We start from the raw sequence: 56,777 nt of genomic DNA, 5'->3' as shown, positions 1-56,777 counted from the left end.
CGCAAAAGTCCAATTGAGCTTTTTATAAAGGCTTAGAAATATCTTTTTAGGAGTAATATTCTATTTCTCGCCATTATCAAATAGTTCGTGCAGTTTTTGTTGTAATAGCTTTTTGTCAGGTAATTGTGTTTTATACTCTGAAACCATTGTTGGAGAGAGGCTTCTGCTTAGTGCATATTCGACGACCTCACTGTCTTTGTCCTTACACAACAAAACGCCGATACTCGGATTTTCATTCGGTTTCTTTACATCGCGGTCTAACGCTTCTAAATAAAAGTTCAGTTGTCCCAAATGGTCGGGTTTGAATTTGTCGGTTTTGAGTTCAAAAGCAACCAAACATTGCAGTCCACGATGATAGAAAAGCAAGTCAATGTAAAAATCGCTGTTTCCAACTTGTAATTTGTATTCTTCGCCTATAAACAAGAAGTCTTTGCCAAGTTCAAGTATGAAGTTCTTCATTTGTCTTACCAGTCCACTTTGCAAATCATTTTCGCTATGTGGCTCAGGTAAGTTTAAAAACTCAAATACGTAGCTGTCTTTGAAAGTATTTGAGAAGGAGGGTTTATTTTCTCTCAGCACTGCTGAGAGTTTTGAGTTTCCAATCATTGTACGCTCGAAAAGGCTGGCGGAAATTTGTCGGTCGAGTTCTCGAAAGCTAAAATTTTCTTGTTTAGCTAGTTTTAAATAAAATTCTCGCTCTTCAACCGTGTTGCATCTAGAGAAGATAGCCAAATTGTGTGACCAACTTATTTCTCTCAACAGTGTTGAGAGTTTTGGAAAGTCTCTGTACGTTTCGAAAAACTGCTTCATTCTCCAAATATTTTTATCGGAGAAACCTTTTATTTCGGGTTCATTTTGTTGAATATGTTTTGCTAATTCGGTTACCACCGAATCGCCCCATTCAGCCTGTTCAATCTTTTTACTTATATATTCACCAATATTCCAATAAAGGTTAATCATTTCAGCATTTACGGCTCTAATTGCATTCGTCCGGGAATGTTTAATGAGTTGAATAATGTCCGTAAATCGATTGTCCATGTATATGTTCGTATGTTACGAATTTATATTCTTTAGTCTTTTGGAAATGTTTTTCTGCGATTACAGCAAATGAACATTTATTGCAGAAGGTTTAGTATTAGTTTTCTGTTTTCCGGTACAGAAGTTAAATATCATCATCTTCTTTTCGATAGCCTTCGTAATAATACGATTGTTCTATGCCTTTAAAAATAATTTCCCGGTTATCAATTTAGTCGGTCAGATTAGCCAAAAGCAAAGTTCTTAATTCCAGATCGTTAATTGGACTGCGTTCCAGGGCTTGCAGGTAAAGTGTTTTATCCACAAATTGCCAGTTCACTACTTTTTTCAAATTGTTTTTTATTATCAAATCCAGCCAAGCATCGTCCTGCCATTTCCTTCCATAAAAGGGTGAGCGATATTCATTTCCACATATTTAGAAATAATTTCTTCAAATGTGTTTTCAGGCATTGATTCAATTTTTACCAAAATTTCATTCAAATACAAAGCTGACACAAATCTGAATCCGCCTTTTGAGGTATTTTGAGTGCGTATTTTCCCGGCAAAGTCATAAAGTCCTTGGAACAGATATTGGTGTATCTGCTGTAAGCCTTTTATTGTTCCGGTTTTTATTTTTTTGATATCACCGGATTCAAATAAATTGAAGGCATTTTCGAGGCTTTTTTTGTCGATGTTTTTCAAGTTTAGATTGTAATCGTGCTTGATTTTGTTTCAGTATTAAGTCACTTGCAAATCTTCAATGCTTATTCGCAATTTGTGTGTCTTTATTTAATGCTAAAATAAGTTGTGTCAGATTTTAGAAGTTTTTGTGAAAAATCAACATTTGAATCTAATCCATTAATTTTTGAAGCTTGTTTTTCTATTTTTTCTTTGTCGAAATTTTCATCAAATAATAATTCATAATTTAACTTGAAAAGTTGTGAAGTTTTTTTTGTCTTGTACATACCCAAATATGAAGTTTTACCTCCTTCAACTTTAATTTGATTAAACGTTGAATTATCATAATAACCAATTTTTCCAGAGCCTGTTTTTATTACTAGTTCGATAACTTTGTAATTTCCAGTGGGTAAATTTTTAATGGTTATTAGTGAATTAAATGAAGTGGGAGATTTTCCGGTAAACTCTACTCCTGTATTAGTATTAATAATTTTCATTTTCCCTCCAAACCCAGATTCATTAAATGATGAAAATTTTAGATTAAATATTAGTGCTCCAGAATCAACATTGTTTGTCTGAGAAAAAGCCAGCACACTTTGAAGTATAAGTATAGCAAGTATTACTATCGATTTTATTTTCATATTTAAAAATCCAAATTTTATTTCAGGATTTCACTTAGTTCTCTCACCACTGGTGAGAGTTTTGGAAAGTCTCTGTATGTTTCAAAAAACCGCTTCATTCTCCAAATATTTTTATCGGAGAAACCTTTTATTTCGGATTCATTTTGTTGAATATGTTTTGCTAGTTCGGTTACCACCGAATCACCTCATTCAGCTTGGTCAATCTTTTTACTTATATATTCACCAATATTCCAATAAAGGTTATTCATTTCAGCATTTACGGCTCTAATTGCATTCGTCCGGGAATGTTTAATGAGTTGAATAATGTCCGTAAATCGATTGTCCATGTATATGTTTGTATGCTAGGAATTGATGTTATTAGTCTTATTTGTTTGTGGGAGCCATTTCTCTGCGATTACTGCTAACGTTTGTGTTTCTGCAGTGGTGCCTTTTCGAAGCCGCGTCCTGTCCCACGAAACTAAACGTTGAACGAAGTTAAAACGTTAAATTAACCCCTCACGGCACTATTGCAGAAACATGCTGTTGGCAGCTGGCGCGTCACTCGTGTTAGTTCAACAAGTCCTTTACTTTAATCAATTTTTGTCCAACACCTTCATATAGGTCAAGGTCACCGGGGTCGTCAAACCAATGAATAAAGACGTCAACAACCATTTTTTTTATTTCTTCTTCAGTGTCGTACTTTTTAATTTTTGCTAATATGTCCATCACCTCCATATCATATTCCTCAGGTCCACACCAGTCAACAAGTCCCTTTGGGTCTATGTCGTTTATTATCTGTCGCGTAGCCTGAAATGCATCTTTATATTTTTCTTTAAGATGTTTCCTTTCTTCTCTGTCCATCGGTCATTTTTGTCGTTAGCGCTTGCTGCCAACGGACAGGGCTTTGCGCAGGTGTGGTATTAGAATTCCGTCCGCCCGGGCCGCTGCTGATTGAAAATATTTTGATGAAGTCTAGAACAAAAGTTCAGCGATGTTTGTCAAGCCCGAACCATTGCCTGGCTTTGCAATTAGTTGAAGTTTGTTTGTCAAGCCACACTTGAGCAAAACCTCATGTTAGCGGTAGTTACGTTCCTAGAAAGCCATTAACTCTTCCTTCAAGTAACAAGAAAATGAAGCGACCCAAGAGACTTGTTAAGATTCCGTATAATAAAACCCTTTGAAACCTTCTGTTACGATTTTCACTTACAAAGTAAACGTAAGGAAAGAGCCAACGTAAGTATGTTTTTAATGGGAAGCTTAGAATTATAAAGACAACCCCTAGATAAGTTTGGGAGATTTTAAACTCAGTTAGTTTATTCTTTAAAAGGTCAAGTGATACAAAATATAAAATGCAACATATTGCTATAGAAATATGGATTCCATACTTATGCGCTATTTCATGATAATTTCTTCTTTTTTTGAAGAATGAGTTTACTTCCTCAGTTAAGCCATTAGTTATTATTCGGTCATTTGTTTCTATAATAATTTTCGAAAAAGTTGTTCCTATTGGATTAATTTCTTTTGAACTTAATGATATCGTAATATCAATTTCATTCGCTTGAATATTTATGTCGATAAGTTGCAACCCTTCCTTGAAATTCAAAAATTCAGGAAAATCGTCATGCTTAAATGTTTCACTGTAATTATTACCATAAAAAGAGACTTTGGGGTCAATATTCTTAAACTTTTTTTCAGTTAAATATTCTACAAGCCTTTTAACTAAATGTCTTAAGTCATTATATGCAATGGTAACTGCAGGAATGTTTGTCGTCGTTGTTGCTTTCATTTTATTTAGCTCTGGGAAGTTGAAGAGTAATTACCGCTAACGTTTCGGGGCTTTGCGATGGTGGGGCAATAGAAGCACAAATCTTTAATTTTGCACAAAAGCTCAATCGAAGAAATACTGTTGAACTTTGCAGTTTCGCCCCACTATTGCAAAACCCTTGTTACAGGCAGTTTTTTATCATTTCAATTTCGGTAATCTTTATCACTTTTGTGTTAATTTTTAGTTTGTCATACGTTTTTTCTGCTTTGTACTTGCATCTATCATCGTTGGTAATAAAGTAGTCAAAATGAGAAGCATAAAAAGTATGTAAAGCGTCATCAAACATATTGTTATAGTGTCCATCACTTTTATAACCAGCAAGGTCATACTTAGAAAAAACTTCTATAACCTTTGAATACATAGTGTTATCACTTGTGTTATTGTTTGGTGTATAAGCGTCAAAAATATCCGTCAATTCGAGATGTTTTGGTATGTCCTTAAAGTTTGCGTTTACAGACTTTATTAATTCTTTGTTGTTTTTGATTTTATTTAATCCAGTCAGTAAATAAGTTCTGAATGATTTATAAAGCCCATAGTCTGATTTCAATCGAGATTGGAAATTGTAAATATCTGATTGTAATGCGTATTGATTGTTATGAACTTTTGAAAGTGGAAACATTATTCCAAACATTGGTTCAACATATCCTTTCTTGAATTCTGGTGGCAATGGAATAAGCTTGTATAAATCTAATGCTTTTTGCATAAAAGGTTCGTCATCAAATAGATTGTCATATGAGTCGGGTTCAAATTCCCATTCTTTAACTTTCTCATTAAAAAAGTCGAATATATTTCTATAATGCCATTGTGCTTCTTTTCCTCCCCAATATTGGCAAATACAAAGATTATCTGTAAATGATTGAATGCTTTTTAAATGTCCATATATGTAACTTGGATTTTTTTGATATCCTCGAAATAAGTCGTTAAGATGTGCATTAGAATATGCTGTCAAAATATGTTTGTCTCTAAGCAACGAAAAAAGCGTCTGATAAAATGATTTTTCAGGCTCATCTAACTTGTCAATTTTTTCAAGTCTGTCAAAAATATTTAGGTCTATATACGCTTTCATTTAAAATTGGCTGTAACTCCTTAATATGCGAAAGTTTTGTCGTACTTTTTGTATTTAATTAAATAATTACAAGATTTTACAGGATTAATATGGTTTTAATGGTAGATAATGAACCGCCTCACCCCTTCGACAACTCCTCCGACCTCTTCTCCGCAGCCAAAATCCCCCCAATCAAAGCCCCATCCAAATTCCCCGCTTCAAATTGTTTCAAAGCAGCTTCCGTAGTTCCGCCTTTTGAAGCAACCGCTTTGATCAGTTCGTCCAGCGATTTGTCGGCTGTGTTAATTAAATGGAAAGAACCTAGCATGGTTTGTTTAACCAAAAGCGCGGCTACGGATTCTTCGAAGCCCATTTTCTTTCCTGCTTCGATCATCGCTTTTACTACGTAGAAAAAATACGCTGGTCCGCTGCCGCTTAATGCGGTTACGGCGTTTAATTGTTCTTCTTCTTCCAAAAACACAGAACGGCCCGTTGCGTTGATCAGGTTTTCGACTTTACGAAGTTGGGTCATATCAACTTCCGGTGAAGCGGTATACGCAGTAATACCCATTCCAAGCATGGCTGGTGTATTTGGCATGGCGCGGATCACGGCTTTATGATCCAGTACAGTTTGAATATTGGCAATGGTGACACCGGCCATAATGGATAATACGACCTGTTTTGGCGTGATCACTGCGCGTAAAGATTCCTGAACCGAAGCGAAATCCTGTGGTTTTACGGATAAAATGATCAGATCATACGTTCCGATTTGCGGTCCTATCGAACCGGTGATTACGCCGGGCTGAAAGCTGCTAAGCTTTTCCATGCGGTCGTCACTTTTTTCAACCAGTAAAAAATCTTCTTTTTTGACAAGATCAAATTTCAGGAATGCGCGGGCGAAGGCAAGTCCCATGTTTCCGCAGCCAATGATTGCAATTTTCATTTTTATAAAAGTATTTGGTATTAAATTCAGGGTACAAAGAAAATTTGGGAAAACATATACCGGAGAATAATCCCCGGATGATGCATTAGCCACGACGAATTACGCAACTTTTGGTTGAATATCATAGGGCTTTCGGCAGTCAGCTTTCGGCCGTCAAACAATGAAAGAGCGACTTTTTGGCCGACAGCCGATAGCCGACCGTCGATTTCGTAGTTTATCTTCTTACCTTCGGGTTCAAATTCGAAAAAATTGTATTTAATAAAATAGAATCACAGGAAATTCTGCAAAAATAAATTCTTGTGGAGATATATTTTGAAAAATACGTATTATACATTTTTTTAGAGCTAGCAAGATTCATTGCTGCCAAATTATCATAGATTATTGTAATTCTCCAACTATGGCTATAAAAGTTGCTATTTCACACAAGACCAAGTACAAGTTTGATAGGAGTGTTGCATTGTCACCGCATGTTTTCAGATTACGTCCTGCGCCGCATTCGCGTACGGCCATAGAAGGATATTCGTTTAAGATCACGCCCGAAAACCATTTTATAAACTGGCAGCAGGATCCTTTTGGTAATTATCAGGCAAGGGTGGTTTTTCCTGAAAAGGCAACAGAGCTGAGTATTGAGGTTGAAGTAATTGCGAAATTACAGGTGATTAACCCTTTTGATTTCTTTGTTGAGGAGTATGCCGAGAATTTCCCGTTTGCTTATGAAGAAGGTTTAAGGAAAGAACTTGGTCCTTACCTCGAACCAAGGGAATCCGGCCCGAAGCTGATGGAGTGGATTGAAGAAAATAAACCTGCAAATGGCACCAAGATCGTTGACTTTCTTGTCCATGTAAACCAACGCGTTTTTAATTCCATTGGCTATAATATCCGTATGGAAGTGGGTGTGCAGACTTGCGAAGATACACTGACGACCCGGAGTGGCTCATGCCGGGATTCGGCATGGATGCTTGTTCAGTTTTTAAGACATTTAGGCATTGCCGCAAGATTTGTTTCCGGTTACCTTGTTCAGCTTGCTTCTGATATTAAATCATTGGATGGCCCGTCTGGTCCGGAAGAAGATTTTACAGATTTGCATGCATGGGCTGAGGCTTATGTTCCCGGTGCGGGCTGGATCGGACTGGATGCTACATCCGGACTTTTAGCCGGTGAGGGTCATATTCCACTTTGCTGTACGCCTGATTATGCCAGTGCCGCGCCGGTTTCCGGAGCGACGGACAGGTGCGAGGTAGCTTTCGAATTTGATAACAGCGTTTTCCGTATCCACGAGGATCCGCGGGTAACGAAGCCATATACCGAAGAGCAATGGAATAAAATCATGCAGGTTGGCCACGATGTGGAAAAAGATTTGCAGGAAGGTGATGTGCGGATGACCATGGGTGGAGAACCAACTTTCATTTCCATCGACGATTTTGAAGGTGCTGAATGGAACACCGCTGCGGATGGTCCGTTAAAAAGACAACTTGCTTATGATCTTGCATTACGATTGAAAAACCGTTTTGCACATGGTGGTTTGCTTCACTTCGGACAAGGAAAATGGTATCCGGGCGAATTATTTCCGCGATGGCAATATGCGCTTTATTGGAGAAATGATGGTTTGCCGATGTGGAAAAACGATGCGCTGGTCGCGAAAGAAGGTGAGACAAAATACACTTTCCGTGACGCTGAAATTTTCATAACCGAGCTTACAAAATATTTAGGCATCGATACCAATAATATCACGCCGGCTTATGAAGATCCGGTTTATTGGGCGATGGAAGAAGGGAAATTACCTGTCAATATTGATCCGTTACAGGTTAATCTCAAAGATTCCATTGAAAGAAGAACACTAGCCCAGTTACTGCAAAAAGGCCTGAACAATCCAACCGGGTATGTTTTGCCTTTGAAATATAACGTAAAAGACGAAAACTGGTCGAGCTGTGCCTGGGAATTCCGTCGTAAAAACTGTTTCCTGATTCCGGGAAATTCAGCGATCGGTTTCAGACTGCCGCTTGATTCCTTGCCGGAAGTTGCAAAAGATAAAAGAGATCAGCCGATTGAACGCAGTCCGTTTGAGGATCTGCCACCGTTGGGAGAATATAAATCAGTTGTAGAGGCAAGATATGGAACGGTTTCACCGGCTTATGTTGCGCCGGACAATAAGATAATTGAAGATGAGGAAGATGATAAAAAAGTAAAGAGAGAAAAAGCGGCAGAACAAGCCTTGCTTTTTGAAGTTCCGATCATCAAAACGGCGCTTTGCGTAGAAGAACGTGATGGAATTATTTACGTTTATCTGCCTCCAACGGATTATCTGGAACATTATCTGGATCTGATGGCATCCATCGAGGCGACTGCTGAAAAACTGCAAATGCCGATCCGGATTGAAGGATATCCTTCGCCTTCTGATCATCGCGTACAAAAATTAATCGTTACACCAGATCCAGGTGTCATAGAAGTCAATATCCATCCGGCAAAAAACTGGACGGAACTGGTGGATAATATCAGTGCATTGTACGAGGAAGCGTTCTTCTCTCGTTTGGGTACTGACAAATTCATGGTGGATGGCCGCCATACCGGAACGGGTGGAGGGAATCACGTGACAATTGGTGGAGCAAAACCTGCTGATAGTCCGATCCTGCGACGGCCCGATTTGCTGAGAAGTTTGATAACGTATTGGCAGCATCATCCGGCACTGAGTTATTTGTTTGCCGGTCCGTTTATTGGCCCGACAAGTCAGGCGCCGCGTATTGATGAAGGTCGGGATGAAAAATTATATGAGGTTGAAATAGCATTTGAACAAATTCCGGATGGTGAAGAAATTCCGTTCTGGATGGTCGACCGGATTTTCAGGAATTTATTGGTAGATATTACCGGTAATACCCACCGCTCGGAATTCTGTATGGATAAATTGTATTCTCCGGATTCTTCAACGGGTCGACTGGGTATTCTTGAATTCCGTGCCTTTGATATGCCGCCGCACAAACACATGAATTTAGTGCAAACGCTGCTGGTTCGTGCGCTGATCGCTAAATTCTGGAAACAACCTTACAAACATAAATTAATCCGTTGGGGTACCGAATTACACGACCGTTTCCTGTTACCACATTTTGCTTACATGGATATGGTTGATGTGGTGAACGATCTGAAAGACGCCGGTTATAACTTTGACATTTCCTGGTTTGATCCATTCTTTGAGTTCCGTTTTCCGTTTTATGGTGGCATTACGGTTGATAATATACAGCTTGAAATCCGCCTGGGAATTGAACCCTGGCATGTTTTGGGAGAAGAATTAACCAACTCGGGAACTTCCCGTTTTGTGGATTCATCTCTGGAACGGGTTCAGGTGAAAGTGAGCGGATTTATAGAAGGCCGCCATATTCTGGTTTGTAACAGCTGTCGTGTACCGCTGAGAAGTTCCGGGATTAAGGGAGAATTTGTGGCTGGTATACGTTACAAGGCATGGAATCCGCCGTCCGCATTACATCCAACCATCGGAGCGGATGCGCCACTAGTTTTTGATATTGTGGATACCTGGAATAACCGTATTTTGGGTGGTTGTACTTATTTTGTTGCGCATCCGGGCGGTCGCAGTTTTGATACGCATCCTGTAAATAGTTTCGAAGCCGAATCAAGAAAGATCAGTTTGTTCCAGGGTTTTGGTCATACGCCTTCTTTTGGTCAGGAAGTTCCTATTATGGACAAGTCATCACCAGCCGTTTCCCGTTTTGTTGCTGAAACGAAAAAAGACCTCAGAAGTGATACGCCGGTTGAATTAATTGATCCGGAATATCCGAACACACTCGATTTGAGAAAATACTGGAAAGCGAAATAATTCGCGCCCTGTGATAAATTATTTAGTTGAATTATTATGCTTACTGAAGCTTCCGTGAATCTTTTACAATCGTATCGCAGCGGGTTAAACTCGTATGATGAAATTCTGGATGTAAAAGGTCGTGTGAAACCACACTGGCAGGCCCTTTTTGCCACGCTGGAAAAGCTTGGCATTGATGAATTAAAAACGAGGAATCAGGAAATTATTGATAAACTACGTGAAAACGGGGTTACCTATAATGTTTACGATGGCGTCGACGGACTAAACCGTCCATGGCAACTGGATCCGATTCCTTTTTTGATTGAACAAAAAGAGTGGAATACCATAGCAAAAGGCTTGCAGCAAAGAGCCCTTTTGCTTGATTTGATACTTCGGGATATTTATGGGCCAAGAAATCTGGTCAGGGACGCGATCATTCCGGCAGAACTTGTTTTTGATAATGTAGGATTTTCCCGTCCCTGTGCCGATTTGATACTTCCGGCTCCAAACCAATTGGTGCTTTACGCCGCTGATATGGCGCGCGGCCCGGACGGACAAATGTGGATTGTGGATAACCGCACCCAGGCTCCTTCCGGCTCCGGTTATACGCTGGAAAACCGTGTGGTGATGAGTAAGCTGCTTCCCGAGCTTGCCGATGGCATGTACGTGAGCAAATTATCGCCGTTTTTTAACAGTATTCAAAGTACCGTTTCGCAATTATCCGGCAAAACAAAAGAAGCACCGAACATTGTCTATTTGACTCCCGGACCCAATAATGAATCCTATTTTGAGCACGCTTATCTGGCGTCCTATCTGGGATACACTTTGGCGCAGGGAGACGATTTGCTCGTTCGCGATGGGTATGTCTGGCTCAAATCCATTGAAGGTTTGCAGCGTGTTGATGTCATTATCCGCCGTATCGATGACGACTGGTGTGATCCGCTTGAACTTCGTGAAGATTCTCGTCTCGGAGTTCCGGGCTTGCTTCATGCGATACGTAAAGGAAATGTAAAAGTGCTGAATCCGCCGGGGACAAGCGTTTTAGAAAACCATGCGTTTCTGGCTTTCATGCATAACATTTGCCGATACTTTTTGGGGGAAGATCTGATTATGCCGTCAGTTGCAACCTGGTGGTGCGGGCAGCCGAAAGAGCTGAATTTTGTTTTAAACAATATTGACAAACTGATCATTAAAAAAGCAAACCGGAAATCGAAATTCCGGTCGGTTTATGGTCGTCTGCTTACACCGAAAGATAAAGAAGATCTGAAAAAGGCGCTTATCCAGCGTCCTCATGAATATATTGCACAGGAAGAAGTTAGTCTGAGTACTACGCCTTCGCTTGTTAATGGTTTGATCGAACCACGTTATGCAGCCATTCGTGCATTTCTGGTTTCTGATGAAAAAGGATACCATGTGATGCAGGGCGGTCTTACGCGCAGTTCGCCTGTAAAAGATCGTTTTGTTATTTCTAATCAGTATGGCGGATTATCAAAGGATACCTGGATTGTTTCTGATAAAACAGATCAGACTCAGGAAAAAATAATTCTTCCGGTCACACCATCTTATAAAAAACAGGTTTCCGTACCAAGCCGGAGTGCAGAGAATCTTTTCTGGGTGGGGCGTTATTGTGAGCGGACGATGGCCGTTACCAAGTTTATGAATATCGTGATCAATGTGCTCAATATTGACCGGAATTTTGGCGGATCTTCCAAGCAGGAGCATATCAAAATATTGCTTCAGTCACTCACGCATTTATCGTCAACTTATCCAGGATTTTTGGGAGAAGAGAATCAGGAATTGTTGCAAAAACCTTATGTCGAAATTATTAAACTGGCTTCTGATGTTTACCGGCCAGGTACCATTGCTTCCAATGTTTCGTCATTTTTGCACGCCGTTGGCGCAGTCAGAAATCAGTGGGATATTGAAATCTGGCGGATTGTTGATCTGATTGAAAACAGTTTTCATGAGATAAAAAACGCGTCAGCAATGAACAGCAGCAATGTTCAGAAAACCCTGGATAAACTCTATAACAGCATGCTGACTTTTCTGGGTGTTATGTCTGAAACGATGCCGCGGGATAATAGTTATCTGCTGCTCGATACCGGAAAAATTATTGAACGTATACTTTCCAAACTGAGTATTATCCAGTCTAATTTTGGCGTAAAAAATGAAGCAAATGTTGAAAATGAATTGATAGAAGCGACGTTGCTTAATCATCATTTACTGGTCAATTACCGCCAGATCTATAAATCACAGTTAAGTGTGGAAGCGATGCTCGATATGGTTTTGCTGGAAAAGACTTTGCCTTATTCGATTGTTTATTTGCTTGATTCACTTAAAGCAAATCTGGGGTCCTTGCCAGGAACGTCGGGGGAAAGAATGAACGAGGCGCAAAAATCCGTTTTGAAAGCATCAACCCTAATAAAACTGGCGAGTGTTCAGGAATTGAGTCAATTTGATCCGGTGACGCTGGAAAGGGAAGAATTATTTAAACTGATGTCAGAAGTTTCCGGATTAATTTCGTCGGTATCCATGGCGCTGACGAATATGTATTTCAGCCATACAATCATGCAACATTCGTTTTTTAAACCGATAGAGAACGATGAAATATAAGCTGACCCATTTAACGGAATACCGCTACGTTGAGCCTGTGAGTACTTATCACAGTCTTGTATGCCTTACGCCAAGGACTTTGCCTAAACAGCTTTGTCAGGATTTTACAATGGAAGTCACCCCAACACCGGCTGAAATTGAGGAGCGGGTGGATTATTATGGAAACACGACGCACTACTTTTCGCTGCATTCACCACATAAAAAACTGACGGTTAAAACGACCAGTATCGTTGAATGCCTGACAGAAACAACAGGTGCGCCGATCCGCTCTGATGTTACCTGCGCAGAAGCCCGGTCGCGTTTTATGAACGATCGTTCATTGAAAGTTTCCTTATTGGAGTATTTGCTGCCGAGCCCATTAATTAAATGGGATCCGGCGATCATTCATTTTGCAGAAGATTGTTTTCAGGATGATCGTCCGCTCTACGAATGTGTTCATGCACTGAGCCGGAAAATATTTACTGAATTTGATTTCGTTCCTGATTTTACCACGATCCATACACCGATCAGAGAAGTGCTGGCGGCGAAAAAAGGAGTTTGTCAGGATTTCTCACATCTGGCCATTGCCTGTATCCGCAGTTTTGGTTTCGCAGCGCGTTATGTAAGCGGATATCTGGAAACACTTCCGCCTCCGGGCAAGCAAAAATTGCAAGGGTCAGATGCTTCGCATGCCTGGATCTCGGTTTTTATTCCGGATTATGGCTGGTGCGATTTTGACCCGACAAATAATGTCGTTCCCGGTGAGCGTCACATTATTACAGCCTGGGGAAGAGATTACAGCGACGTGCCTCCGTTGAAGGGAATTATTTTCAGTTCAGGTAAACATACATTTTCTGTTGAGGTGGATGTAATTCCAATGGATTGAGACTTAAAATTGTAATATATCTTTACTTTTCTGATAATGGTTGTTTAAACAATTTGAGAATTGACCTTGTTTCTCTAATTTTACCACATCATTTTCGAAACCAGTATTGATAACCTTATTTTGATGAAAGCAGGCGTTATAAAATTTTACCCTCTTTGGACAAATTTGCCTGGTAACATCCCGGTGGGGAACCACGGAACATTAAATAATCATAAAATTACGGATGAAAGAAATAGCATTTAGAGATGCCATTCGCGACGCCATGTCGGAAGAGATGCGCCGGGATCAAAGTGTATTCCTGATGGGCGAGGAAGTTGCAGAATATAATGGCGCCTATAAAGCCAGTCAGGGAATGCTTGATGAATTTGGACCGGAACGTGTGATTGATACACCGATCGCCGAATTGGGTTTTGCAGGAATTGGGGTTGGAGCTGCCGGGAACGGTCTTCGTCCGATCATTGAATTTATGACATTCAACTTTTCGTTGGTTGCGATCGATCAGATCATCAACAGCGCAGCGAAAATTCTTTCTATGTCTGGAGGACAGTATGGTGCTCCTATCGTGTTCCGCGGACCAACTGGAAATGCAGGCCAATTGGGTGCTCAGCACTCTCAGAACTTTGAAAACTGGTTCGCTAACACCCCCGGATTGAAAGTGGTTGTGCCTTCAAATCCATACGATGCCAAAGGACTTTTGAAATCTGCCATTCGTGATAACAACCCGGTGATCTTTATGGAATCGGAAGTTATGTACGGCGACAAAATGATGGTTCCTGAGGAAGAATACCTTATTCCGATTGGAAAAGCAGATGTGAAACGGCAGGGAAAAGATGTTACCATAGTTTCCTTTGGTAAAATGATCCCGCGCGTGGTGATGCCGGCGATCTTGCAATTGGAAAAAGAAGGAATTGATGTTGAATTGATCGATTTGAGAACTGTTAAACCGATCGATTACGCTACGGTTATTGAATCTGTGAAGAAAACAAACCGTTGTGTTGTAGTTGAAGAGGCCTGGCCGCTGGCATCTATCTCGACTGAGATTGCATACCATATCCAGCGTCATGCATTTGATTATATGGACGCTCCGGTGATCCGCGTTACCAACCGCGATGTGCCGCTTCCGTATGCGCCAACGCTGATTGAAGAAATTTTACCAAACGTGAAACGTGTTGTTGAAGCCGTAAAAAGCGTTTTGTACAAGTAAAATAATACAAAAATAACAAAGCCATTTCCCGCCGCAGGTTGTGGCTTTGTTATTTAAAATGTCAGTGCCTTGTTTTGCCAGTACTTTCCTCTTTGAGTAAAATCAGGTCAGCAGGGAGCTTTTTCCGGAATTTATTGTTAAAAAGGAAGTTGATTATTTTTGTTTTTTACAGGACCTTAATACGGATTCAAATCAATTAAGACTATGCAAGAAGAAAGGACTAGATATTCTGAGGAGGAATTAAAGGAATTTGAGGTATTGATTCGCGGCAAATTGGAAGGTACTCTCGAAGAACTTAACTATATTAAGGGAGGATTGAGCAAAAAAAATGATAGCGGTACAGATAACACAGCAAGCACGGCCAAGTCGATCGAAGACGGTGCGGATGCGAGCGAGCGTGAAAATTTGACGCAATTAGCTGCCAGATTACAAAAATATTCTATTCAGCTTGAAAACGCACTTGTTCGTATCAAAAACGGAACTTACGGCGTCTGTATAGATTCCGGAAAACTGATCCCGAAAGAGAGGTTACGCATTGTACCTCACACGCAGCAAACAATTGAAGCAAAACTGAAACGGGTAAACTGATAATTTCATCTGAAAAAACTTTACTCCGTTACTATAAAAAAATTAAGGCAAGCTTACTATTTCGGTAGGCTTGCCTTTTTGTATTTATAAGTTCCTGGTTTACTCTTCCGTTCCTAATACTTCCCTAAAAACATCAAGCAATCCTTCCGACGGTTCCTGACCTTTATTTTTGCTTTTGAAATATTCCTGAAAAAGACTTTCCATACTCAAAGTAAGATCGATGGTTGAAGCACTTCCTTCTTCTGTAATTTTTTTGATCTGTGGAATAATTTGAACCAGACCGGAATGCGCTTCATTCAGGCGTTTTTTGTCGGCAGCTTCCAGGTAGTTATCTGAAACGATTGTGAGTTCAACTAAATCTTCTGAATGCTCGTGGAGCCAGATTATGGCTTCGTCAATGGAATCAAACTTTCCGCGGCGAAGTTTCTTACCCTTTGTCAGTTCAATAGCGCGGTAATTATTTAATTTCCCAGCTTCTGCGTCAAGGATAATGACATACTTTGTCTGGTTTGCTTCTGAAAAACTATACGCCAGCGGACTGCTGGAATAAACAGAAGGAGCCGGGATTTTATCTACCCGGTGATACCGATGCAAATGACCGAGTGCGATGTAGTGGATTTGTTCCGGGAAATTTTCTGTATAAATCGCCTGCGCTCCACCGATATGTAAAATCGGTCGCTCCTCATCCGGTTCTTCTTCTGGCGCAGGATCACCTTTTTTCATGACATACAAATGCGTTACCAGCAGATTAAAACCGTTATCATCCAGATATTTTTCAGCCAGTTCCAGCCAGTTTTTTTGCAAATGTGTCCGTAAATTTTCTTCTGAATCTTCCAAACCTAAAAAGGTTTTTAAACGCTGTTCATTTGCATAAGGCGTATGTAAAACCCGAAGCGGAACATCTGAATTTGGGAGTTTGATTTCAATAAATCCTTTGTCAGATTTGGTGACTTCCATTCCGGCCTGGGTACGGAATGGTTTTATTTCCGTATTTGGAAAACCGACAAAAATAATCCCGCAAACTTTTGCCAAAGCATCCGGCACTTCTATGCGTTCGGGAGAATCATGATTTCCAGCAATGGCAATCACAGCGCGGCTACCATTTGCTGACAGACAATGAAGTGTGCTGTATAACAGTTCCGTTGCCTCTGACGAAGGATTGAAATTATCAAACAAGTCACCGGCTACAACGACAGCATCAACCGCTTCGCGATCTGCAATTTCACAGATTTCATCTAAAACCAGCCTTTGCTCTTCCATTCTGGAAAAGTTATCAAGCTTTTTTCCGATATGCCAGTCTGCGGTGTGGAGAATTTTCATTTTGGGTAATTATTTTAGCGAAATTAATACTTCGTTTTATATTATGGCTGCATTTCAACTTGTAAGAATTTCATACTACTCGAAATGCGTTTTTGTTACCTTGAACAGTTGGATATTATATGCAACACCAATCATAAAATACGATCGCAACTGTTCGGAAACTCCGAACAGTTCAGTCTGTTAGCTTAAATATCATATCTTTGACACTCTTAAAAAGGAAATAATAAATTTAAAAAGGCAAGAAATAGCATCTGATTGTGATAAAGAAATTAAAAAACCGGGGAGGTAATCATAACCATTTGGTGAAAGGAACCCGGACGCTTTTTGTTCATTTTCTAATCATTTTTACTTTATCATCCTGCAAAGAAAAACCAGCAAACTCACAAAAAGCGGGTATCGCAATTTCCTTCGACGATCATTTTATAAACGATTGGTATGCCCTAAGACCGCTATTTAAAAAATATAATGCCCACGTTACTTTTTTCCTTACCTGCCCCGATACACTGAATGCCGACGAAATTGTCAAAATAAAACAACTTCAAAAAGAGGGGCATGAGATTGGATTTCATGGAACGATACATGGCAATGCAACAGAAATGCTGAAATCACACGGCCCACAAAAATATATTGAAACCGAACTAAAACCAGGACTTGAACATCTGGCAAGAATTGGTATAAAACCTACTTCCTACGCCCATCCGGGTGGAAACCATACAGATCAGGCAGATTCTATATTATTGGCAAACGGTTTTAAAATTCTCAGAGACGTGGCGCAGGCCGAACGCAAGTTATTTGGAATACCAGTATATCACTTTGCTCCAAGAATCATGAGCTGGATTTATTATCAGTTCGAAAATGAAAAAATTGTCGATGCGCTGATGATTGATGAAGGAACAAATATCAGCGAAAAAGAAATTAAGGAAGCGATAAAAAAGTCAAGAGACACAAACACAACCCTCATGCTTTTTGGTCACCAGCCATTATACGAAAAACCAAAAAACGGGCAATACGGATTCAGCGTAGCATTTTTAGAAACAATCCTGAAAGAAGCAAAAGCTCAAAACCTGAAATTTTACACCATGTCCGAACTTCCGGACTCAAATTAAAACCCCATAAACGCTGCGTTTAAAAAACTATCGTCCAAAATGCCGGTCTTTGAACGCAAGCAAAGGTTTTTCAAAATAATTATAAGAAAATGCCGTCACCGCTACGGATAGCACAAAAGTCAGAATGTAGAGAATAATATGATAGGCAGTACCGGAAATCTGGGGTGCAAAAGTTCTTAATGCATTGATTATAAAAACAATCACAAAAACGTGATAAATATAAAGTCCGTAAGAAATCTTTCCGAGATAACTCATCACCTTATTTTCCAGACTGATAATCGTGTTTTTATTACAAGAAACATTTAACACAAAAAAACTGAAAAAGAGCGCGTATAATTCCAGAAAGCCGGTGAAGTGAATGCCGGAAAAAAACAGAACAGCCAGCAAACTATAAACCACAATTTGCACATCCTTTCTAAAAACGAAATCAAGAATTTTGGTTTTTTGTGAATAAACCAGATATGCACAAAGTCCTCCCAAAGCCATGGTCTGAATCCGGAACTGACCAAAAAAGGTAACGACGGCTGACAGTTTTTCCTCATCCGTTTTGTCCAAAAGATAAACACCACCGAATAGCAAAACCGCAGTTACTAACAGGAAAAGAAAAACAATGCGCCCGCTCTTTTTTGGATACTTGATAATCCAGGGCCATAAGTAATAAAATTGCTCTTCAACACCAATCGACCAGGTCTGTGCACACCAGTAAGGCAGATCGTACAACACGAAAGCATAATTGGGAAGCACCAAAAGTAACAGCGCGAGCCGGGGAGCAACATCATTCGCAAGCTTTTCATGGGCTCCCGGAAAATACAGCAGGTCAAAATGTGGGAAAACAAGAAATGAAAGGCCAATGATCAGAAAATAAATCGGCCAGATCCTGAAAACGCGGCGCAGATAAAATTTCTTGGCATCGACATCGCCGAAACGGCCTTTTTCTTCGAGTAATAAGTAAGTAATTAAAAATCCGCTTAATACGAAAAACAAACCTACACCAAGTCTTCCGGCATGTTTGATGATCGTTACATCATAAAAATTATCAATACCAAAAGCATGTTTGGCTTGTTCCAAATGATGAAAAACCACCAAAAGTGCTGCGATGCAGCGGATACCATTTAAATTAGGGAAGTAACGTTTGTTTTCCGAATGTGCCACGTATAATAATTCTTACTTCGATTCAAACCATGACATCCATTTTCCCTGCGCACGCATCACCTGCTCAATTACGTCACGAACTGCTCCGTAACCGCCTTTTGCGGGAGATACATAATCTGCAATCGCAAGAATTTCCTTATCTGAATCGGCAGGACAAGCACCTAAAACGGAAGTTTTCATGACTTCATAATCCGGCAAGTCGTCGCCCATGAATACAATTTCATTTTCAGTAAGTCCGCGTTCCTGAAGATATTTTTTAAAGATTGGTAATTTCCCGTCGGGTGTTGTTCCAATGAAAATGTCTTTTACTCCCAAATATTCCAGCCTTTTACGAACGCCAACCTGATTTTGTGCAGAAAGAATGGCAACATTATACCCAAGTCTGACGGCGCGGTTGATACCATAACCATCACGAACATTAAATATCCGGGGCTGTTCTCCGCTTTCCAGTGCGATAACACTGCCGTCGGTCATAACACCGTCGACATCAAAAATGAAGGTTGTAATCTGTTTGAAACGCTCTTCTAAGGCTGAACTCATAAAATTTTAAGATTGGAATTGTGTGCAAAGATAGTCTAACTTTTTTCCCGGCGAAGTACCGCCTATTCATTTCCTATATGACGTGTACGGATCCGTTCGGTCATTAAACGATAAATATCGGTCCATTCGGGATTTATTTCCTGTAAATATTCAAGATGCCGACCCGTTGTCGCCCAGTCGCCCCGCCTTGCCGGCCCGGTTTGTCCTAACGCCGGATCTTCTGATTGCAGTGCTTTATTGATGGTGGTATTGATAAGCGGTTTCAGCAAATCAAAGCTCATTTGTTCCCGGGCAAGCAGATCATGCGAAACACTTAATAAATGATTGGTGAAATTACTTGCAAAAACAGCGGCAACATGCAGAATAAACCGCTCGTCAGAATCTACATGGCGAACATACTTGCTAATACTGTCGGCCAGATTTGTCAGCCGGGTTTCCACAATGTCGCTTGTTCCTTCCACACAAATAGGTAGTGTTTTATAATCCATCGGGACTTCTTTTGTAAAAGTTTGCAACGGATAAAAGACACCTGTCTGTACCGGAACATCACTGTAAATTTCCAACAGATTTTGAAGTTCAGCTAATGATCTCGTGCCGGAAGTATGCACAACAATAACGCCTTCGGGTAAAACAATGCGTTCAATGACAGATTTCAGCGCATCGTCTGAAACTGTTATGAAAATAATCTGCGTTTCGCTTTCCGAAAAGTTAAGATCCGGCTGAATTTCAGAATCATACAACAGCGAAACCAGTTGCCTGGCCTTCTGCGTATCGCGACTATAAACTTCACAAATAATATGGCCGGCATCTTCAAAAGCCTGAGAAAGATGCCACGCAACATTTCCGGCGCCGATAAAGGAGATTTTCATTTTTTATTGCACATTGTAATAACCTGCGTAAGTTATTAAGGCATAGTCAACTTCACAAATCAATTAACAACCGGTGCGGTTTGTTCTGCGGATGTTATACCGGAAGGCAGCTCCATAATACGCATATTACGAAAGTGAATTTCAGCGCCTTCCGCTTCAAGACAGATATATCCTTTCTTCCTTTCCGAAGCACGAAGTCCGTTTACAAATTTTCCATTGACAGATAATTTGACCGTTCCGTCCACGCAGACTACCACATATTTATTCCACTCTCCTTTTCCTTTGCAACGTTTTTCAAGGGATTTGCTTCGAATGCCCCGCGGATTATCCGGAATGGCAGTCATGCCCATGGTTGGAAATAATTCGCCGTGGACATAATCGTCGGTAGCGTTATTTTGCCTGGCATAATCCAGTTCAAGTATTTGCACTTCTATTGCTTTTGTCAGCGGATCGTCTTTGAATTGCGTTCCTTCGCTCCATACAAAAATCCCGGAATTGCCGCCGGCCGTCATATGTTTCCACTCTACCTCCAAAATAAAATTTTCATATTGTTTATCTGAACGCATCACGCCGATCGGTAAACCCGAACAGATCAGCGTTCCGTTTTTTACTTTCCAGGTTTCTTTGGAAGTGTTAACATCAATCCATCCGTCCAGATTTTTTCCATTAAAAAGCGGACGGAAAGCCGATACATCTGATCGCTGGGCATGGACTGCTTGGATTGAAAACAGCATTAAAATGATAATCCGGACAATCTGATTGTAAAAAAAGTTGTTTTTTAAGGTAGTATTTTCAATTTGCATGTGAAAGCGTTTAGGTTTTTTTGGAATAAATATTGTCCTGGAAATTATTTTTATTAAAGTGAATTTGGTTTGTGTAATACTTGCGTAGCAGCTGACAGTCACCCAAAAACTCCGCAGATGGTCCCGGAAATGCAATTTTCTGTATTGGTCACCCATATCATAAGTATTCTAAAAATACTGTCGTCCGGGAAAAATTACAAACATACTTGTAATTCAATTTGTTAAACTCTATATTTGCACTCCCATTTTGCGATGGGACTGTTCTATAACAGTGTAATTTATTGAAAATCAATTAAAATTTTTGTTAATCGTGGATACGTTAAGCTACAAAACCATCTCGGCGAACAAAAACACAGTGAACAAGGAGTGGGTTGTTGTGGATGCCAAAGGTGCAGTTCTTGGTCGTTTGGCCAGTGAAGTTGCCAAAATTATCAGAGGCAAGCACAAAGCAAGTTATACTCCTCATGTAGACTGTGGTGATAATGTTATCATTATCAACGCCGATAAAGTAAAGTTGACAGGTAAGAAGTTGACAGACAAAATTTATGTTCGTCACACGGGTTACCCAGGAGGTCAGCGTTTTCAAACTCCTCGCGAATTGCTTGAAAAACACCCGGAACGTGTGATCGAGAAAGCCGTGAGAGGTATGCTTCCAAAAAGTCGTTTGGGACGTCGTTTGTTTACTAATTTGTTCGTTTATGCCGCTGCGGAACATCCGCATAGTGCTCAACAACCTAAAGAAATACAGTTTTAAGCCTCTGAGGTCTAGAACTGATAACGCAAAAGCAATACATGGAAGTTATCAACACAATTGGTAGAAGAAAAACAGCTGTGGCGCGCATCTACCTAACGCCAGGTAAAGGAGAAATCAAAGTAAACGGCCGCGATTTTAAGGAGTACTTTCCTTTTGAAGTACACCAGATCGTTTTGCAAATGCCTTTCGCTACGATCAGTGGTAACAATGGTTACGATGTGAAAGTAAACGTAAGAGGCGGTGGAATTTCAGGACAAGCTGAGGCTGTTCGTATGGCAATTTCACGTGCATTGGTTGAATACAACGGAGAATTCCGTGGAGCGTTGAAGAAAGAAGGATTCCTTACTCGTGACCCTCGTATGGTTGAACGTAAGAAATACGGTCGTGCTAAGGCTCGTAAGAGATTCCAGTTCTCGAAACGTTAATATTTTCTTTGTCAGGAATAGTCAGGTATGGTCAGGAAAGAGTCAGGAATGGTTTCGGCTGAGAAGCAAAACAATAAATGACAATCCCTGTCCGCGCGGCGGACCGCAACAAATGACAAACCTTGACAGAAAGATGTCCAGACAGTACTTATCGTGCCCGATGTGCTGTGCTGCGTAAAAAATTATTAATCTTATAAATTCAAATTTGGCAATGGCACAAATAGAATATAAAGACCTATTGGATGCAGGTGTGCATTTTGGTCACCTTACCCGCAAGTGGGATCCCCGTATGGCTCCATATATCTTTATGGAAAAAAACGGTATTCACATCATTGACCTGAACAAAACACTTAGCTGCGTAGAATCAGCTGAAGCTGCTTTGAAACAGATCGTTCGTTCAGGACGTAAGATCATGTTTGTGGCTACTAAAAAACAAGCGCAGGAAATCGTAACGGAAGAGGCAAAACGCCTTAAAATGCCTTACGTGACTGATCGTTGGTTAGGTGGTATGCTTACAAACTTTGGCACAATTCGCAAGTCTTTGAAAAAAATGCAGACTCTTGAGAAGATGCTTAAAGACGAAACCACGGTTAGCAATATCGCGAAAAGAGAACGCCTGATGCTTACACGTGAAAAGGACAAATTGGAAAGAGTGTTAGGTGGTGTAGCTGACTTAACGCGCCTTCCTGCTGCACTTTTCATCGTTGATGTGAAACGTGAACATATTGCGGTTTCAGAAGCAAAAAGATTGAACATTCCTATTTTTGCGATCTGTGATACAAACTCAAACCCTGAATTGGTTGATTTCCCAATTCCAAGTAATGATGATGCTTACAAAGCGATCTCATTGATTACTTTGGCAATCGGTAAGGCAATCGAAGAAGGTCTTATGGAACGCAAGCAGGATAAAGACGATCAGCGTCTTGTAGAGGAAGAAGAAGCCAAACGTCAGGTAGACAAAGGTGGTGAAGAAGCTGCTGCTGCACCACGTGCAGAAGTTCCGGCAATTGAAAGTGACGAAGAATAGTCAGGGCGATATGAACAGGGTTTTTTAATTACTCTTGTTCTTTCTGATAGATAAAGTAGCCCATAGCCTTTTGCTATGGGCTACAGTTTTTTAAAATTCAAATTGAAAAATGGTTTACCTCCGATCGTTAACATTTGCTTAATCTGTTAATCAAAGGAATTGAACTGTTTTGTAAAAAGTTTTTAACCATTTAGAAATAAGTCATGGCAATTACCGCTCAAGATGTAAATAAACTTCGCCAGATGACTGGTGCAGGTATGATGGATTGTAAAAAAGCACTTCAGGAGGCTGATGGTGATTTTGACAAAGCCGTTGATATTCTACGTAAACAAGGACAAAAAGTTGCTGCAAAACGTGCTGACAACGAAGTAGCAGAAGGAACTGTATTGGTAGCCATCAGTGCAGACGGTACTAACGGTAAACTTGTTGCTTTCGCTTGCGAAACTGAACCAGTTTCTAATGTTGAAGATTTCAAAACGCTTGCGCAAAGCATTTTGGATAAAGCTGTTGCTGACGATATCCAGGATAAAGAATCTTTACTTGCTGCGACTTTGGCTGATGGCCGTCCGGTAAGTGAAAACATCGTTGACCTTGTTGGTAAACTAGGAGAGAAATTGGTTATCGCTGCTTACGAAAATGTAACGGCTGATCAGGTTGTATCTTACATCCACTCAAACGGAAAACTTGGTGTATTGGTAGCGTTCGAAGGTGTTAACGGAACTGACGTTAGCGAGCTTGGAAAAGACGTTGCGATGCAGATTGCTGCAATGAAGCCAGTTGCTCTTGACAAAGACGGTGTTGATTCCGCAACCGTTGAACGCGAAATTGAAGTGGGTAAAGAACAAGCGCGCGCAGAAGGCAAGCCAGAAGCGATGCTTGAAAAAATCGCTCAGGGCAAATTGCAGAAATTTTACAAAGACAATACTTTGTTGAACCAGGAATTTGTTAAAGATTCTTCACTTACAATCCGCCAATTGGTTGAAAAAACTGCTAAGGGTTTGACTGTAAAGTCATTCAAAAGAGTATCAATTGGAGCATAAGTAAAAAAAATAATTAAAAAATTAAAACAACGCCTGACGTATACTTGTATACCAGGCGTTGTTTTTGTTATTTGCCGTCAAGAAAAAAATATTTACACACAACATAGGCCTCGCTCTGTTACTTTTTGCATGTATGGCGGTCAAAACGTTTAAAGAAGAACTCAAAGAAGATAGTTTGACTGACGAAGAGTTAGTTAAGCTATTTGTGGATACGCAGCGTAACCACTATTTCGAGACGCTGTACGTAAGATATGCCGATAAAGTATATCATAAGTGCCTGTCCTTTGTCAAAGATTCCGCGAAAGCCGAGGATCTTACACATGACATCTTTTTAAAATTAATTTTCAAACTCGGAACCTTCAAAGAGGATGCCAAATTTTCGACATGGTTGTATTCAATTACTTACAATCACTGTATGGATCAGTTGCGCTCTAATAAGAAGAGAGGGGAAGTTTATCAGGACGAGCCGATGGAGGTTCCTGATGATATTGACCTGAATAATCTTTTCGATGGCGATGATATTGAGGCGAGAAACCTCAAAACCGCTCTGGATACGTTAACCGTGGATGAAAAGGGTATTTTATTTATGAAATATACCGATGATCTCAGCATCCGGGACATCGCTGATATTTTCAAAATAACAGAAAGTGCAGTCAAAATGCGACTTCTCAGATCGAGGGAGAAGCTGCGGAAGAAGTATCTCGAAACCATGATTTTTCTGGGTATATTCTTTATTAAACTGATTGAATTAATAAAGTATTTGATAAATTTTTAATATATGTCTTCTGGAAATTCAGTTTTTAAGGATTTAGAGTCTACGGAAGAAGTGCCTGAATACCTAAAAAGGGCGCTTGTTTCAGAGGTAAATACCATTCGTGATACTATGCATGTAGTTACTCACTTCACCGAGCACTTTCTAAGTGCATTGGTAGTCAGCCTATCCGTTGGAGAAACAGATTGACCAGAAATTTAGAATTTCCTATAAGCAACACACATTTTACTCTCACATATGAACAACCTCCCCAATATTTCAGAAATTCTGATTAACACTTTTAACACCTTAATAAACCAGTTTGTAATCTTCGTTCCACGTGTGATCGGCTGTTTTATTATTATAGCCATTGGTTATCTGGTTGCAAAGGGCATCACGATTGTGATCAGGAAAGTGCTCGTAACCATCGGTTTCGACAGAATCGGTGATAAACTCAATGAAATTGGTCTTATAAAACAATTAAAAACTGAAATCAGGTTAAGCGACATTGTTGCGAAGGTTGTCTATTATTTTATCCTCTTGATCTTCCTTACAGCCGCCACAGAAACCCTTGGCGTTGATGCCATTACCAGCATGGTGCTGTCGCTTGTCAATTTTATTCCGAAACTGATTGCGGCAGCCGTCATGCTCCAAATCGGTATTATGATCTCAGATGCCATCAAAAGTGCTGTTGTTGCCACTTGTAAATCTTTCAATATTCCTTCCTCAAAATTGATTGGAAATATCGCATTTGTATTTTTTCTGATCATAACGTTTATAAGTGCGTTAGGCCAGATTGGTATCGAAACCACCTTACTTGAATCTAGTTTTATCCTTGTAATCGGCGGAGTGATCCTCGCATTCTCGCTGGGTTATGGTATCGCATCGAAAGATGTGTTATCAAACATTATCTCATCATTTTACAGCCGGAAAAATTATCGTGAAGGCCAGGTGATCAAGATTGATGACATTAAAGGCGTTATTACGAAGATTGACAATACTACAGTTACCATAGTAAACGACCACACCACTACGATCCTGCCTTTGCAATTTTTTCAGACAAGGCAGGTGGAAATTTTTAACTAAAATGAATATAAATTTATGGGGACGAGAAGTAAAAGTAGATTCACACCACTATTTATCAGTTTTTTATTGCTGGGCACTTCATTGGCCTTTGCACAGGACGACATCAAAAAAAAGGTTGAACTAAGCAATTCTCTTAATAGCGGGTTATTAAAAGTGAAGGGAGACACGGCATGGAAAAAGGTTGAGTTCGGAGTAAATTTGACACAGGGTTCGTTTAGCTCAAACTGGACCGGCGGGGGTGTGTCTTCCATTGCATTAGGCGCATTTTTTAATGCACTTAGCGAGAAGAAAAAAGGAAAAAATTCCTGGCGGAGCGATTTTCAATCGCAATATGGTATCGTGAAAAATCAGGCTCAGGGCAGCCGAAAAAATCTTGACAGGTTATTTTTTGATACAAAATATAATTATGAGTTAACTGAAAAATGGAGTCTTTTTGCAAATTTTAATCTGCTTTCTCAATTTGCAAATGGTTACATTTATACAACTTCCCCTGATTCCGCGGATTATAAAACGAAGGTTTCCGGTCTTTTTGCACCGGCCTATCTGACGGAAGCAATAGGAATCGAGTACAGACCTGTACCCTACTTTTTTATCGATCTTGCTCCCGGAGCGTTACGGCAGACAATTGTTTCGGACAAAAACTTATACAAAGCGATTCCATTAAACTATGGTGTCAAGATAGGGAAAAGAGTACGTAATGAAGTGGGTATTGCCCAGCTGGTAGCGAACTTTGATAAGGATCTAGCAAAAAATATAAATCTCAAATTCAGGTATCTGCTTTTCACAGCCTACAACAAGAATCAAGTTACTGATAAACGTGAATTTAAAAATGACCACAGGCTGGATGCAATGCTGACCGCAAAGATTGCCAAATACTTCAATGTTAATTTAGGAGCCATTGTGGTCTACAACAAAACGCAGGTGGATGATATTCAATTCGCGCAAGGCTTAAGTATTGGTTTTTTATATACGTTTTGATTAGATTTCGTCAACGTTACATCTAAACTACATAACTTATGCTTCAGGAATTTAAGATTTTTATTGCCAAAGGCAACGTGCTGGATCTTGCTGTCGGTGTTGTTATCGGAGCCGCTTTCGGGAAAATTACCACATCTTTAGTTGAAGATATTATAAACCCTGTTTTGGGGATTATAATTGGTGGAGTTGATTTCACCCAACTTAAAGTTGTCCTGAAAGAAGCCGTTGGAGATACTCCGGAAGTAGCTATCAAATATGGTAACTTTATTCAGACACTGATTCAATTTTTAATCATTGCATGGGTAATTTTCCTTGTAGTTAAGGCTGCAAACCGCCTAAGGCTTTCAGAGTCAGAGAAGAAAGAAGTATAAAAGCGATATACAACCGTAATTTTGAAGAGGCGTGTTTGCATGCCTCTTTTTTTGTAGTTAATATTTTTTAAGAAAGCGTAAAAAAGTCTTCATTGAAAGGGATTAAACTGCGTACTTTACTTATTCGTTAAAATGTGAAAATATGGTGCAGAAAAAACTGGTCGTATTAGGTGGTGGAGAAAGCGGTGTTGGAGCGGCAATACTTGGTAAGTCAAAAGGATTTGATGTTTTCCTTTCAGACCGTAATCCGGTCATTGAAAAATACCGCGAGGTTTTACTTCGTGAAAATATAAGTTTCGAAGAAGGATTTCATACTGATTCGATCATTCTGAATGCAGACGAGGTTATCAAAAGTCCGGGTATTCCCGACAAAGCCCCGATTATAGTTGCGCTGATATCCAAAGGAATTCCAGTCATATCTGAAATCGAATTTGCTTCCCGTTATACGGATGCAAAACTCATTGCTGTGACCGGAAGCAACGGAAAAACGACGACTTCGCTGCTCACATATCATTTGCTACTGGAAGCAGGTTTAAATGTCGGTCTGGCGGGAAATATCGGAGAGAGTTTTGCCTGGCAGGTTGCTGAGAAAAATTTTGATTATTATGTGTTGGAAATCAGCAGTTTTCAATTGGATAATAGTTATGGTTTCCGTCCATCTATCGCAGTTTTGCTTAACATTACACCGGATCATCTGGATCGTTATGATTACAATTTCCAGAATTATGTTGATTCAAAATTCAGAATTGTTCAGAAACAGACTTCTGAGGATAATTTCATCTATTTTGCAGACAGCGACGTGATAAGTCTGGAATTGACAAAGAGATCTATTCCGTCAAAAAAATGGGGCATTTCTCTGGAAGAACGTTTGCCTCAGGGAGGATTTTTGAAGGATCAGAAACTGGTTTCAATCAAGGATGACTTCACTTATGAACAAAACTTTGCAAAGCTGCCTATAAAAGGGCCTCATAATGCTGTCAATGCGCTTGCTGCCATTCTGGTGGCGCAATGCGTCGGGTTGTCTGCAGAAGTGATTCAATCAGGTTTGGTATCGTTTAAAAATGCACCCCATCGTCTCGAGCAGGTCGCTGTGCTGGATGGCGTAACCTACGTGAATGATTCGAAAGCCACCAATGTGGATTCCGTGTTTTATGCCCTTGGAAGTTTTCAACAGCCCATTGTTTTAATAGCTGGTGGCGTTGATAAAGGAAATGATTACAGCCAGATAGAAGAATTGGTTCGTCAGAAAGTTAAGGCATTGATTATTTTGACCCCAAAGTTCGAAAAGCTAAAAGAATACTTTGAAGCAATCGTTCCAGTAATATATGTGACGCAGGATGTACAGGATGCGGTTCATACGGCTCAGAAATTAAGTGCTTCCGGAGATATTGTTTTACTATCGCCTGCGTGCGCAAGTTTTGATTTATTTAACAATTACGAAGACCGGGGAGATAAATTTAAGCAAGCCGTTATCAACCTAGCCCAATAATTACCGCATATGGATGCAATTCAGAAAGTAAGGGAGGAAACACAGGCCTGGTTTGCGGGAAACCTGAAAGGAGATCGCTGGATCTGGGGTATTTGCGTTGGTATGTTGCTTTCAAGTATTGTAGTTGTGTATAGCGCGAGTGTGAAAGATGCATATAGTTTGAAGCAGGGCGATACGGAATATTATCTCTTCAAACATTCTGTCCTTTGTGTTTTATCGCTCCTGATCATGTACTGGGTGCATAAAATCCCCTATATCAAGTTTGTGTATGTGACCAGGATGGCTGTGTGGAGCTCTATTCTGCTGCTTATTTTTGCGATGTTTTTCGGAAGATCTGTGAATGAAGCTTCACGCTGGATCGAAATACCAATCATTGGTCAGCGTTTTCAGCCTTCGGAGTGGGCCAAAGTGGCGCTCATTGCGCATTTATCGCTAATTCTTGCACGGCATATCAAAGGAGGCTGGAATACGCGTGAACTTTTTATGGAACCACTTGCTCTGGTAGGTGTTGTTTGCGGTTTGATTTTTACGAGTAATGTTTCGACAGCAATTATGCTTGCGGGGATCTGTTTCCTGTTAATGTTCGTCGGCAAGGTACCCATTCATTATCTTCTGTTCACGGCGATGGGACTGGTTTTTTTTGCTGGACTGGCGATTTTACTTAACTCAACACAAAGGTCGGGTACTGCGCAAAACAGAATCTCTGCATTTTTGGATAAGGATGTAGTCGTTTATCAATCCCAGCAATCCTATATGGCCATGGCCCGCGGAGGTTTTTATGGTGAAGGCCCTGCAAAAAGCCGGCAACGAAGATTTTTACCCGAACCTCAAAAAGATTTTATTTTTGCCGTCGTAGTGGAAGAATACGGAACATTGGGTGGACTAACCCTGATGCTTGCCTATTTAATTCTGCTCTATCGAGGCCTTAAAGCCATCGAAGCTACAAAAAGACCTTTTGGAGGACTCTTATCCGCCGGCCTCACTTTCGTCGTCGTTGCCCAGGCTTTTTCAGCGATGGCGGTTACTGTTGGTCTGGTTCCAGTAACGGGTCAAACGCTTCCATTTTTTAGCCAGGGAGGTACTTCACTACTCTTTACTGGTGTGGCGATGGGAATGATCCTCAGCGTGAGCAGAGGCGAAAAAATGGATGAAAAAAAGATTTGAAAAATTTTATGTCGAAGCGAGTAATAATAAGCGGAGGAGGAACAGGCGGGCATATTTACCCTGCCATCGCGATAGCCAATGCTTTAAAGGAAATTGAACCAGGCATTGAAATCCTTTTTGTGGGCGCGCTTGGGAAGATGGAAATGGAGAAAGTACCTCGCGCGGGATATGAAATTATAGGTCTGCCTATCGTAGGTATAAAGCGGGAAATTTCTCTTGATAATCTTGCTTTCCCATTCAAGCTGACAAACAGTTTATGGAAGGCAAGATCGGTAATTAAAGATTTTCGTCCTGATGTGGCGGTGGGCGTTGGTGGTTTTGCCAGTGGACCTTTATTGATGATCGCGTCTTTGTTGGGCATTCCGACTTTAATTCAGGAGCAGAATTCGTACGCTGGTATTACTAATAAACTTTTAGCAAAAAGAGCCAGCAAAATCTGTGTAGCATATCCGGGAATGGAAGCTTTTTTTCCAAAAGAAAAAATCAGGCTGTATGGAAATCCTGTAAGGAGTGATATCGTCGATGTGACTACCAAACGCAAGGAAGCACTTGACTATTTCGGTTTTCAGGATAATAAAAAAACGCTTTTTGTGATGGGAGGCAGTTTGGGTGCAAAATCCATCAATGAAAGTTTAAATGCGGGAATAGCCAATCTCATAGAAGCTGGTTATCAGGTTTTATGGCAGACTGGAAAAGGATTTATTTCGACAGCGCAGGCAACCATTTCGGGTCTGAAATCAGATCGTGCAAAAGCCTTTGAATTTATTTATGAAATGGATCTTGCATATGCGGCAGCTGATGTTGTGGTATCGAGAGCTGGCGCTTTGTCTGTTTCTGAGCTGTGTCTGGCCATGAAGCCTTCGATTCTTGTTCCGTTTCCTTTTGCGTCAGAAGATCACCAGACAAAAAATGCCATGAATCTGGTTCAGCAGGATGCGGCAGTTTTTATCAAAGATTCAAATGCGGCAGAGGAATTGATTCCGGCAGCACTGAATCTGTTGGAAGATCAGAAAAGACAGGATATTCTAAAATCAAATATTCAGAAGTTGGCAAAACCGTCAGCGGCTTATGATATCGCAGCAGAGGTTTTAAATTTAATAAAGTAGGTTTTATATTTTTTACCAATAATATTTTTTACCCCGGTCTTTATGAATAATTGGAAGTACATATATTTTGTAGGTATAGGCGGAATAGGAATGAGCGCGTTGGCCAGATGGTTCAAAGCGAATGATTTTCAGGTGGCGGGTTATGATAAAACGTCAACTCCGCTGGTACAAAATCTGATTTCAGAGGGAATTCCTGTTACGCTTGAAGACGAAGTAGAAAGTATTCCCTTGGCATTTTTAACCGATCCGTCTGAAACTTTAGTTGTTTACACGCCGGCTGTACCAATCCTGCATAAGCAAATGAATTATTTCAGGCAGGAAAATTTTATGATCCTGAAAAGGTCACAAGTATTGGGTCAGCTGACTAAAAATTTAAAAACAGTAGGAGTAGCCGGAACACACGGAAAAACGACAACCTCATCAATAGTTGCCCATATCCTACGTTATTCGGACGTGAACTGTACAGCCTTTTTGGGCGGAATCACTCAGAATTATGGTACCAATTTGTTGTTAAATGCCCCAACAGAGAATTTGAATGAGGTGGTATGTGTGGTTGAGGCTGACGAATTTGACAGATCATTTTTAACACTATTTCCTGAAATCGCAATTGTCACTTCCACAGACGCAGATCATTTGGATATCTACGGGAAACATGAAAATGTCTTAGCTTCTTTCAAAGAATTTGTAAGTCAGATCGATGAAGAGGGAGCATTATTCATGCGGGAAGGTTTAGAAATTGCGGATAGCAGTCAGGCGCAGGTCTTTACTTATTCTTTGGATACCGGTGATTATCATGCGGGGAATATTAGAATTGAAAATGCACGTTTTGTATTTGATATTATCTATCCTGGTGGTTTGATCAAAGATGTGGCCATGAAAATTCCAGGATATCATAATATCGAGAATTCAATCGCGGCAAGTGCAGTGGCTTTATATCTTGGTGTTTCCGATGAAAATATAAAGGGAGCGCTCGAAAGTTATAAAGGAGTGAAGAGGCGTTTCGAATATCAGGTTGAACTTCCTGGGAAAGTGTATATAGATGATTATGCCCACCATCCTTCGGAAATCGAAGCATTCTTATCTTCGGTAAAAGCGCTTTATCCGGGAAGGCATATCACGGGGATTTTTCAGCCCCATTTATTCACGCGCACGAGAGATTTCGCTGACGGATTTTCTGAAAGCTTATCACTTGTAGACCGACTATTACTTTTGGATATTTATCCCGCCAGGGAATTGCCTATTGAAGGAGTAAATTCTGAGATGCTTTTGGACAAAATTCAGATTGAGGATAAGCATTTGGTTAGTAAAAAAGATGTTTTAGACCTTTTACCAAAATTAAATACGGATATTGTGGTGACGATTGGAGCCGGCGACATTGACACACTTGTGGGGCCAATCAAAAATATTCTACAAAACCCATTTGGTAATAATTAGTACCAGCCCTTTTAAAATTACTAAGATGTTACGTAAATTTGAATATTCTTGGCATTTATTTAAACGTAGCTTGTGGCTTATACTGCCCATTATAGGTATCGGTATGGCCGAAAGTCGCCTTGGTAATCAGCGCTGTAACAATATAATCATCTCAATTGATGGTGATTCGGGAATGCATTTTCTGGATAAAACAGATATTCAAATGCTCCTGACCGAGAATGGAAATGATCCATTATTGGGCAGCAGATTGCGGGATGTTCATCTTTCCGACCTCGAAAATAGGGTCAGGAAAAATAAACTTGTAAAAAAATGTCAGGTTTTTCGTGACCTTAAAGGTAATGTTGTCGTAGAAGTTGAGCAGGAAAAACCACTTGCAAGATGGATCAACACATCCCAAAATGGAGAGTGGCGAAATACGTCAGGATACTATATTAATGATGAAGGCGTTTTTTTTCCGTTGTCTGATAGTTATTCGGCACGGACATTGTTGGTTTCAGGGCCTTTTTTTATAAATTCAAAACAATTGAAAAGTAAAAAAGGGATAATGCTGATGGATTTGATCCGTTTTTTAAACAAGGATGAATTCTGGAAAGCTCAGATCGCTGAAATGTATGTCGATAAGGATGGCGAAGTTCAGTTAATGACTTTGTTGGGAGACCAGCGCATTGAGTTGGGAATGCCTGAAGACTTTGCTTCAAAATTTGACAAGCTGCGTATTTTTTACGACAGGGTACTTACCAAAGATTGGAGCAGATATTCGAAAATTAGTGTTAAGTTTCAAGATCAAATAGTTTGTGAATAATAATTCACCATCAACATGGCACAGGATAATATTGTAGTAGGAGTAGATATTGGAAGCACGAAAATTACCGTAATCGCAGCACAGGGCAAAGCAACGGGATCTCGTTTTGACAATATTGAGATTTTGGGATTTAGTGAGGTTCTTGTGCCTGAAGGAGCCGTAATAAATGGTTCGGTGGAAAATATTATGCAGGTTGGGACTGCTTTACGGGAAGCACTCGCAGAGGCTTCTTCGCGTTCTGATCTGGATATTGGTATAGTAAACGTAAGTTTTAGCGGAAGTCATGTACGGGTTACGCCCCAGAGTGACGGTAGCATACGCCCGACGTCATCAGCGGGTGATGAAGTTACGCAAAAAGATGTAGATCAATTAGTTGACGATATGTACAGGGCAAAAACAGAAGCAAATTATGATGTGCTTCATGTTTTACCTATGGAATTTGTTGTGGATAATTCTATGGGCGTTCGTCAGCCTGTGGGAAGGACAGGTATCAAGCTTGGAGGAAATTTTTTAATTGTTTCTGCTAATAATCAATCGATACAAAGAACGAGGAAAAGTTTGATCGAAGCCGATCCGCATCTGAAATGTGATAAGATGATCTATGCACCACTTGCCACGAGTCTGGCTGTGCTGGACGAAGGTGAAATGAAAGCAGGCATCGCCATGGTTGATATCGGTGATCATACCACAGATCTTGTTATTTATTCAGAGGGAATCATTCGCCACATCGCTTCTTTTCCTGTGGCTGGAAGACTGATCACCGCAGACCTGAAGACAGGATGTGGTATTCAGTTACCCAATGCTGAAAAGTTGAAAAAGGAACATGGTGTTGCAATTTCTGCCGATGTGCCGCTTAATATTGAAATTTTGGTTAACTTTCTCGCAGGAAGAGCGCCAAAGCAAGTTTTAAAGAAAAATGTTGCGCTGATTATCGAAGAACGGCTGAAAGAAATTGCGGCGATGGTTTATGCCGAAATTGTTAAATCCGGATATGAAGAGCATTTAATTGGTGGCCTCGTCCTGACCGGCGGAACAGCCAACATTCCTGAAATTGAAATATTATTTGAAAAAGTGACCAATATGCCTGTTCGGGTCGGATTACCTGAACGTCTGGCACATACTGCAAAAGCTGATGCTGTTAGCAATACTTCGTATTCAACTGCGATAGGATTAGCCTGGGCTGGTATTAAGTCAATAGATCCACGCGTAAAATCAATATGTAGACCTCCTGTACATCAAAGTGCCCCGTTAAGAGAAACACCCACTAAACCAAAAGAAGTTAAGAGGTTACCAAAAGATGACGGTTCGTTTTGGGATCGCATCATCGGTAGAAAAGACGACAGCATAGGAGATTATTGAAATTATTTGGAAGAATTGCACTTTTATCAACCACCCGGACTATGAATAAAAATTTGTTACACTCTTTAGACCAGGACTATATAGTGAACGAAATCGTGAAGGATCCCATGACTGAACCAGCTATCATCAAAGTGATAGGTGTCGGTGGTGGAGGAAGTAATGCCGTTAACTACATGTTTGAAAAGAAAATCAAAGATGTTGAATTTGCGGTTTGTAACACAGACAGACAGGCATTGGCAAATAGTCCGGTTCCCGTAAAGATACAGCTTGGGGCTACATTAACCCAGGGCCTGGGAGCTGGTACAGATGCAACAAAAGGTAAGGAAGCCGCTCTTGAGACGATTGAAGAGATCAAAGCTTTGTTGGGAGGTTCAACGCAGATGGTTTTCATCACGGCCGGTATGGGCGGTGGAACGGGAACCGGAGCAGCACCTGTTATTGCACAGCTTGCCAAGGAAATGGGGAAACTGACTGTGGCAGTAGTTACAGCACCATACACCTGGGAAGGTCTTGACAAAAAGGAGCAGGCACTTGAAGGTATCGAACAATTAAAGGAATTCAGTGATACTGTATTGGTAGTACTGAATGATAAACTTGAAGAACTCTACGAAGATATGACATTGACTCAGGCATTTGCCGAGGCCGATGGAATTCTTCTTAATGCGGTAAAAAGTATTTCTGAAATCATTACGACGAACGGAAATATCAATACTGACTTTAAAGACGTAGAGAAAGTTCTTAAAAACGCAGGACAGTCTGTCATGGGAACTGCGGAGGCTACCGGTCTTGACCGCGCCCAGATAGCCATAAAAGAGGCACTAGACTCGCCGCTTCTAAACGACCGCGATATCCGTGGTGCGAAACGTATTCTTGTGACATTGGCTACGAGCAAGAAAAGAGAAGCTACCATGAAGGAGCAGCGCGAAATCTGGAAGTATGTTCTTTCCCAGGTTGGCGGCGAAGCCAGAATGTTTAAACTTGGTACGATTACAGACGATTCTCTAAGTGATAAACTTCGAGTTACAATTGTAGCCGCAGGTTTCGATAGCATCGAATCTCCTATTCCGGGAATTGCGCTGAAAAACGGATTCAATGGGAAGACAAATCCTCACGAGGTAGTACCTGAGGTTCCTGAAATTTTTGAAAATCATCAATCTGAACTGGTTCTTACGCAGGAACTGGAAGAAAATACCGCGACAGGCTCAATCGACTTTATGGTTGATCCCGACGTGTTGACGTTGGATAACAATACTTCTACTTTCACGCATGTTTCTTATGTAGAGCTTGAAGAAAGTAATGATTGGTCTAACGAAGAGACGGCTAAAATTGAAGCCATGATAAAATCTTTCCAAAGCGGCCTTGTTAAGTGGGGTGATTTGGAAGGCCCTGCTTACCGCCGCAGCCACATTGAATTATGGAAAAGACCGACAATTCCGGCTAACGAAATGGAACAACACTGGTTAAAATAAAAGAAAAAGGAGCTCACGAAGCTCCTTTTTCTTTTAGAAACGAATAATTTGTTCTGCCTGGATTTCCAGCAACTCTTTATATAGCGGATTCGTTATTTCATTGTCGACGAAGTGGGACTGAATTTGTGCCAGCTTAACGCGAAGTGCCAAAGTGTTCATCCCTAAATAGCTAAAAATGTCATTTAAATGGCTTAGTGCAGTGATAGCACCTTGCGTATTTGATGACAAACCTACCAATGCAGCTTTTTTATTTGTGAAACTGTTGGGATAAGGAAGTCCGTCAATAAAGGCTTTTAAAACACCGGGATAAGAACCGTTGTATTCGGGTGTAATAAAAATAAATTTTTCAGCACCATCAATTTTGCTTCTGAGCGCATTGAATGCTTCATTTTTACCACTGTTTCCGTATAGGGCAGTATAAGTAAAATCATGAGGCAGTTCAACCAAGTCAAGAATAGTACTTGTCGTATTATTCCGGCTCAAAAGTTTTTGGTAATATTCTGCGATACGTCGTGACATAGAGTTCGGCCTGTTGGTACCAACAATAATCACAATTGAGGAAGTAGCTGTCATATGTTAAGAACGAAACAAAATCGGCAGATTTAAGTTCGTTATAGTTCTTAATTAAGCGAATAAGACCACAAGTTAAAATAAATTTAATTCGTGCCCAATTTCTTAAACGATGGTTAAAATTAATAAGTGCCAGGGCAAACCACGTCACTCTTTGATGATACCAAACATTTATTAGTATATTTGACCCCTGATTTCATCATGAATTGTGATTAAAAGGTTTGTTATACAGACTATATCATAGATATTAAACCCACTAAAAAATATGTCCTGGTTTATTCGGAAAGAAAAAGGTATCAACACTCCCACCGAAATGAAACGTGAAGCTCCGGATGGGTTGTGGTATCAATGTCCAAATTGTAAGAAAATTACGGCCACAAGAGAGCACAAATTAAACGCTTACACCTGTCCACATTGTAACTATCATGAGAAGGTGGGCTCGGATGTTTATTTTGAATTGCTGTTTGACCAAAATAAATTTACAGAACTGGATGCCGACCTGACTTCTGGTGATCCCCTTAATTTTGTAGATACCAAAGCATATCCGGATCGTATCAAAGCTACCCAGGCAAAAACGGGTTTAAAGGATGCGGTTCGCACCGGCCACGGAAAGATGAACGATGTAAAAGTCGTTATTGCCTGCATGGATTTTAATTTTATCGGCGGATCGATGGGATCTGTGGTAGGAGAAAAAATCGCGCGCGCTATTAACTATTCATTAAAACATAAGCAGCCTTTTTTGATGATTTCCAAATCAGGCGGAGCTCGGATGATGGAAGCTGGATTCTCATTGATGCAAATGGCGAAAACTTCAGCAAGACTGGCTTTATTGTCTGAGGAGAAAATTCCATACATATCATTGCTGACAGACCCGACAACGGGTGGCGTTACGGCATCTTATGCCATGTTAGGAGATTTTAATATTTCTGAGCCCGAAGCTTTGATTGGTTTTGCAGGTCCCCGCGTTATTCGTGAAACAATTGGTAAAGACCTTCCAAAAGGATTCCAGAGTGCAGAATTCGTTTTGGAACATGGCTTCCTTGATTTTATAGTAGATCGTAAAGACTTGAAAGATAAATTAAGCAGCCTGCTTACAATGCTTAAATAGCAGGTAGACTGACAGGACAAAAGCCACAACTCTGCATTATGATATGGCAGAGTTGTGGCTTTTCACTATTTTTTGGAAGGTATCGGTAAATAAGAATCTGGAAAGGTGGAAAAAGTCATGGACAATTTGTTTTCCTTCGTGTGTCCGTGATAGCATTAATCTTCCAGCCGGTTTTAGTTTTAATCATTGTGAAAACATTTACACCACAATGAGAAAAGGTCTCGCCGCGGAAAAATTTGTAGGGAGCCCACACAGTAGCCATCGGGCCGTCTACTGATATTTTCACATTTGAAATTCTTTCATCCCACTTTTCCGGGTGAGGTTTCCCGACCGCAGCCACGAAGCCATCTGCTTTACTGTTCGATATCACAACGGAGTCTTTTTCGTTTATTGAGACAGATGTCAATGTCAGTTGTGGCATAAAGACGCTTCTCACAATCGACGAATCCCCTGTTCTCATGCCATCAAATAATTTGTCGACTGATGCGCGTATCAAAGATTCTTCTGATTGTGCAAAGGCAAAGTTTGAAATTGTTATTAAAAGGCAGAGTGAAATGGTGGATCTCAGTAGACGCCTGTCGGTTGTTATTTTCATTTGTTGGTATAGTTTTAGCAAAACCGTAATTTTGCAGACCTTTTTGTGTTAGAAATAGAATATGTCAGAGAAATTAGTAAAAAAAGTCGATATCCGAAACAGACGTGCGTCGTTCGAATATTTTTTCCTTGAAGAGTTTACAGCCGGGTTATCTTTAACAGGAACCGAAATAAAATCAATACGTCAGGGTAAGGTCAACCTGACCGATGCATACTGCTTGTTCATGGATGGAGAACTTTATGTCCGCAGCATGCACGTATCCGTTTACACAGAAGGAACACACTGGAATCATGATCCGCTTCGAGACAGGAAGCTTTTGCTTACGAAACGTGAAATGCGAAAGTTGAGTGAAAATCTGAAAGATCAGGGCTTAACGATTGTTCCCGTCCGCCTCTTTACGACAGATCGTGGTTTTGCCAAATTACATATCGCCCTTGCAAAGGGTAAGAAGCTTTATGATAAACGTGACAGTATTAAAGAAAAGGATCTGAAACGCGAAAATGATCGTGCCGATTACTAGAAACTTAATGCGCGCATGAGTTGGTTATATGATATCTGATTCAGAAAATTTTTATATACATAAATCTCAGGCGGTACGGAAAAGTCTTTTTCCACAATAATTGAATTTTACAAAACGTTTTTTTACGTAAATTTCCTATATTGTGGGAATTAATTGCCGTAAAGACTCATGGGTAAAGTTCTGGTTCTTAATCAAGATTACAGCGCGCTTAGCGTATGCACAGTTCCTAAAGCATTTCTCTTAGTTTATTTAAACAAAGCTGAATTGCTGGCTGAGTCGCCGACTCATTTTCTCAGGACTGTCCGGGATAACTATCCGATGCCTATTGTTATCCGGCTCAACAGTTATATAAATCTTCCCTATCGGGGTGTCGTGATGACCCGTCATAATATTTTTAAAAGAGATGGGAACCGATGTCAGTATTGCGGAACCCATGATCATCTCACCCTCGATCATGTCATGCCCAAGTCCAGAGGAGGCAAAACAACCTGGGATAATTTAGCTACTGCCTGCAAACGCTGCAATTCAAAAAAGGGAGATTATACACCGGAAGAAGCCGGAATGCATTTAAGACAACGCCCATTCCGCCCCTCATTTCTTATGTTTATCCGTGACTTTTCCGGCTTTACTGATGCAGAATGGCTTCCTTACCTCGGCTCAAAAGAAAGAGCTGTTAACTGATTGAAACTCCCCTACTTGGCTTTTATCGGCATCTTATAAATTTTTTCTAAATCAAATCCTAGAGATAAGGATTTTTATTTAGAAAATACCTACCTTTGCGTCCTCTTTTTAAAATAACAAGTTAAACTAATTTTCGACTGCGTGGCTCGCCAGTTGATGTAATCGAGAGCTTTAATTCCTATTTATGTCTAAGGAAAAACAAACACAAGTATTGCCTGATTTCGATTGGGAAAAAGCAGAAGACAAAGGATTCGGTACAGGCTATTCAGCTGCTGACCGTACTCGTTTTGAAGAAATGTACGAAACGACAATTTCTCCAGTTCAGGAAAAAGAAGTTGTTAAAGGTGTGGTTGTAGGTATTACAGACCGCGAGGTGATTCTTAACATCGGTTTTAAATCTGATGGTATCGTTTCATTCAATGAATTCCGTGACTTGCCAGCTTTGAAAATTGGTGACGAAGTGGAAGTTTATGTAGAAAACCAGGAAGACGCACAAGGTCAGCTTGTTCTTTCACGTAAGAAAGCAAAAGTAATTACTGCATGGGATAACATCCAGAAATCGTTTGACGAGGATGTAGTAATCGATGCTAACGTAAAGAGAAGAACCAAAGGTGGTCTTATTGTAGATATATTTGGTATCGAAGCTTTCTTGCCAGGTTCACAAATCGACGTGAAACCAATTCGTGATTTCGACATTTTTGTTGGAAAGCGTATGGAAGTGAAAGTTGTTAAGATTAACTACGCAAATGATAACGTTGTAGTTTCTCATAAAATATTGATCGAAAAAGATCTTGAAGCACAACGTCAGCAAATTCTTAATAACCTGGAAAAGGGACAAGTTCTTGAAGGTGTTATTAAGAACATGACAAACTTTGGTGTGTTCATCGATCTTGGAGGTGTTGACGGTTTGTTGCACATCACGGATATTTCTTGGGGTCGTATCAACCACCCGTCAGATCTTTTGGCACTTGACCAAAAGCTTAACGTTGTGGTTCTTGATTTCGACGAAGAGAAAAAACGTATCTCTCTTGGCTTGAAACAACTTCAGTCTCACCCATGGGATTCATTGTCAGAAGATATCCAGGTTGGATCAAAAGTTACAGGACGTATTGTTAACGTCGCTGATTACGGCGCTTTCCTTGAAATCAAACCGGGTGTTGAAGGTTTGATCCACGTATCTGAAATGTCATGGTCTCAGCACCTGCGCAATCCTCAGGAGTTTATGAACGTAAACGACGAGATCAACGCAGTTGTATTGACACTTGACCGTCAGGAACGCAAAATGTCTCTTGGTATCAAACAACTTACTGAAGATCCTTGGACTCAGGGTTCGTTGAAAGATAAGTATGCCATTGGTACTCGTCACAAAGGTGTGGTACGTAACCTTACTAACTTCGGTTTGTTTATCGAACTTGAAGAAGGTATCGACGGACTGGTTCACGTTTCTGACTTATCATGGACTAAGAAAATTAAACATCCTTCGGATTTCGTAAAAGTTAATGACGAACTTGAAGTTGTTGTTCTTGAGCTTGACGCAGACAACCGTCGTTTGGCACTTGGTCACAAACAACTTGAAGAAAATCCATGGGATACTTTTGAAACCATCTTTGCTGTTGGATCTGTTCACCGTTCTACAATCGTAGCAAAAGGAGACAAATTCGCAACTTTGGAATTGCCATACGGTATCGAAGGAATCGCAGCTGTGAAAAACCTTACGAAAGAAGATGGTACGTTTGCTGAGGTTGGAGAAAGCTTAGACTTCACTGTTTTGGAATTCTTGAAAGACGAAAAGAAAATCGTTCTTACGCATTCCAAAGTGAAACCTTCTGCAACTCCTGCTGTTGAAGAGAAAAAAGAAGAGAAAGCTGCTAAACCTGCATCAAACCAGGCTAAAAATGCACCTTCAAATACTGACAGTTCTGCCAAAGAAGGAGAGAAATCTACCTTTGGTGATCTAAGCGTTCTTTCTGCTTTGAAAGAACAATTCGAAGAAACTGAAAGAAAAGGAAAAAAAGTAGCGAAAAAAGACGACGAAACTGAGGAGTAGTCGATTTTTTTAATACTTTTGCACCCGGGTTAGCAGTTAGCGAGTAATCTGTCCTGCTAACCCGACAGGGTTCCGTGGCCGAGCGGCTAGGCAGAGGTCTGCAAAACCTCGTACAGCGGTTCGAATCCGCTCGGAACCTCATCATAAAATTCTTGAGAAAATACCATTTAAAAAAGTGGCTTTTAGGCTTTTTTTTAAATGGTATTTTTTTGTTAATATGCTGAGGTACAGTGGATACCAGGCAGTTGCACGAATTTTAGGCGAATTATCAAATTAGAAGAATTATAAATAAGTATGGTATCTAAAATATACCTTAAATACTTTTGTGGATAAAAAATCGTACACTAGATTTGTCTGTTGAAGTATAATGAATAGTTGATTATGAATATACCATTCCGAGAAGACTCTAAGTTTTGTTCCTTCTTTCCCCGATCAAAATCGTTTCTGGCTATTTTTGTAGCTATTCTTTTAAGTACTTGTAGCCTGACATGGGCTCAGGATAGTACGGCGGCTGCCGGAGCTACCCCAGCCGCTGCTGCTGGCGGAGGTGATGCTGCAAAAGGAGAAGCATTATTTAAAAATAATTGCGCTCAGTGTCATGCAGTAACTGACGAGAAAGTTGTAGGCCCTGGTTTGAAAGGTGCAACAACCCGTAACAACATTGAATGGCTTACAAAGTGGGTACATAACTCACAAGCTATGATTGCCTCAGGCGATCCCTACGCAGTTAAAATCTACAACGAGTACAACAAAGCTCAGATGACAGCTTTCCCGAATCTTTCGGAGGATGACATTAAGGGTATCTTTGCTTATGTAGACCAGGCTGCGGCTGCTCCGGCTCCTGCCGCTGCTGCTGCTGGCGGAGCTGCTCCTGCTGCGGGTGCTGCTCAGGCAAGCGGACCATCAGATCTGTTCATGATCGTTCTTGTTGCTTTGGTAGTTGTAATGCTCTTAGTATTAGGGGTGTTGCTTGTCATTGTCACAATCCTTTCCAAAGCAGTGAGCGGTGACGCTGCTGATGTGAGTAAAGGAGACTTTATGACACGTTTTGGTGCTTCTCTTAAAAGAATCGCCGGAGATCCTGCTATCCGCTCTGCAACAGTCTGGATCTTTATATTGTTGGTAACTAAGGCTACTATCGACGGTGCCTATAGCGTTGGCGTTCAACAGGGATATGCTCCAAAGCAACCAATTTCGTTCTCTCACAAGCTTCATGCAGGGGAATATAAGATTGACTGTAACTATTGCCACACAGGTGTGAATAGAGGTAAGTCTGCTCATATTCCATCAGCGAATATTTGTATGAACTGTCACGGTGTGATCAAAAAAGAATCACCAGAAATTCAAAAAATATACACTTCAATAGAAAATAATACTCCTATTGAATGGGTACGTGTACATAACCTTCCTGATCTTGCTTATTTCAATCACTCTCAACACGTTAATGTGGGCGGATTGGAATGTGAAAATTGCCACGGAGATATCGCTCAGATGGAAGTTATCCAGCAGCGTTCTTCATTAACAATGGGTTGGTGTATCGATTGTCACCGTAAGACTGAGGTTAATACGAAGGATAACAAGTATTACGATAAGCTGGTACAATTACACGCATCAGATAGTAAAGAAGCCTTAAAAGTAGCTGATATCGGTGGTCTTGAATGCTCTAAGTGCCACTATTAATCACTTCAAATAATTACTAGAATACAACTCATTGTATTAAAAGTTTTATGGAAAACACTAATAAAAGATATTGGAGAGGGCTTGAAGAGCTGCGTAATGACGAAAAATTCATTAAAAACGCAGGTTCAGAGTTTTCTGATGCACCGACAGAAAGTCAATATGAAAGTCTGGTTGACGGAGCAGGTACGCACCGTCGCGATTTCTTGAAAGTTTTAGGATTTGGTATGGCAGCTGTTTCATTGGCGGCTTGCGAAACTCCTGTAAAAAAAGCAATTCCTTACGTTAACAAGCCAGAAGGAGAGTTTCCTACGATCGCGAACTGGTATGCTTCAACTTATTCTGAAGGTGGGGATTATGCAAGTATACTTGTAAAAACACGTGAAGGACGGCCTATTAAAATTGAACCAAATACGCTTTCAGGTATTACGAAAGGTGTTAGTTCAAGAGCGCATGCGTCTTTATTAGGTCTTTATGACAACGAAAAACTAAGAGGTCCTAAAAAGGGAGAAGACACAAAAGTTACCTGGGAAGCAATCGATAAAGACATTACAAGTCAGCTTTCTTCAATTGCAGCAAAAGGTGGTGCCATTCGCATCGTATCTTCTACAATATTAAGTCCTTCAACAAAATCAGTCATTGCTGATTTTACAACAAAATATCCAACGACGCGTCATATTGTTTACGACGCAAATAGTGCTTCTGCAATTGTTAAGGGAAATGAGCTTTCATTTGGTAAAGCTGTTATTCCTTATTACGCTTTCAGTAAATCTAAGGTAGTCGTAGGTATTGATGCCGACTTCTTGGGTGCATGGATTTCGCCTGACGATTTTTCTCGTCAATATGCTGAAACACGTCGTGTCAGCAGTGCGAAAGATGGCAAAAAGGATATGTCCCGTCATTATCAGTTTGAATCAGTTCTTTCAATGACTGGCTCAAATGCGGATTATCGTTCAGCTGTAAAACCTTCTCAGCTTGGATTGGTTGTCACTGCTCTATACAATAAAGTAGCTTCAAAACTGGGAGGGAAAGCAATTTCTGCTCCTGCTTTGGATGTTCCGCATCTTGATAAAGCTGCTGCGGACCTTGTAGCTGCAAAAGGAAGTGCTCTGGTAGTTTGTGGTATTAATGATCCTTCTGTTCAGGTTGTTGTAAACGCTCTGAACGCTTTGCTTGGAAGTTACGGAACAACAATTGATTTAGATACGCCGGTTAATTTCCGTCAGGGAAATGACATCGCGATGAACGAATTCGTTGATGAAGTAAAAGGCGGAAAGGTTGATGCAGTAATTTTCTATGCAGCTAACCCTGTATATGACCATCCACGCGGAGCCGAGCTAGCTACTGCTCTTCCGAAAGTATCTCTAAGTATTACGTTTAATGACCGCGCTGACGAAACAGGGTCATTAACAAAATATATTGCTCCTGCACCTCATTATCTGGAATCATGGAATGATGCAGAACCAATGGCAGGTTTTTATAGCTTGACACAGCCAACTATCAGCTTGATTTTCAATACGCGTCAGGCTCAGGAAAGTTTGCTGAAATGGGCTGGATTGCCATCTGATTTCCACGCATATATCGAGTCGTACTGGAGTAAGAATGTCTTCACACAAGGTGGTACTGGCAGTTTTGAGAAATTCTGGGTACAATCATTGCACGACGGCTTTTTCAAAACCAACCGTACAGCTTCTGCTGCCGGCGCAACGTTTGCAGGTAATGTGGACGAAGCAGCATCGGCAATTGGTAAAAAATATAAAGCATCTTCGACAGGAATTGAACTTGCGCTATTTGAGAATGTAGGTGTAGGTAACGGTTCTGCGGCAAACAATCCATGGTTGCAAGAGTTACCTGATCCTGTTACGAAAGCGACATGGGACAATCACGCAAATATTTCACAAAAGACTGCTACTGACCTCGGTTTGTCTCAGGGCGATGTGGTGAAAGTTGAATCAAAAGGTAAGTCTGTTGAAGTTCCGGTTATTATTCAGCCTGGTCAGGCAAATGGTACTGTTGCTATTTCAATCGGTTATGGTCGTGAAAAAGCAGGGAAATCAGCGAATGGAGTTGGTAAGAATGTTTATCCCCTGGCAGCTTATTCAGCTGGATATTTGAGTTTTGCTCCCGGCGAAGTTACTGTTTCTAAAACAGGTGAAACACGTGAAATAGCTCAGACGCAAACACATAATACTGTAATGGGCCGTAAGTCTGTTCTACAGGAAACTGTGTTGGCTCATTTCCAGAAGGATCCTTTGGCAGGTCGTTTTATTCCAAAAATCGAAACATCTGAAGGAGCAGTAGATGCTACGGATCTTTCTCTTTGGAATGGACATCAATATAAAAACCACTCATGGGGTATGGTCATTGACCTGAATACATGTTTTGGTTGCGGCTCTTGTGTAATTAGCTGCCAGTCTGAAAACAACATCCCTGTTGTTGGACGTCAGGAAGTTATCAATAGCCGTGAAATGCATTGGCTTCGTATCGACCGTTACTACAGCAGCGACGCGGAAGTAGGTGACTATACAGCAATGGAAGTTGCCTCGGAAAATCCGGAAGTTACGTTCCAGCCTATGTTATGTCAGCATTGTAACAATGCCCCATGCGAAACGGTATGTCCGGTATTGGCGACTACCCATAGCTCGGAAGGTTTGAACCAAATGACCTATAACCGTTGTGTAGGTACTCGTTATTGTGCAAACAACTGCCCATATAAAGTACGTCGTTTCAACTGGTTTAAATATTTCGATAACGATAACTATGATTACCATTTCAACAATGATCTGGGTAAGATGGTAATCAATCCTGAGGTTACAGTACGTTCACGTGGAGTTATTGAAAAATGCTCAATGTGCGTTCACAAAATCCAGGAAGGTAAGTTAACTGCAAAAAAGGAAAGAAGACGTGTAGTTGATGGCGAGATCAATGTGGCTTGTGCTTCATCTTGTCCAACGGATGCAATTACTTTTGGTGATATGAATGATCCTGAAAGCCGTATCTCTAAAATGCTCGAAATCGAAAGAGAAGGTCGTGCATTCCACATGTTAGAGGAGATAAATGTACGTCCGCAAATTTCTTATCTGACGAAAATCAGAAATAAGGATGCTGCAGCAGCACCAAAGGCAGAAGCTGAAAAAGAACACGCCTAAGTAGTTGAAAGTTTTGTATTTGTTTGAAGATTAAATCATTATAAATAACAGTAGTATGCATGTTACTTCACCCGTAAGAGAGCCCCTTATTCAAGGCGGGAAAACGTATGCAGACGTAACGGAAGATATTTGCCGGCATGTCGAAGGAAAGCCTACAAAGGAATGGAAAATTGCTTTTGGTATTTCTTTGCTTGTTTTGGCTTATGGAACTTGTTGTCTGGCATGGACCTGGTGGGAAGGTCTGGGCGTGTGGGGATTAAATAAGACAGTAGGTTGGGCCTGGGATATCACAAACTTTGTTTGGTGGGTTGGTATTGGTCACGCTGGAACTTTGATCTCGGCAATTCTTTTACTCTTCCGTCAGAAATGGAGAACATCCATTAACCGTGCGGCGGAAGCGATGACAATTTTCGCTGTAATTTGTGCTGCATCTTTTATCCTGATGCACATGGGTCGTCCATGGATGGCATACTGGGCTTTGCCTCTACCTAATGCATTCGGTTCTCTTTGGGTAAACTTCAACTCTCCTCTTGTATGGGACGTTTTTGCGATCAGTACATATTTTTCGGTATCCCTTGTTTTCTGGTATATCGGTCTTATTCCTGATTTAGCTACAATTCGTGATCGTGCAACAAGTAAAGTTTCCCGCTTCATGTACGGAACTTTTGCAATGGGATGGGACGGATCAGCAAAAACCTGGTCTCGTTATGAATACATCAGCTTAATTCTTGCAGGTTTATCAACGCCGCTTGTACTTTCTGTACACACGATTGTAAGTATGGACTTTGCTACCTCGGTAATTCCGGGATGGCATACAACAATTTTCCCTCCATATTTCGTAGCGGGTGCGATTTTCTCTGGATTTGCGATGGTGCAAAACCTTATGTTGATCACTCGTGTGGTTTACAAGCTTGAAGATTATATCACGCTTGAACACATTGAAACGATGAACAAGGTAATTACCTTGACTGGTTCGGTTGTAGGGGTTGCCTATATTACTGAGTTCTTTATTGCCTGGTATTCAGGAGTAGAATATGAAAGTTATGCATTTATCAACCGTGCTACCGGACCTTACTGGTGGGCATACTGGGCGATGATGACTTGTAACGTAATCTCTCCACAGTTGTTCTGGTCCAGAAAACTTCGTCGTAGTATCACATTTACATTCTTTATCTCTGTTATTGTTAACATCGGTATGTGGTTCGAGCGTTTTGTAATTATTGTTACATCACTTCACCGTGACTACATTCCATCCAGCTGGGCTATGTTCTCCCCTACCCGTTATGATATTGGGGATTATATTTTCTCTTTCGGATTGTTCTTCACGTTATTCCTGCTTTTCTCTAAATATCTACCAGTTGTAAACATGGCGGAAGTGAAAGCGGTAATCAGATCGACCTCTGCGAACTTGCCTAAGAAAATTGCGGGTGTCGCGAAAGTAAGACAACGAGAAGCTGCTGCTCCGTTATTTAACAAGGATATAGAATAAGTAAATCGCTCAGAGCGAAAGAATAATATTTAACATTAGTATAAATATGGCAGAATTATCTGGTAAATATTTAGTTGGAGTCTACGACGATGACGATACTGTATTGCATGCAGTACCGAGACTCAGAAAGGCAGGAGTAAAAATACAGGAGGTATATTCACCATTTCCAATCCACGGAATGGATGATGCCCTTGGACATCCTCGTACAAGAATTGGGATTGCAGCATTTATGTTCGGTGTTACCGGATGTTGCGTAGCCTTAACGTTGATGATCTGGACAATGGGAATAGACTGGCCGATGATCGTTGGTGGTAAAGATTCTATTTCTCTGCCAAACTATATTCCTATTACATTCGAGTTAACTGTACTTTTCACCGCATTTGGTATGGTTACTACATTTTTTATCTCGAATGGACTGAGTCCTGCTGCCCACAAACACGAAAGATTTGATGTTCGTGCTACAGATAATAAATTTGTAATGGCAATTAACTTGGGTAGAAATTCAATGAGTGAAGATGAAATATCCCGGGCGCTGAGAGATAGCGGTGCAGAAGAGGTTAACATCAAACAATTTTAATGTGCTTGGATCGATGAAATTGAAGAATTTATATAAGTATTCTATAGCTTTTGCTATCATTCTGATTGCAGCCGTTAGCTGCAAACGTGATCCTAGCAATCCTGGTAAAGAATTTGCTCCGAACATGTATCTGCCGGTAGGTTATGAACCCTACAGACAGGAAAAACCAAATCCGATCAACCCGATGGGATTGACCATGCGTTTGCCGGTTGAAGGTACTGTTGCCCGTCGTAACTATAATACGAGCTTCGATGATGGTGATTCAGCTCAGGTTGATTTGATGGTGTATAACATTGCAGCTGATAGTATTTCTATTTCGGAACGAGTTTTGAAAAACCCTGTTCCTTTAAACGAAAACACGTTAGCAGAAGGTAAGGTGTTGTATGAAAGATATTGTCAGCATTGTCATGGTGCAACAGGAGCTGGTGACGGAAAGGTTGCGGCCATTTATAAAGGGGTTCCTAACTACGCAAGTGATGCTTACAAAAACCTGAATGAAGGACATATTTTCCACGTTATTACTTACGGTAAAGCGCGGATGTGGCCTCACGGTTCGCAAATTAATCCTGAGGAGCGCTGGAAAATTGTACACTACGTGCAAAAGCTGCAAAAGGGAGCATAGTTTATTTTTGATAACTGAGAAATAATATTTGAATAATGGCATCAGCACATTCGATTCCTTCTATTGAAGAACGGTTTGAATTCACTTCGGGAGCTAAGAGAAACCTGATAATTGGAGGCGCTATAGGTGCGGCTTTGGTTGTTGTAGGTATCTATCTGGCAGCCAATGGAGGTGGACATCATGAAGCAGAAGCAGCACATGGTGCAGTGAATGCTATAACCGGACATGCAGCAGCCGGACATGAAGCAGCAGGTCATGCTGAAGAACATCATGTAAGTTGGTTAACACGTATTTGGGCAAACCTTTGGGTTAATGCGGTATATTTTACCGGGATATCCGTTGTGGGTATGTTTTTCATATCATATAATTATCTTGCACAGGCGGGATGGTCAGCAGTTTTTAAAAGAGTACCAGAAGCGATGCCTGCATTCTTACCAGTTACCGGTATTATCATGCTTGCAGTTTTCTTTTTAGGTGGTCATGATCTTTTTCACTGGACACATGCCGAAGTCTACGAAGTTGGCGGGCCGGAATATGATGAGGTACTAGCCGGAAAACAAGGATATCTGAACACGCCATTTTTTGTAGGCAGAATGATATTTTACTTTGTTGCCTGGTATTTTATGTGGAGAAAGATTCGTCAGTTCTCTTTGGAAGAAGATCAAATCGGTGGAACAGAATTATATGATAAATCAATACGTTTAGGAACAGCTTTTCTTGTTGTATTTGGAGTTACCTCGTCAACATCTGCCTGGGATTTCGTAATGTCAGTAGATCCTCACTGGTTTAGTACAATGTTTGGATGGTATACATTGGCAAGCTGGCACGTTGCCGGTCTGGCCGTTATTACCCTGACCGTTGTTATGTTGAGAGAGAGAGGTTATTTGAAAGCAGTAAATTCAAGTCACCTTAGAGATTTGGGTAAGTTTGTTTTTGCCTTTAGTATCTTCTGGACTTATGTTTGGTTTGCTCAGTTTCTTTTGATCTACTATGCAAATCAGCCGGAAGAGATTATTTATTTCATTGAGCGTTTTAGAGGTCACGGAAGTATTTTCAAGGCTCCGTTCTTTATTACATTGTTCCTTAACTTTTTCTTGCCATTCCTTGTTTTGATGACAAGAGATTCTAAGTTTACACATTCGATTCTTAAAGTTGCTTGCTGGAGTGTGATCATCGGTCACTATATGGATTTTTACACGAACATTATGCCAGGTAGTGCTGGAGATACGGCGGGATTTGGCCCGTTGGAATGGGGATTTTTCATTGTCTTCATTTGTGGATTTGTTTGGTCAATGGCGACTCAGTTGGAAAAAGCAAATTTGATTCCAAAACATCATCCTATGTTGGAAGAGTCTTTGCATCACGATATCGCCTAATTTGCTTAACCTGTTATTATCATGTATTTTATCATCGGATTAGTTGCCTTAGTTTTTGTGGTTCTCACGGTTATCGTGGTAACCCGGCTGCAGGATGTTCTTAAAAATGTAAAAAAACCAGAATCAGCTGACGAAGTTCCTTCCGGAAATGTCTGGAACGGTGCAATGTTTATTGTGATCATTATTGCTGCTGCTGTTGGGATCACCTGGTCATATATGCATGCAAGAGAACATTTTTTACCGATCGCTTCTTCCGTTCACGGTAGAAGAACAGACGATCTGTTCTGGTTCTCGATGGGAATTCTTACAATTCCTTTCGCATTCGTTAACTTTTTAATATTCTTTTTTGCCTGGAAGTATCAGTATAAAAAAGGAAATAAAGCTTCTTTTTATCCTGATAACCACAAATTGGAATTAATATGGACAATTATTCCAGCAATTGTAATGGCCATGTTGGTTTTTACAGGTTGGAAAGCTTGGTCTGATATCACTTCCGACGCTCCGGCGGATTCCGAGGTAATTGAAATTACAGGTAAACAATTCAACTGGATTGTTCGTTATGGTGGTGTGAATGATAACAAATTGGGTAACTACAACTATAAGTTAATTGATGCCCAAAATGAAGTAGGTATTGATTTGTCAGATGAAAATTCATTCGACGATTTCTTGAACCCTACCGAGATGCATATCCCCGTTGGACGTCCTGTACTTTTGAAAATTCGTGCCCGCGACGTTCTACACAGCGTATTTATTCCTCACATGCGTGTGAAGATGGATGCTGTTCCAGGGATGCCAACGAAGTTCTGGTTCGTTCCGGATAAAACGACGGCTGAAATGCGTACGGAAACTGGCAACCCTGATTTTAAATATGAGATTGCTTGTACAGAAGTTTGTGGTCAAGGTCACTTCTCAATGAAAATTAATCTGGTTGTTGAAGACGAAGCGTCATATAAGAAATGGTGTGCAGAACAGTCAACGTTTCTACAGACCTACCCGGAGTATCTTGCAAAAGTGCCAGACAATTTGAAAGCAAAAGCGATGAAGGGTTTGCCAGCTGATACAGCAACTCCTGCCGATACTGCAAAAACAGCTTCGACTGGTGGTGGAATTGGAACAACTGCGGCTCTTCGCTAATTTTATTACATTAAATTCAAAACAAGTATATGTCAGCTATTGAAGGATTGGACACCGCTGTACACCACCCGGAGCAAGCGCACCATCACGAGCCACAAAGCTTTTGGCAGAAATACGTATTCAGTGAAGATCACAAAGTAATTGCCAAGCAATATCTTATTACGGGTATCCTATGGGCAGTTATTGGAATTTCCATGTCAGTTATTTTCCGTATCCAGTTAGGGATGCCGGATTCCAATCTGTCTTGGTTGAAGCCTGTATTAGGTGCCTGGATCAGCGAGTCAGGTAAGTTAGATCCTAATTTCTATCTTGCCCTTGTTACTATGCATGGTACCATCATGGTATTTTTCGTACTTACGGCCGGGTTGAGCGGTACATTTAGTAACTTCCTTATCCCGTTGCAAATTGGTGCACGTGATATGGCATCCGGATTTATGAACATGTTATCTTACTGGTTCTTCTTCCTTGCCAGTGTGATCATGTTTGCATCTCTATTCCTGCAAACAGGTCCTGCGGCAGGTGGATGGGTAATTTACCCACCATTAAGTGCTCTGCCACAAGCGCACCAGGGTTCTGGTATGGGTATGACTTTGTGGTTGGCTAGTATGGCTTTCTTTATTGTATCTCAGCTTTTAGGTGGGATCAATTATATAACAACTGTAATTAACCTTCGGACACGTGGTATGTCATTTGATCGTCTTCCATTGACAATCTGGGCATTTCTTATTACTGCTGTTCTTGGTCTTATTTCCTTCCCGGTTCTTTTATCATCAGTATTGCTTTTGATTTTTGACCGTCATTTTGGAACGAGCTTTTACTTGTCGGAAATTTATATCAACGGAGAAGCTTTACCTAATGTAGGAGGTAGCCCAATTTTGTTCCAGCATTTGTTCTGGTTCCTTGGTCACCCAGAGGTTTACATCGTACTTCTTCCTGGTCTTGGGATTACTTCTGAGGTTATCGCTACAAATGCTCGTAAGCCGATTTTTGGTTACCGGGCCATGATTGCTTCTATGCTTGGTATCGCATTCCTGGCCTTCATCGTGTGGGCTCACCACATGTTCGTGACAGGTATGAATCCGTTCCTTGGATCTGTATTTATGTTCTTGACTCTGATCATTGCTGTTCCGTCTGCGGTGAAAGGGTTTAATTATATCACGACACTTTGGAAAGGAAATATCGTTTTCACTCCTGCTATGCTTTTTGCAATCGGGATGGTTTCGCTATTCGTTTCGGGTGGTTTGACAGGTATCATCTTGGGTAATAGTGCGCTGGATATTCAACTTCACGATACATACTTCGTAGTTGCTCACTTTCACCTTGTAATGGGTGCGGCATCTGCTTTCGGATTGTTTGCCGGGGTTTATCACTGGTTCCCTAAAATGTTTGGAAAGATGATGAGCAATACTTTGGGTCAGATTCACTTCTGGTTCTCATTCATTGGTATCTACCTTGTCTTTATTCCAATGCACTATGTTGGTATCGCAGGTTTCCCACGTCGTTATTATCAGTTTACAAGTTATGATTTCACGCACAAGTTTATGGACATGAACATGTTCATTACCGTTGCTGCGATTTTATCATTCCTTGCACAGTTCATATTCCTTTATAATTTCTTCGTGAACATTTTCAAAGGCAAGACTGCTCCGAAAAACCCATGGAGATCAAACACATTGGAATGGACTACACCAATTGTTCCTGGTCATGGTAACTGGGAAGGTGAAATTCCAGCAGTATATCGCTGGTCGTATGATTATAGCAAACCTGGTGCAAAAGAGGATTTCATACCTCAGAATATTCCTTATTCTCAAACTTTGGAATCTAACTTTCCGCACGAGAATGAGCTGATTGCAACAGAGAAAGAAATAGAGGCTCAGAATTTTAATGACCAATTTAACACAGCGCATTAATTTACGTGTCAATCGCCGGTTCCGGCGGTTGACACTGAATACTGTCATTACACTTTACATCCTGATCATGGTTGGTGGAGTTGTAAGAAGTACAGGTGCTGGTATGGGTTGTCCTGATTGGCCAAAATGTTTTGGTAGCTGGATACCTCCAACGGAGGTCTCTCAGCTACCATTAGATTATAAGGAAATCTACGGAGCTAAATTAAAAGGTGAAGTTATTTTCAATCCGGTGAAAACCTGGATTGAATATGTCAATCGTCTTTTTGGAGTGTTTACGGGGATTATGATCTTCGGGACGTTACTTGCTTCAATTCCTTATTTAAAGTCTGAAAGAAAGAGTTTGTTTTTTTACAGTTTGTTGGCTTTCATACTGGTAGGTTTACAGGGATGGCTAGGTTCGAAGGTAGTATCGTCAGAATTGCATCCGGTGATGATCACAATTCATATGCTTCTGGCCATTGTAATTGTCTTCATATTGATTTATCTGTTCATTCGTGCGTCTTATTCAGAGGAAAGGGATGGGAAATTGTTTGCTAATCATAGTTTGATTAATAAATTAAGCTTCTTAGTCCTGACGTTATCACTGATACAGATTTTGATCGGAACTCAGGTTCGTGAGGTGATGGATGAGGTAATTCGCGCTTTGGGATATGAGGAGCGTGGGAAATGGGTTGAAGAGCTTGGTATTCCATTTTATATCCATCGGTCTTTCTCCCTGTTACTTCTCGGGGCTAATTTGTTTTGGATAAATAAGATCAGCCGTTCAATTGAAGGCAAATCCAGAATTAAACAAATGGGTTTAGCTTGTCTGGCAGTTCTGGGTATAGAGATTTTCACAGGGATAATCATGGCATATTTTGGTGTTCCTGCCTTTGCGCAGCCTGTGCACCTGACATTAGCAGTGATCATGATAGGATTACAGTTTATGATGTGGATGCTAATGAATGCCAGTCGTTTTTCCTGGGATAAAAAGATTGTTAAACTGAAGGGAGATTTAGTGTAGATTGGAAATAGCGTTAAATAATGACATCAGCAGAGGAAAGCTTAGGTTTTAGTAGAGTTGGAGATAAAGTAAAGGCCTTGTTTGAGTTATTGAAATTCAGGTTGGCTTCGCTGATTGCCTTTTCAGGTGCGATGGGCTATTGTCTCGGAGCTTCTGATGTGAGTTGGATTAAGATTGTTCTTTTCTGTATTGCTTCCATCGGCATCACAGGTTCTGCTAATATTATCAATCAGATTCTTGAAAAGGATTTGGATAAAATGATGAAGAGAACGCAAAATCGTCCTCTTCCAAGCGGGAGAATTTCGGTCGAGCAGGCTATTATTTGGTCGGTATTCCTTGGCGTTTCATCCTTGATTATATTCGTTGTTTACTTTAATTTGATCAGTGCTTTACTAGCTCTTTTGTCGTTGGTCTTGTATGGATTCGTTTATACACCTTTAAAACGTGTTGGTCCAATCGCGGTTTTCGTAGGGGCGTTTCCGGGTGCATTTCCTCCTATGATTGGTTGGGTGGCAGCGACAAACCATTTTGGATTAGAACCAGGAATTTTGTTTGCGATTCAATTTTTTTGGCAGTTCCCACATTTCTGGGCAATTGCATGGGTTTTAGATGATGATTACAAACGCGCAGGTTTTAAGTTATTACCAGCAAACGGTTTGAAAGACGCAGATACAACGTTGCAGATTATGATTTATACGTTGTTTTTATTGCCGGTTGGCTGGTTGCCTTACAAATTGGGTATGACAGGAATCAATTCGGCTTTTATAGCAACAGTTTTTGGTGTATTGTTTTTAGCGCAAACATTCCACTTGATGCGTAAGTGTACGGACAAAACGGCAAGACAACTTATGTTTGGTTCTTTCATATATTTGCCGATCGTTCAAATCGCGTTTTTGTTGGATAAATTGTGATATCGTAATTTAGGGAAATGGAAAACATTCAACATTTGAAAGTAGATAAGGAGCCTCAGGCTACGCTTTCTATGGACCCAATGAAATTCATTCTTTGGTTGTTCGTAGTAAGTATAATAATGCTTTTTGCGTCGCAGACCAGTGCTTATCTTGTGCGCAGAGCAGAAGGTAACTGGCTTGAATTTGAGATGCCCAGGATATTCTGGTATAGTACCGGTGTACTGTTGGTAAGTAGTCTTGCGATGCAGGCAGCTTATTTTGCAGCAAAAAAAGATGATTTCAGATTATTGAAAATAGCAATTTCTATTACTTTTGTACTCGGTCTGACGTTTCTGTGGATGCAGTTTGAGGGATGGAAACAGTTGGTGGCAATGAATGTCTATTTTGTTGGAAATCCATCTGGTTCGTTTTTTTATGTATTCACAGGACTCCATGGTTTCCACATTATTAGTGGTATCATTGTTCTGATTTATGCATGGATCGCGGTTTTCAAGCAGAAGGTGCATGCAAAGAATTTGCGTCAAATACAGATTTGCGCCACATACTGGCACTTTTTAGACTTACTCTGGTTATATCTTTTTGTTTTTTTATTGACTTTTAATTGATAATTTTTCACCAATGGCTGCACATGTAACAACACCAGGCACGGTAGAACCCAAAATGTGGATGGGCGGGATCGAGCCGATGAAAGCAAGTTACGGGAAATTGATGATGTGGTTTTTCCTCATCTCAGATACGTTTACATTTTCTGCATTGCTTGTAGCATATGGGACGCAACGTTTTAGTTTCCCTTCCTATGTAGGAGATGCTGCGAATTTTACATTCTCAAACTTGTACTGGCCAATTCCGGAAAAGGTTTATGAAGCAGTTCCATTTTTGCATGGTATTTCTCTGCCATTGGTTTTCGTAGGTATTATGACTTTCATTCTTATCGCGAGTAGCGTTACGATGGTACTGGCTGTAGAAGCAGGTCACCGTATGGACCGTGCGAACGTTGAGAAATATATGCTTTGGACAATTTTGGGTGGTTTCACTTTCCTTGGATGCCAGGCTTGGGAATGGGCTCACTTTATCCACGGAACGGACGCTGGTACCGTGATGAAAGTTATAGAGAACGGGACATGGGTCGATAAACTGGTACATGGTGCGAACCTAACTGAAAATCA

51 protein-coding genes, 1 tRNA gene and 1 pseudogene (1 of these 53 cut by a window edge) are annotated in these 56,777 nt (G+C 40.6%); 38 read left to right on the top strand and 15 right to left on the bottom strand.

Translation table 11 applies throughout. From position 1 onward, the window contains the following. Positions 1-60: 60 nt before the first annotated feature. From AC1XUO_RS15985 to proC, 8 genes and pseudogenes are all read right to left on the bottom strand, one after another. Positions 61-1,038, bottom strand: coding sequence for a PDDEXK nuclease domain-containing protein (locus tag AC1XUO_RS15985; protein ID WP_483330769.1), 978 nt, complete (start codon positions 1,036-1,038; stop codon positions 61-63). 342 nt (positions 1,039-1,380) lie between these two features. Then, a complete protein-coding gene (locus AC1XUO_RS15980) occupies positions 1,381-1,716 on the bottom strand; it encodes a Fic family protein (protein WP_483330768.1) in 336 nt (111 codons plus the stop codon). An 83-nt stretch (positions 1,717-1,799) separates the two neighbouring features. Next, a complete protein-coding gene (locus tag AC1XUO_RS15975; RefSeq protein ID WP_483330767.1) occupies positions 1,800-2,333 on the bottom strand; it encodes a hypothetical protein in 534 nt (177 codons plus the stop codon). Between the two features lie 17 nt (positions 2,334-2,350). Next, a pseudogene (locus AC1XUO_RS15970) lies at positions 2,351-2,659 on the bottom strand (DUF1016 N-terminal domain-containing protein). Between the two features lie 220 nt (positions 2,660-2,879). Further along, complete coding sequence (locus tag AC1XUO_RS15965) at positions 2,880-3,173, bottom strand: DUF1871 family protein (protein ID WP_483330766.1); 294 nt, start codon at positions 3,171-3,173, stop codon at positions 2,880-2,882. A gap of 223 nt (positions 3,174-3,396) precedes the next feature. Beyond that, entirely contained in the window at positions 3,397-4,098 is a 702-nt protein-coding gene (locus AC1XUO_RS15960) for a hypothetical protein (RefSeq protein WP_483330765.1), read from the bottom strand. Between the two features lie 160 nt (positions 4,099-4,258). Next, positions 4,259-5,203, bottom strand: coding sequence for a hypothetical protein (locus AC1XUO_RS15955; protein WP_483330764.1), 945 nt, complete (start codon positions 5,201-5,203; stop codon positions 4,259-4,261). Between the two features lie 118 nt (positions 5,204-5,321). Further along, on the bottom strand, positions 5,322-6,125 hold the full coding sequence (gene proC, locus AC1XUO_RS15950) for a pyrroline-5-carboxylate reductase (protein ID WP_483330763.1): 804 nt from the start codon (positions 6,123-6,125) through the stop codon (positions 5,322-5,324). A gap of 397 nt (positions 6,126-6,522) precedes the next feature. Between proC and AC1XUO_RS15945 the strand changes: the two genes are divergently transcribed. From AC1XUO_RS15945 to AC1XUO_RS15925, 5 genes are all read left to right on the top strand, one after another. Beyond that, positions 6,523-9,948: a transglutaminase family protein gene (locus AC1XUO_RS15945; RefSeq protein WP_483330762.1), complete on the top strand. Its 3,426-nt coding sequence runs from the start codon at positions 6,523-6,525 to the stop codon at positions 9,946-9,948. 36 nt (positions 9,949-9,984) lie between these two features. After that, positions 9,985-12,540, top strand: a complete 2,556-nt coding sequence (locus AC1XUO_RS15940) for a circularly permuted type 2 ATP-grasp protein (RefSeq protein ID WP_483330761.1) — start codon at positions 9,985-9,987, stop codon at positions 12,538-12,540. Next, entirely contained in the window at positions 12,530-13,405 is an 876-nt protein-coding gene (locus AC1XUO_RS15935) for a transglutaminase family protein (protein ID WP_483330760.1), read from the top strand. The genes AC1XUO_RS15940 and AC1XUO_RS15935 overlap by 11 nt, the downstream gene beginning before the upstream one ends. Positions 13,406-13,628: 223 nt before the next feature. Continuing rightward, positions 13,629-14,609 carry a pyruvate dehydrogenase complex E1 component subunit beta gene (locus AC1XUO_RS15930; protein ID WP_483330759.1) on the top strand — a complete coding sequence of 327 codons (981 nt, stop codon included), beginning with the start codon at positions 13,629-13,631 and terminating at the stop codon, positions 14,607-14,609. 204 nt (positions 14,610-14,813) lie between these two features. After that, the gene (locus AC1XUO_RS15925) at positions 14,814-15,197 is read left to right on the top strand and encodes a TraR/DksA family transcriptional regulator (protein WP_234648227.1); all 384 of its coding nucleotides are present in this window, start codon (positions 14,814-14,816) and stop codon (positions 15,195-15,197) included. A gap of 99 nt (positions 15,198-15,296) precedes the next feature. Here AC1XUO_RS15925 and AC1XUO_RS15920 read toward each other — a convergent pair whose 3' ends face one another. Then, positions 15,297-16,517, bottom strand: a complete 1,221-nt coding sequence (locus tag AC1XUO_RS15920; protein WP_483330758.1) for a metallophosphoesterase family protein — start codon at positions 16,515-16,517, stop codon at positions 15,297-15,299. Positions 16,518-16,774: 257 nt separating this feature from the next. Between AC1XUO_RS15920 and AC1XUO_RS15915 the strand changes: the two genes are divergently transcribed. Next, positions 16,775-17,623 (top strand): polysaccharide deacetylase family protein, encoded by an 849-nt coding sequence (locus AC1XUO_RS15915; protein ID WP_483330757.1) that lies wholly within the window; start codon positions 16,775-16,777, stop codon positions 17,621-17,623. Between the two features lie 27 nt (positions 17,624-17,650). On the opposite strand, the gene AC1XUO_RS15910 is transcribed toward AC1XUO_RS15915, so the two are convergent. The 4 genes from AC1XUO_RS15910 to AC1XUO_RS15895 form a co-directional block, all read right to left on the bottom strand. After that, on the bottom strand, positions 17,651-18,775 hold the full coding sequence (locus tag AC1XUO_RS15910; protein ID WP_483330756.1) for an acyltransferase family protein: 1,125 nt from the start codon (positions 18,773-18,775) through the stop codon (positions 17,651-17,653). A 12-nt stretch (positions 18,776-18,787) separates the two neighbouring features. Further along, complete coding sequence (locus AC1XUO_RS15905; protein WP_483330755.1) at positions 18,788-19,315, bottom strand: KdsC family phosphatase; 528 nt, start codon at positions 19,313-19,315, stop codon at positions 18,788-18,790. A 62-nt stretch (positions 19,316-19,377) separates the two neighbouring features. After that, entirely contained in the window at positions 19,378-20,184 is an 807-nt protein-coding gene (locus AC1XUO_RS15900) for a Rossmann-like and DUF2520 domain-containing protein (protein ID WP_234648222.1), read from the bottom strand. 59 nt (positions 20,185-20,243) lie between these two features. Then, entirely contained in the window at positions 20,244-20,987 is a 744-nt protein-coding gene (locus tag AC1XUO_RS15895) for a 3-keto-disaccharide hydrolase (RefSeq protein ID WP_483330754.1), read from the bottom strand. A 310-nt stretch (positions 20,988-21,297) separates the two neighbouring features. On the opposite strand from AC1XUO_RS15895, the gene rplM reads away from it, so the two are divergent. The 15 genes from rplM (at position 21,298) to ftsZ (ending at position 36,242) form a co-directional block, all read left to right on the top strand. Then, positions 21,298-21,741 carry a 50S ribosomal protein L13 gene (gene rplM / locus AC1XUO_RS15890; protein ID WP_090340119.1) on the top strand — a complete coding sequence of 148 codons (444 nt, stop codon included), beginning with the start codon at positions 21,298-21,300 and terminating at the stop codon, positions 21,739-21,741. 38 nt (positions 21,742-21,779) lie between these two features. Further along, positions 21,780-22,166 carry a 30S ribosomal protein S9 gene (rpsI, locus tag AC1XUO_RS15885; protein ID WP_234648220.1) on the top strand — a complete coding sequence of 129 codons (387 nt, stop codon included), beginning with the start codon at positions 21,780-21,782 and terminating at the stop codon, positions 22,164-22,166. A 211-nt stretch (positions 22,167-22,377) separates the two neighbouring features. After that, the gene (rpsB, locus tag AC1XUO_RS15880; protein WP_234648219.1) at positions 22,378-23,193 is read left to right on the top strand and encodes a 30S ribosomal protein S2; all 816 of its coding nucleotides are present in this window, start codon (positions 22,378-22,380) and stop codon (positions 23,191-23,193) included. A gap of 203 nt (positions 23,194-23,396) precedes the next feature. Next, the gene (gene tsf, locus AC1XUO_RS15875; RefSeq protein ID WP_483330753.1) at positions 23,397-24,233 is read left to right on the top strand and encodes a translation elongation factor Ts; all 837 of its coding nucleotides are present in this window, start codon (positions 23,397-23,399) and stop codon (positions 24,231-24,233) included. A gap of 133 nt (positions 24,234-24,366) precedes the next feature. Further along, complete coding sequence (locus AC1XUO_RS15870; protein ID WP_483330752.1) at positions 24,367-25,008, top strand: RNA polymerase sigma factor; 642 nt, start codon at positions 24,367-24,369, stop codon at positions 25,006-25,008. Between the two features lie 234 nt (positions 25,009-25,242). Continuing rightward, complete coding sequence (locus AC1XUO_RS15865) at positions 25,243-26,070, top strand: mechanosensitive ion channel family protein (RefSeq protein WP_483330751.1); 828 nt, start codon at positions 25,243-25,245, stop codon at positions 26,068-26,070. A 15-nt stretch (positions 26,071-26,085) separates the two neighbouring features. Then, positions 26,086-27,048, top strand: a complete 963-nt coding sequence (locus tag AC1XUO_RS15860; RefSeq protein ID WP_483330750.1) for a DUF3078 domain-containing protein — start codon at positions 26,086-26,088, stop codon at positions 27,046-27,048. Between the two features lie 38 nt (positions 27,049-27,086). Next, positions 27,087-27,419: a large-conductance mechanosensitive channel protein MscL gene (mscL, locus tag AC1XUO_RS15855; RefSeq protein ID WP_483330749.1), complete on the top strand. Its 333-nt coding sequence runs from the start codon at positions 27,087-27,089 to the stop codon at positions 27,417-27,419. A 142-nt stretch (positions 27,420-27,561) separates the two neighbouring features. Then, the gene (murD, locus tag AC1XUO_RS15850; protein WP_483330748.1) at positions 27,562-28,908 is read left to right on the top strand and encodes a UDP-N-acetylmuramoyl-L-alanine--D-glutamate ligase; all 1,347 of its coding nucleotides are present in this window, start codon (positions 27,562-27,564) and stop codon (positions 28,906-28,908) included. Between the two features lie 9 nt (positions 28,909-28,917). Beyond that, positions 28,918-30,072 carry an FtsW/RodA/SpoVE family cell cycle protein gene (locus AC1XUO_RS15845; RefSeq protein ID WP_483330747.1) on the top strand — a complete coding sequence of 385 codons (1,155 nt, stop codon included), beginning with the start codon at positions 28,918-28,920 and terminating at the stop codon, positions 30,070-30,072. A gap of 8 nt (positions 30,073-30,080) precedes the next feature. Further along, positions 30,081-31,178 (top strand): undecaprenyldiphospho-muramoylpentapeptide beta-N-acetylglucosaminyltransferase, encoded by a 1,098-nt coding sequence (gene murG / locus AC1XUO_RS15840; protein WP_483330746.1) that lies wholly within the window; start codon positions 30,081-30,083, stop codon positions 31,176-31,178. Between the two features lie 42 nt (positions 31,179-31,220). Then, positions 31,221-32,612: a UDP-N-acetylmuramate--L-alanine ligase gene (murC, locus tag AC1XUO_RS15835; protein ID WP_483330745.1), complete on the top strand. Its 1,392-nt coding sequence runs from the start codon at positions 31,221-31,223 to the stop codon at positions 32,610-32,612. Positions 32,613-32,637: 25 nt separating this feature from the next. After that, complete coding sequence (locus tag AC1XUO_RS15830; RefSeq protein ID WP_483330744.1) at positions 32,638-33,414, top strand: cell division protein FtsQ/DivIB; 777 nt, start codon at positions 32,638-32,640, stop codon at positions 33,412-33,414. Between the two features lie 15 nt (positions 33,415-33,429). Next, entirely contained in the window at positions 33,430-34,773 is a 1,344-nt protein-coding gene (gene ftsA, locus AC1XUO_RS15825; RefSeq protein WP_483330743.1) for a cell division protein FtsA, read from the top strand. A 41-nt stretch (positions 34,774-34,814) separates the two neighbouring features. Beyond that, positions 34,815-36,242: a cell division protein FtsZ gene (gene ftsZ, locus AC1XUO_RS15820; protein WP_483330742.1), complete on the top strand. Its 1,428-nt coding sequence runs from the start codon at positions 34,815-34,817 to the stop codon at positions 36,240-36,242. Between the two features lie 33 nt (positions 36,243-36,275). Here the strand turns inward: ftsZ and AC1XUO_RS15815 are convergent, their stop codons facing one another. Further along, positions 36,276-36,815: an NADPH-dependent FMN reductase gene (locus AC1XUO_RS15815; RefSeq protein WP_483330741.1), complete on the bottom strand. Its 540-nt coding sequence runs from the start codon at positions 36,813-36,815 to the stop codon at positions 36,276-36,278. A gap of 262 nt (positions 36,816-37,077) precedes the next feature. Here AC1XUO_RS15815 and accD point away from each other — a divergent pair, with 262 nt between their 5' ends. Next, entirely contained in the window at positions 37,078-37,920 is an 843-nt protein-coding gene (gene accD, locus AC1XUO_RS15810; protein ID WP_235151661.1) for an acetyl-CoA carboxylase, carboxyltransferase subunit beta, read from the top strand. 115 nt (positions 37,921-38,035) lie between these two features. Here accD and AC1XUO_RS15805 read toward each other — a convergent pair whose 3' ends face one another. Continuing rightward, positions 38,036-38,515, bottom strand: coding sequence for a nuclear transport factor 2 family protein (locus AC1XUO_RS15805; RefSeq protein WP_483330740.1), 480 nt, complete (start codon positions 38,513-38,515; stop codon positions 38,036-38,038). Between the two features lie 61 nt (positions 38,516-38,576). On the opposite strand from AC1XUO_RS15805, the gene smpB reads away from it, so the two are divergent. The 16 genes from smpB to AC1XUO_RS15725 form a co-directional block, all read left to right on the top strand. After that, positions 38,577-39,035 carry an SsrA-binding protein SmpB gene (gene smpB / locus AC1XUO_RS15800; RefSeq protein ID WP_235151663.1) on the top strand — a complete coding sequence of 153 codons (459 nt, stop codon included), beginning with the start codon at positions 38,577-38,579 and terminating at the stop codon, positions 39,033-39,035. A gap of 168 nt (positions 39,036-39,203) precedes the next feature. Continuing rightward, complete coding sequence (locus AC1XUO_RS15795) at positions 39,204-39,716, top strand: HNH endonuclease (RefSeq protein WP_483330739.1); 513 nt, start codon at positions 39,204-39,206, stop codon at positions 39,714-39,716. A gap of 184 nt (positions 39,717-39,900) precedes the next feature. Continuing rightward, on the top strand, positions 39,901-41,763 hold the full coding sequence (gene rpsA / locus AC1XUO_RS15790) for a 30S ribosomal protein S1 (protein WP_483330738.1): 1,863 nt from the start codon (positions 39,901-39,903) through the stop codon (positions 41,761-41,763). A 68-nt stretch (positions 41,764-41,831) separates the two neighbouring features. Then, positions 41,832-41,902, top strand: a tRNA-Cys gene (locus tag AC1XUO_RS15785). Between the two features lie 242 nt (positions 41,903-42,144). Further along, a complete protein-coding gene (locus tag AC1XUO_RS15780) occupies positions 42,145-43,443 on the top strand; it encodes a c-type cytochrome (RefSeq protein ID WP_483330737.1) in 1,299 nt (432 codons plus the stop codon). 47 nt (positions 43,444-43,490) lie between these two features. Next, the gene (locus AC1XUO_RS15775) at positions 43,491-46,589 is read left to right on the top strand and encodes a TAT-variant-translocated molybdopterin oxidoreductase (RefSeq protein ID WP_483330736.1); all 3,099 of its coding nucleotides are present in this window, start codon (positions 43,491-43,493) and stop codon (positions 46,587-46,589) included. Between the two features lie 55 nt (positions 46,590-46,644). Then, positions 46,645-48,078 carry an NrfD/PsrC family molybdoenzyme membrane anchor subunit gene (gene nrfD / locus AC1XUO_RS15770; protein WP_235151668.1) on the top strand — a complete coding sequence of 478 codons (1,434 nt, stop codon included), beginning with the start codon at positions 46,645-46,647 and terminating at the stop codon, positions 48,076-48,078. A gap of 46 nt (positions 48,079-48,124) precedes the next feature. Further along, the gene (locus tag AC1XUO_RS15765; RefSeq protein ID WP_235151669.1) at positions 48,125-48,655 is read left to right on the top strand and encodes a DUF3341 domain-containing protein; all 531 of its coding nucleotides are present in this window, start codon (positions 48,125-48,127) and stop codon (positions 48,653-48,655) included. Positions 48,656-48,668: 13 nt separating this feature from the next. After that, on the top strand, positions 48,669-49,277 hold the full coding sequence (locus AC1XUO_RS15760; RefSeq protein WP_483330735.1) for a c-type cytochrome: 609 nt from the start codon (positions 48,669-48,671) through the stop codon (positions 49,275-49,277). A 35-nt stretch (positions 49,278-49,312) separates the two neighbouring features. Continuing rightward, on the top strand, positions 49,313-50,653 hold the full coding sequence (locus tag AC1XUO_RS15755; protein ID WP_483330734.1) for a quinol:cytochrome C oxidoreductase: 1,341 nt from the start codon (positions 49,313-49,315) through the stop codon (positions 50,651-50,653). Positions 50,654-50,674: 21 nt separating this feature from the next. Next, entirely contained in the window at positions 50,675-51,787 is a 1,113-nt protein-coding gene (locus AC1XUO_RS15750) for a cytochrome c oxidase subunit II (RefSeq protein WP_483330733.1), read from the top strand. Positions 51,788-51,816: 29 nt separating this feature from the next. Further along, a complete protein-coding gene (locus AC1XUO_RS15745) occupies positions 51,817-53,697 on the top strand; it encodes a cytochrome c oxidase subunit I (RefSeq protein WP_483330732.1) in 1,881 nt (626 codons plus the stop codon). Then, entirely contained in the window at positions 53,672-54,700 is a 1,029-nt protein-coding gene (locus AC1XUO_RS15740; RefSeq protein WP_483330731.1) for a COX15/CtaA family protein, read from the top strand. The genes AC1XUO_RS15745 and AC1XUO_RS15740 overlap by 26 nt, the downstream gene beginning before the upstream one ends. 20 nt (positions 54,701-54,720) lie before the next feature. After that, positions 54,721-55,611, top strand: a complete 891-nt coding sequence (cyoE, locus tag AC1XUO_RS15735) for a heme o synthase (RefSeq protein WP_483330730.1) — start codon at positions 54,721-54,723, stop codon at positions 55,609-55,611. Positions 55,612-55,628: 17 nt separating this feature from the next. Continuing rightward, positions 55,629-56,216: a cytochrome c oxidase subunit 3 gene (locus tag AC1XUO_RS15730; RefSeq protein ID WP_483330729.1), complete on the top strand. Its 588-nt coding sequence runs from the start codon at positions 55,629-55,631 to the stop codon at positions 56,214-56,216. Positions 56,217-56,229: 13 nt separating this feature from the next. Further along, positions 56,230-56,777: the 5' portion of a cytochrome c oxidase subunit 3 gene (locus AC1XUO_RS15725; protein ID WP_483330728.1), read on the top strand. Its footprint extends 223 nt past the window's final position; only the first 548 of its 771 coding nucleotides appear in the window; it begins with the start codon at positions 56,230-56,232; its stop codon lies off the right edge, out of view.

The organism is Dyadobacter sp. HNCC25DJ186 (assembly GCF_056895235.1).
The sequence above is the reverse complement of the archived record's forward strand: the minus strand, read 5'-3'. Positions and strand labels throughout refer to the sequence as shown.

Bases quoted from the DNA above. Each gene is read 5' to 3' on its own strand.
- AC1XUO_RS15985 (WP_483330769.1), bottom strand. From the start codon at position 1,038: ATGGACAATCGATTTACGGACATTATTCAACTCATTAAACATTCCCGG.
- AC1XUO_RS15975 (WP_483330767.1), bottom strand. From the start codon at position 2,333: ATGAAAATAAAATCGATAGTAATACTTGCTATACTTATACTTCAAAGT.
- AC1XUO_RS15965 (WP_483330766.1), bottom strand. From the start codon at position 3,173: ATGGACAGAGAAGAAAGGAAACATCTTAAAGAAAAATATAAAGATGCA.
- AC1XUO_RS15960 (WP_483330765.1), bottom strand. From the start codon at position 4,098: ATGAAAGCAACAACGACGACAAACATTCCTGCAGTTACCATTGCATAT.
- AC1XUO_RS15955 (WP_483330764.1), bottom strand. From the start codon at position 5,203: ATGAAAGCGTATATAGACCTAAATATTTTTGACAGACTTGAAAAAATT.
- proC (WP_483330763.1), bottom strand. From the start codon at position 6,125: ATGAAAATTGCAATCATTGGCTGCGGAAACATGGGACTTGCCTTCGCC.
- AC1XUO_RS15945 (WP_483330762.1), top strand. From the start codon at position 6,523: ATGGCTATAAAAGTTGCTATTTCACACAAGACCAAGTACAAGTTTGAT.
- AC1XUO_RS15940 (WP_483330761.1), top strand. From the start codon at position 9,985: ATGCTTACTGAAGCTTCCGTGAATCTTTTACAATCGTATCGCAGCGGG.
- AC1XUO_RS15935 (WP_483330760.1), top strand. From the start codon at position 12,530: ATGAAATATAAGCTGACCCATTTAACGGAATACCGCTACGTTGAGCCT.
- AC1XUO_RS15930 (WP_483330759.1), top strand. From the start codon at position 13,629: ATGAAAGAAATAGCATTTAGAGATGCCATTCGCGACGCCATGTCGGAA.
- AC1XUO_RS15925 (WP_234648227.1), top strand. From the start codon at position 14,814: ATGCAAGAAGAAAGGACTAGATATTCTGAGGAGGAATTAAAGGAATTT.
- AC1XUO_RS15920 (WP_483330758.1), bottom strand. From the start codon at position 16,517: ATGAAAATTCTCCACACCGCAGACTGGCATATCGGAAAAAAGCTTGAT.
- AC1XUO_RS15905 (WP_483330755.1), bottom strand. From the start codon at position 19,315: ATGAGTTCAGCCTTAGAAGAGCGTTTCAAACAGATTACAACCTTCATT.
- AC1XUO_RS15900 (WP_234648222.1), bottom strand. From the start codon at position 20,184: ATGAAAATCTCCTTTATCGGCGCCGGAAATGTTGCGTGGCATCTTTCT.
- AC1XUO_RS15895 (WP_483330754.1), bottom strand. From the start codon at position 20,987: ATGCAAATTGAAAATACTACCTTAAAAAACAACTTTTTTTACAATCAG.
- rpsI (WP_234648220.1), top strand. From the start codon at position 21,780: ATGGAAGTTATCAACACAATTGGTAGAAGAAAAACAGCTGTGGCGCGC.
- rpsB (WP_234648219.1), top strand. From the start codon at position 22,378: ATGGCACAAATAGAATATAAAGACCTATTGGATGCAGGTGTGCATTTT.
- tsf (WP_483330753.1), top strand. From the start codon at position 23,397: ATGGCAATTACCGCTCAAGATGTAAATAAACTTCGCCAGATGACTGGT.
- AC1XUO_RS15870 (WP_483330752.1), top strand. From the start codon at position 24,367: ATGGCGGTCAAAACGTTTAAAGAAGAACTCAAAGAAGATAGTTTGACT.
- AC1XUO_RS15865 (WP_483330751.1), top strand. From the start codon at position 25,243: ATGAACAACCTCCCCAATATTTCAGAAATTCTGATTAACACTTTTAAC.
- AC1XUO_RS15860 (WP_483330750.1), top strand. From the start codon at position 26,086: ATGGGGACGAGAAGTAAAAGTAGATTCACACCACTATTTATCAGTTTT.
- mscL (WP_483330749.1), top strand. From the start codon at position 27,087: ATGCTTCAGGAATTTAAGATTTTTATTGCCAAAGGCAACGTGCTGGAT.
- murD (WP_483330748.1), top strand. From the start codon at position 27,562: ATGGTGCAGAAAAAACTGGTCGTATTAGGTGGTGGAGAAAGCGGTGTT.
- AC1XUO_RS15845 (WP_483330747.1), top strand. From the start codon at position 28,918: ATGGATGCAATTCAGAAAGTAAGGGAGGAAACACAGGCCTGGTTTGCG.
- murG (WP_483330746.1), top strand. From the start codon at position 30,081: ATGTCGAAGCGAGTAATAATAAGCGGAGGAGGAACAGGCGGGCATATT.
- murC (WP_483330745.1), top strand. From the start codon at position 31,221: ATGAATAATTGGAAGTACATATATTTTGTAGGTATAGGCGGAATAGGA.
- AC1XUO_RS15830 (WP_483330744.1), top strand. From the start codon at position 32,638: ATGTTACGTAAATTTGAATATTCTTGGCATTTATTTAAACGTAGCTTG.
- ftsA (WP_483330743.1), top strand. From the start codon at position 33,430: ATGGCACAGGATAATATTGTAGTAGGAGTAGATATTGGAAGCACGAAA.
- ftsZ (WP_483330742.1), top strand. From the start codon at position 34,815: ATGAATAAAAATTTGTTACACTCTTTAGACCAGGACTATATAGTGAAC.
- AC1XUO_RS15815 (WP_483330741.1), bottom strand. From the start codon at position 36,815: ATGACAGCTACTTCCTCAATTGTGATTATTGTTGGTACCAACAGGCCG.
- accD (WP_235151661.1), top strand. From the start codon at position 37,078: ATGTCCTGGTTTATTCGGAAAGAAAAAGGTATCAACACTCCCACCGAA.
- AC1XUO_RS15805 (WP_483330740.1), bottom strand. From the start codon at position 38,515: ATGAAAATAACAACCGACAGGCGTCTACTGAGATCCACCATTTCACTC.
- smpB (WP_235151663.1), top strand. From the start codon at position 38,577: ATGTCAGAGAAATTAGTAAAAAAAGTCGATATCCGAAACAGACGTGCG.
- AC1XUO_RS15795 (WP_483330739.1), top strand. From the start codon at position 39,204: ATGGGTAAAGTTCTGGTTCTTAATCAAGATTACAGCGCGCTTAGCGTA.
- rpsA (WP_483330738.1), top strand. From the start codon at position 39,901: ATGTCTAAGGAAAAACAAACACAAGTATTGCCTGATTTCGATTGGGAA.
- AC1XUO_RS15780 (WP_483330737.1), top strand. From the start codon at position 42,145: ATGAATATACCATTCCGAGAAGACTCTAAGTTTTGTTCCTTCTTTCCC.
- AC1XUO_RS15775 (WP_483330736.1), top strand. From the start codon at position 43,491: ATGGAAAACACTAATAAAAGATATTGGAGAGGGCTTGAAGAGCTGCGT.
- nrfD (WP_235151668.1), top strand. From the start codon at position 46,645: ATGCATGTTACTTCACCCGTAAGAGAGCCCCTTATTCAAGGCGGGAAA.
- AC1XUO_RS15765 (WP_235151669.1), top strand. From the start codon at position 48,125: ATGGCAGAATTATCTGGTAAATATTTAGTTGGAGTCTACGACGATGAC.
- AC1XUO_RS15760 (WP_483330735.1), top strand. From the start codon at position 48,669: ATGAAATTGAAGAATTTATATAAGTATTCTATAGCTTTTGCTATCATT.
- AC1XUO_RS15755 (WP_483330734.1), top strand. From the start codon at position 49,313: ATGGCATCAGCACATTCGATTCCTTCTATTGAAGAACGGTTTGAATTC.
- AC1XUO_RS15750 (WP_483330733.1), top strand. From the start codon at position 50,675: ATGTATTTTATCATCGGATTAGTTGCCTTAGTTTTTGTGGTTCTCACG.
- AC1XUO_RS15745 (WP_483330732.1), top strand. From the start codon at position 51,817: ATGTCAGCTATTGAAGGATTGGACACCGCTGTACACCACCCGGAGCAA.
- AC1XUO_RS15740 (WP_483330731.1), top strand. From the start codon at position 53,672: ATGACCAATTTAACACAGCGCATTAATTTACGTGTCAATCGCCGGTTC.
- cyoE (WP_483330730.1), top strand. From the start codon at position 54,721: ATGACATCAGCAGAGGAAAGCTTAGGTTTTAGTAGAGTTGGAGATAAA.
- AC1XUO_RS15730 (WP_483330729.1), top strand. From the start codon at position 55,629: ATGGAAAACATTCAACATTTGAAAGTAGATAAGGAGCCTCAGGCTACG.